The sequence below is a fragment of the Pseudonocardia cypriaca genome (genome assembly GCF_006717045.1).
In the GTDB taxonomy this organism is placed as follows: Bacteria; Actinomycetota; Actinomycetes; order Mycobacteriales; family Pseudonocardiaceae; genus Pseudonocardia; species Pseudonocardia cypriaca.
The window spans coordinates 1,082,273-1,138,215 of record NZ_VFPH01000001.1 but is presented as its reverse complement, the minus strand read 5'-3'; the positions used below and the strand labels follow the sequence as shown (position 1 = coordinate 1,138,215).

At 73.3% G+C, this 55,943-nt stretch carries 58 protein-coding genes (2 of these 58 running past the window's edge); 24 read left to right on the top strand and 34 right to left on the bottom strand.

What is annotated here, in order from left to right; genetic code table 11:
* On the bottom strand, nucleotides 1-261 hold the 5' end (the start) of the coding sequence (locus FB388_RS05330; protein WP_142097687.1) for an SDR family NAD(P)-dependent oxidoreductase. The gene continues 438 nt to the left of window position 1, outside the view; 261 of the gene's 699 nt are visible here — the first part of the coding sequence; it begins with the start codon at nucleotides 259-261; its stop codon lies off the left edge, out of view.
* A gap of 89 nt (nucleotides 262-350) precedes the next feature.
* Nucleotides 351-1,232, bottom strand: a complete 882-nt coding sequence (locus tag FB388_RS05325) for a helix-turn-helix domain-containing protein (protein ID WP_142097684.1) — start codon at nucleotides 1,230-1,232, stop codon at nucleotides 351-353.
* 154 nt (nucleotides 1,233-1,386) lie between these two features.
* Between FB388_RS05325 and FB388_RS05320 the strand changes: the two genes are divergently transcribed.
* Complete coding sequence (locus FB388_RS05320; RefSeq protein WP_211361775.1) at nucleotides 1,387-2,406, top strand: NADP-dependent oxidoreductase; 1,020 nt, start codon at nucleotides 1,387-1,389, stop codon at nucleotides 2,404-2,406.
* A gap of 10 nt (nucleotides 2,407-2,416) precedes the next feature.
* Here FB388_RS05320 and FB388_RS05315 read toward each other — a convergent pair whose 3' ends face one another.
* Complete coding sequence (locus FB388_RS05315; protein WP_142097678.1) at nucleotides 2,417-3,370, bottom strand: NAD(P)-dependent alcohol dehydrogenase; 954 nt, start codon at nucleotides 3,368-3,370, stop codon at nucleotides 2,417-2,419.
* 191 nt (nucleotides 3,371-3,561) lie between these two features.
* On the opposite strand from FB388_RS05315, the gene FB388_RS05310 reads away from it, so the two are divergent.
* The 3 genes from FB388_RS05310 to FB388_RS05300 are packed head-to-tail and all read left to right on the top strand — an operon-like array spanning nucleotide 3,562 to nucleotide 8,435.
* Entirely contained in the window at nucleotides 3,562-4,179 is a 618-nt protein-coding gene (locus FB388_RS05310; RefSeq protein WP_142097675.1) for an NADPH-dependent FMN reductase, read from the top strand.
* Nucleotides 4,176-5,387 carry an MFS transporter gene (locus tag FB388_RS05305; RefSeq protein WP_142097672.1) on the top strand — a complete coding sequence of 404 codons (1,212 nt, stop codon included), beginning with the start codon at nucleotides 4,176-4,178 and terminating at the stop codon, nucleotides 5,385-5,387. The genes FB388_RS05310 and FB388_RS05305 overlap by 4 nt, the downstream gene beginning before the upstream one ends.
* A gap of 9 nt (nucleotides 5,388-5,396) precedes the next feature.
* Complete coding sequence (locus FB388_RS05300) at nucleotides 5,397-8,435, top strand: ATP-binding protein (protein ID WP_142097669.1); 3,039 nt, start codon at nucleotides 5,397-5,399, stop codon at nucleotides 8,433-8,435.
* A gap of 69 nt (nucleotides 8,436-8,504) precedes the next feature.
* Here FB388_RS05300 and FB388_RS05295 read toward each other — a convergent pair whose 3' ends face one another.
* The 9 genes from FB388_RS05295 to FB388_RS05255 all read right to left on the bottom strand — a co-directional run bounded on the left by FB388_RS05295 (nucleotide 8,505) and on the right by FB388_RS05255 (nucleotide 19,656).
* A complete protein-coding gene (locus FB388_RS05295; RefSeq protein WP_142097666.1) occupies nucleotides 8,505-8,927 on the bottom strand; it encodes a DUF6069 family protein in 423 nt (140 codons plus the stop codon).
* 169 nt (nucleotides 8,928-9,096) lie between these two features.
* The gene (locus tag FB388_RS05290; protein WP_142097663.1) at nucleotides 9,097-10,791 is read right to left on the bottom strand and encodes a (2,3-dihydroxybenzoyl)adenylate synthase; all 1,695 of its coding nucleotides are present in this window, start codon (nucleotides 10,789-10,791) and stop codon (nucleotides 9,097-9,099) included.
* The gene (locus FB388_RS05285; RefSeq protein WP_142097660.1) at nucleotides 10,772-12,847 is read right to left on the bottom strand and encodes an acetate--CoA ligase family protein; all 2,076 of its coding nucleotides are present in this window, start codon (nucleotides 12,845-12,847) and stop codon (nucleotides 10,772-10,774) included. The genes FB388_RS05290 and FB388_RS05285 overlap by 20 nt, the downstream gene beginning before the upstream one ends.
* Entirely contained in the window at nucleotides 12,844-14,421 is a 1,578-nt protein-coding gene (locus FB388_RS05280) for an FAD-dependent monooxygenase (protein WP_142097657.1), read from the bottom strand. The genes FB388_RS05285 and FB388_RS05280 overlap by 4 nt, the downstream gene beginning before the upstream one ends.
* Nucleotides 14,422-14,426: 5 nt before the next feature.
* Nucleotides 14,427-15,239 (bottom strand): fumarylacetoacetate hydrolase family protein, encoded by an 813-nt coding sequence (locus FB388_RS05275; RefSeq protein WP_142097655.1) that lies wholly within the window; start codon nucleotides 15,237-15,239, stop codon nucleotides 14,427-14,429.
* The gene (locus tag FB388_RS05270) at nucleotides 15,236-16,339 is read right to left on the bottom strand and encodes a cupin domain-containing protein (protein WP_142097652.1); all 1,104 of its coding nucleotides are present in this window, start codon (nucleotides 16,337-16,339) and stop codon (nucleotides 15,236-15,238) included. The genes FB388_RS05275 and FB388_RS05270 overlap by 4 nt, the downstream gene beginning before the upstream one ends.
* A complete protein-coding gene (locus FB388_RS05265; RefSeq protein WP_246121635.1) occupies nucleotides 16,336-17,610 on the bottom strand; it encodes an MFS transporter in 1,275 nt (424 codons plus the stop codon). Before FB388_RS05265 ends, FB388_RS05270 begins: the two co-directional genes overlap by 4 nt.
* A 155-nt stretch (nucleotides 17,611-17,765) precedes the next feature.
* A complete protein-coding gene (locus tag FB388_RS05260) occupies nucleotides 17,766-18,590 on the bottom strand; it encodes a PaaX family transcriptional regulator (RefSeq protein ID WP_142097649.1) in 825 nt (274 codons plus the stop codon).
* A gap of 181 nt (nucleotides 18,591-18,771) precedes the next feature.
* Nucleotides 18,772-19,656: a helix-turn-helix domain-containing protein gene (locus tag FB388_RS05255; protein WP_246121633.1), complete on the bottom strand. Its 885-nt coding sequence runs from the start codon at nucleotides 19,654-19,656 to the stop codon at nucleotides 18,772-18,774.
* A 112-nt stretch (nucleotides 19,657-19,768) separates the two neighbouring features.
* Between FB388_RS05255 and FB388_RS05250 the strand changes: the two genes are divergently transcribed.
* Nucleotides 19,769-20,467, top strand: a complete 699-nt coding sequence (locus tag FB388_RS05250) for an SDR family NAD(P)-dependent oxidoreductase (protein ID WP_142097644.1) — start codon at nucleotides 19,769-19,771, stop codon at nucleotides 20,465-20,467.
* A 16-nt stretch (nucleotides 20,468-20,483) separates the two neighbouring features.
* Here FB388_RS05250 and FB388_RS05245 read toward each other — a convergent pair whose 3' ends face one another.
* A complete protein-coding gene (locus tag FB388_RS05245; protein ID WP_142097641.1) occupies nucleotides 20,484-21,662 on the bottom strand; it encodes an acyl-CoA dehydrogenase family protein in 1,179 nt (392 codons plus the stop codon).
* A gap of 223 nt (nucleotides 21,663-21,885) precedes the next feature.
* Here FB388_RS05245 and FB388_RS05240 point away from each other — a divergent pair, with 223 nt between their 5' ends.
* On the top strand, nucleotides 21,886-22,833 hold the full coding sequence (locus FB388_RS05240) for an AraC family transcriptional regulator (RefSeq protein WP_246122055.1): 948 nt from the start codon (nucleotides 21,886-21,888) through the stop codon (nucleotides 22,831-22,833).
* Nucleotides 22,834-22,844: 11 nt separating this feature from the next.
* On the opposite strand, the gene FB388_RS05235 is transcribed toward FB388_RS05240, so the two are convergent.
* From FB388_RS05235 to FB388_RS05200, 8 genes are all read right to left on the bottom strand, one after another.
* Nucleotides 22,845-23,159 carry an NIPSNAP family protein gene (locus tag FB388_RS05235; RefSeq protein WP_142097635.1) on the bottom strand — a complete coding sequence of 105 codons (315 nt, stop codon included), beginning with the start codon at nucleotides 23,157-23,159 and terminating at the stop codon, nucleotides 22,845-22,847.
* 25 nt (nucleotides 23,160-23,184) lie between these two features.
* Nucleotides 23,185-23,670, bottom strand: a complete 486-nt coding sequence (locus tag FB388_RS05230; protein WP_142097632.1) for a nuclear transport factor 2 family protein — start codon at nucleotides 23,668-23,670, stop codon at nucleotides 23,185-23,187.
* On the bottom strand, nucleotides 23,667-25,454 hold the full coding sequence (locus FB388_RS05225) for a CocE/NonD family hydrolase (RefSeq protein WP_142097629.1): 1,788 nt from the start codon (nucleotides 25,452-25,454) through the stop codon (nucleotides 23,667-23,669). Before FB388_RS05225 ends, FB388_RS05230 begins: the two co-directional genes overlap by 4 nt.
* Nucleotides 25,451-26,584, bottom strand: coding sequence for an FAD-dependent monooxygenase (locus FB388_RS05220; RefSeq protein ID WP_142097625.1), 1,134 nt, complete (start codon nucleotides 26,582-26,584; stop codon nucleotides 25,451-25,453). Before FB388_RS05220 ends, FB388_RS05225 begins: the two co-directional genes overlap by 4 nt.
* Before the next feature lie 97 nt (nucleotides 26,585-26,681).
* Entirely contained in the window at nucleotides 26,682-27,305 is a 624-nt protein-coding gene (locus tag FB388_RS05215; protein WP_170225472.1) for a DedA family protein, read from the bottom strand.
* Nucleotides 27,306-27,595: 290 nt separating this feature from the next.
* A complete protein-coding gene (locus FB388_RS05210) occupies nucleotides 27,596-28,516 on the bottom strand; it encodes an acetamidase/formamidase family protein (RefSeq protein WP_142097619.1) in 921 nt (306 codons plus the stop codon).
* Entirely contained in the window at nucleotides 28,513-29,460 is a 948-nt protein-coding gene (locus FB388_RS05205) for a PDR/VanB family oxidoreductase (protein WP_142097616.1), read from the bottom strand. Before FB388_RS05205 ends, FB388_RS05210 begins: the two co-directional genes overlap by 4 nt.
* Nucleotides 29,453-30,370: an MOSC domain-containing protein gene (locus FB388_RS05200; protein WP_142097614.1), complete on the bottom strand. Its 918-nt coding sequence runs from the start codon at nucleotides 30,368-30,370 to the stop codon at nucleotides 29,453-29,455. The genes FB388_RS05205 and FB388_RS05200 overlap by 8 nt, the downstream gene beginning before the upstream one ends.
* A gap of 103 nt (nucleotides 30,371-30,473) precedes the next feature.
* On the opposite strand from FB388_RS05200, the gene FB388_RS05195 reads away from it, so the two are divergent.
* Nucleotides 30,474-31,409: a LysR family transcriptional regulator gene (locus FB388_RS05195; protein WP_142097611.1), complete on the top strand. Its 936-nt coding sequence runs from the start codon at nucleotides 30,474-30,476 to the stop codon at nucleotides 31,407-31,409.
* Between the two features lie 74 nt (nucleotides 31,410-31,483).
* Nucleotides 31,484-32,092, top strand: coding sequence for an NAD(P)-dependent oxidoreductase (locus FB388_RS05190; protein WP_142097607.1), 609 nt, complete (start codon nucleotides 31,484-31,486; stop codon nucleotides 32,090-32,092).
* A gap of 70 nt (nucleotides 32,093-32,162) precedes the next feature.
* Here FB388_RS05190 and FB388_RS05185 read toward each other — a convergent pair whose 3' ends face one another.
* Nucleotides 32,163-32,441, bottom strand: a complete 279-nt coding sequence (locus FB388_RS05185; RefSeq protein ID WP_170225471.1) for a DUF3040 domain-containing protein — start codon at nucleotides 32,439-32,441, stop codon at nucleotides 32,163-32,165.
* Nucleotides 32,442-32,579: 138 nt separating this feature from the next.
* Between FB388_RS05185 and FB388_RS05180 the strand changes: the two genes are divergently transcribed.
* Complete coding sequence (locus tag FB388_RS05180) at nucleotides 32,580-33,038, top strand: MarR family winged helix-turn-helix transcriptional regulator (RefSeq protein WP_142097601.1); 459 nt, start codon at nucleotides 32,580-32,582, stop codon at nucleotides 33,036-33,038.
* An 84-nt stretch (nucleotides 33,039-33,122) separates the two neighbouring features.
* Here FB388_RS05180 and FB388_RS05175 read toward each other — a convergent pair whose 3' ends face one another.
* Nucleotides 33,123-33,812, bottom strand: coding sequence for a helix-turn-helix transcriptional regulator (locus FB388_RS05175; protein ID WP_142097598.1), 690 nt, complete (start codon nucleotides 33,810-33,812; stop codon nucleotides 33,123-33,125).
* 91 nt (nucleotides 33,813-33,903) lie between these two features.
* Here FB388_RS05175 and FB388_RS05170 point away from each other — a divergent pair, with 91 nt between their 5' ends.
* Together FB388_RS05170 and folE are read left to right on the top strand one after the other, a co-directional pair.
* The gene (locus FB388_RS05170) at nucleotides 33,904-34,344 is read left to right on the top strand and encodes a hypothetical protein (protein ID WP_142097595.1); all 441 of its coding nucleotides are present in this window, start codon (nucleotides 33,904-33,906) and stop codon (nucleotides 34,342-34,344) included.
* The gene (gene folE, locus FB388_RS05165) at nucleotides 34,341-34,988 is read left to right on the top strand and encodes a GTP cyclohydrolase I FolE (RefSeq protein WP_142097592.1); all 648 of its coding nucleotides are present in this window, start codon (nucleotides 34,341-34,343) and stop codon (nucleotides 34,986-34,988) included. The genes FB388_RS05170 and folE overlap by 4 nt, the downstream gene beginning before the upstream one ends.
* 83 nt (nucleotides 34,989-35,071) lie before the next feature.
* Here the strand turns inward: folE and FB388_RS05160 are convergent, their stop codons facing one another.
* The gene (locus tag FB388_RS05160; protein WP_142097589.1) at nucleotides 35,072-35,998 is read right to left on the bottom strand and encodes a LysR family transcriptional regulator; all 927 of its coding nucleotides are present in this window, start codon (nucleotides 35,996-35,998) and stop codon (nucleotides 35,072-35,074) included.
* Nucleotides 35,999-36,104: 106 nt separating this feature from the next.
* Between FB388_RS05160 and FB388_RS05155 the strand changes: the two genes are divergently transcribed.
* The 7 genes from FB388_RS05155 (at nucleotide 36,105) to FB388_RS05125 (ending at nucleotide 43,472) form a co-directional block, all read left to right on the top strand.
* Nucleotides 36,105-37,091, top strand: coding sequence for a cyclase family protein (locus FB388_RS05155; protein WP_246121631.1), 987 nt, complete (start codon nucleotides 36,105-36,107; stop codon nucleotides 37,089-37,091).
* An 11-nt stretch (nucleotides 37,092-37,102) separates the two neighbouring features.
* Nucleotides 37,103-38,233, top strand: coding sequence for an FAD-dependent monooxygenase (locus FB388_RS05150; protein ID WP_142097586.1), 1,131 nt, complete (start codon nucleotides 37,103-37,105; stop codon nucleotides 38,231-38,233).
* Between the two features lie 19 nt (nucleotides 38,234-38,252).
* Nucleotides 38,253-39,191 carry a VOC family protein gene (locus tag FB388_RS05145; protein WP_142097583.1) on the top strand — a complete coding sequence of 313 codons (939 nt, stop codon included), beginning with the start codon at nucleotides 38,253-38,255 and terminating at the stop codon, nucleotides 39,189-39,191.
* The gene (locus FB388_RS05140) at nucleotides 39,191-40,153 is read left to right on the top strand and encodes a fumarylacetoacetate hydrolase family protein (protein WP_142097580.1); all 963 of its coding nucleotides are present in this window, start codon (nucleotides 39,191-39,193) and stop codon (nucleotides 40,151-40,153) included. The genes FB388_RS05145 and FB388_RS05140 overlap by 1 nt, the downstream gene beginning before the upstream one ends.
* A 13-nt stretch (nucleotides 40,154-40,166) precedes the next feature.
* Nucleotides 40,167-41,357 carry an alpha/beta hydrolase family protein gene (locus FB388_RS05135; protein WP_142097577.1) on the top strand — a complete coding sequence of 397 codons (1,191 nt, stop codon included), beginning with the start codon at nucleotides 40,167-40,169 and terminating at the stop codon, nucleotides 41,355-41,357.
* A gap of 194 nt (nucleotides 41,358-41,551) precedes the next feature.
* The gene (locus FB388_RS05130; RefSeq protein ID WP_142097573.1) at nucleotides 41,552-42,202 is read left to right on the top strand and encodes a hypothetical protein; all 651 of its coding nucleotides are present in this window, start codon (nucleotides 41,552-41,554) and stop codon (nucleotides 42,200-42,202) included.
* Nucleotides 42,203-42,449: 247 nt separating this feature from the next.
* Nucleotides 42,450-43,472, top strand: coding sequence for an iron-siderophore ABC transporter substrate-binding protein (locus tag FB388_RS05125; RefSeq protein WP_142097570.1), 1,023 nt, complete (start codon nucleotides 42,450-42,452; stop codon nucleotides 43,470-43,472).
* Between the two features lie 42 nt (nucleotides 43,473-43,514).
* On the opposite strand, the gene FB388_RS05120 is transcribed toward FB388_RS05125, so the two are convergent.
* Complete coding sequence (locus tag FB388_RS05120) at nucleotides 43,515-44,483, bottom strand: NADP-dependent oxidoreductase (protein WP_246121628.1); 969 nt, start codon at nucleotides 44,481-44,483, stop codon at nucleotides 43,515-43,517.
* A 69-nt stretch (nucleotides 44,484-44,552) separates the two neighbouring features.
* Here FB388_RS05120 and FB388_RS05115 point away from each other — a divergent pair, with 69 nt between their 5' ends.
* Nucleotides 44,553-45,155, top strand: coding sequence for a TetR/AcrR family transcriptional regulator (locus FB388_RS05115; RefSeq protein WP_142097567.1), 603 nt, complete (start codon nucleotides 44,553-44,555; stop codon nucleotides 45,153-45,155).
* Between the two features lie 102 nt (nucleotides 45,156-45,257).
* Here the strand turns inward: FB388_RS05115 and FB388_RS05110 are convergent, their stop codons facing one another.
* Both FB388_RS05110 and FB388_RS05105 read right to left on the bottom strand, forming a co-directional pair.
* Entirely contained in the window at nucleotides 45,258-45,797 is a 540-nt protein-coding gene (locus FB388_RS05110; protein WP_142097564.1) for a YbhB/YbcL family Raf kinase inhibitor-like protein, read from the bottom strand.
* Nucleotides 45,798-45,929: 132 nt separating this feature from the next.
* Nucleotides 45,930-46,817, bottom strand: coding sequence for an alpha/beta fold hydrolase (locus FB388_RS05105; protein ID WP_142097561.1), 888 nt, complete (start codon nucleotides 46,815-46,817; stop codon nucleotides 45,930-45,932).
* Between the two features lie 84 nt (nucleotides 46,818-46,901).
* Here FB388_RS05105 and FB388_RS05100 point away from each other — a divergent pair, with 84 nt between their 5' ends.
* The gene (locus tag FB388_RS05100) at nucleotides 46,902-47,384 is read left to right on the top strand and encodes a MarR family winged helix-turn-helix transcriptional regulator (protein ID WP_142097558.1); all 483 of its coding nucleotides are present in this window, start codon (nucleotides 46,902-46,904) and stop codon (nucleotides 47,382-47,384) included.
* 42 nt (nucleotides 47,385-47,426) lie between these two features.
* On the opposite strand, the gene FB388_RS05095 is transcribed toward FB388_RS05100, so the two are convergent.
* On the bottom strand, nucleotides 47,427-48,044 hold the full coding sequence (locus FB388_RS05095) for a TetR/AcrR family transcriptional regulator (protein WP_211361773.1): 618 nt from the start codon (nucleotides 48,042-48,044) through the stop codon (nucleotides 47,427-47,429).
* A 129-nt stretch (nucleotides 48,045-48,173) separates the two neighbouring features.
* Between FB388_RS05095 and FB388_RS05090 the strand changes: the two genes are divergently transcribed.
* Genes FB388_RS05090 through FB388_RS05075 form a run of 4 tightly spaced genes read left to right on the top strand, consistent with a single transcriptional unit; the run spans nucleotide 48,174 to nucleotide 52,720 of the window.
* Entirely contained in the window at nucleotides 48,174-49,697 is a 1,524-nt protein-coding gene (locus FB388_RS05090; protein ID WP_211361772.1) for a class I adenylate-forming enzyme family protein, read from the top strand.
* Nucleotides 49,698-49,708: 11 nt separating this feature from the next.
* Complete coding sequence (locus tag FB388_RS05085) at nucleotides 49,709-50,962, top strand: MFS transporter (RefSeq protein ID WP_142097552.1); 1,254 nt, start codon at nucleotides 49,709-49,711, stop codon at nucleotides 50,960-50,962.
* Nucleotides 50,959-51,903: a fumarylacetoacetate hydrolase family protein gene (locus tag FB388_RS05080; RefSeq protein ID WP_142097549.1), complete on the top strand. Its 945-nt coding sequence runs from the start codon at nucleotides 50,959-50,961 to the stop codon at nucleotides 51,901-51,903. The genes FB388_RS05085 and FB388_RS05080 overlap by 4 nt, the downstream gene beginning before the upstream one ends.
* Before the next feature lie 16 nt (nucleotides 51,904-51,919).
* Nucleotides 51,920-52,720, top strand: coding sequence for a cyclase family protein (locus tag FB388_RS05075; RefSeq protein WP_142097547.1), 801 nt, complete (start codon nucleotides 51,920-51,922; stop codon nucleotides 52,718-52,720).
* A gap of 27 nt (nucleotides 52,721-52,747) precedes the next feature.
* Here FB388_RS05075 and FB388_RS40205 read toward each other — a convergent pair whose 3' ends face one another.
* The 6 genes in view from FB388_RS40205 to FB388_RS05045 are tightly spaced (at most 33 nt apart) and all read right to left on the bottom strand, a layout consistent with a single transcriptional unit that may run on beyond the window.
* Entirely contained in the window at nucleotides 52,748-53,521 is a 774-nt protein-coding gene (locus FB388_RS40205; protein ID WP_246121626.1) for a carboxymuconolactone decarboxylase family protein, read from the bottom strand.
* A gap of 33 nt (nucleotides 53,522-53,554) precedes the next feature.
* Nucleotides 53,555-54,244 (bottom strand): GntR family transcriptional regulator, encoded by a 690-nt coding sequence (locus tag FB388_RS05065; protein ID WP_246121624.1) that lies wholly within the window; start codon nucleotides 54,242-54,244, stop codon nucleotides 53,555-53,557.
* A 2-nt stretch (nucleotides 54,245-54,246) separates the two neighbouring features.
* Nucleotides 54,247-55,131, bottom strand: a complete 885-nt coding sequence (locus tag FB388_RS05060; RefSeq protein WP_142097541.1) for an NAD(P)-dependent oxidoreductase — start codon at nucleotides 55,129-55,131, stop codon at nucleotides 54,247-54,249.
* Nucleotides 55,124-55,516, bottom strand: a complete 393-nt coding sequence (gene pcaC / locus FB388_RS05055) for a 4-carboxymuconolactone decarboxylase (protein ID WP_142097538.1) — start codon at nucleotides 55,514-55,516, stop codon at nucleotides 55,124-55,126. The genes FB388_RS05060 and pcaC overlap by 8 nt, the downstream gene beginning before the upstream one ends.
* Nucleotides 55,513-55,908: a cupin domain-containing protein gene (locus tag FB388_RS05050; protein WP_142097536.1), complete on the bottom strand. Its 396-nt coding sequence runs from the start codon at nucleotides 55,906-55,908 to the stop codon at nucleotides 55,513-55,515. The genes pcaC and FB388_RS05050 overlap by 4 nt, the downstream gene beginning before the upstream one ends.
* A 6-nt stretch (nucleotides 55,909-55,914) precedes the next feature.
* On the bottom strand, nucleotides 55,915-55,943 hold the 3' end of the coding sequence (locus FB388_RS05045; protein WP_142097533.1) for an NAD(P)-dependent oxidoreductase. It continues 874 nt past the right edge of the window; only the last 29 of its 903 coding nucleotides appear in the window; the start codon falls outside the window, past its right edge; it ends in the stop codon at nucleotides 55,915-55,917.

The window sequence follows — 55,943 nt, the reverse complement described above, 5'->3', positions numbered from 1 at the left end:
CCCCGCGTCGAGTTCGCTCAGGGGCATCGGATCGATGACGGCGGCGCAGTGGACCAGGACATCGACCCGCCCGTACCGGTCCAGCACCTCGGCCGCGGCGCGCTTGGTCGCCGACTCCGATGCCAGATCGGCGAGGATGTCCCCGCCGCGGCGGCCGAGAACGACCGTCCGGTACCCCGCCGTGTCGAGCGCCGTGACGATGGCGCTCCCGATCGCGCCCGTGCCACCGGTGACGACGGCGACTCGCTGCTCACTCGTCATGGGTACCTGCCTTCTCCAGGGTGGGTCGACCGTCACCACGCCGCGCGATGGGCGGGGCGGTGTCGGGGTGGTGAGTCGCGGAGCGAGCGCTAGTCGCGTCCGACGGAGGGGTGACGGGTCCGCGAGATGCCGTTGTCGCGCCCATCGGCCGGCGGGAGCGCGGACGAGCCGAGGAGCGCCAGCTTCTCGGCGTCCGAGGAGCCGGCTTCGGCGTGGTAGACGACGAGGGTGATGCCGTCCGTTCCGCTGATCGCGAGCCGCTCCCGGTACAGCCGCACCTCGCCCACCTGCGGGTGGTCGAACGGGACCGAGGCACCGCGTTGGGTGCTCACGTCGTGGCGGTTCCACAGGGTGCGGAAGCGTGGGCTCGCGAGGGAGAGCTCTCCGACGAGCTCGATGAGCCGCTGGTCGTCGGTGTCGGTGCCGACGGACTGGCGGAGGCTGGAGACGTAGCACTTCGTGGTGCCGTCCCAGTCCAGGTGGAGGCCCCGCTCTGCCGGGTCGATGAACAGGTCGAGCAGTTGGTTGCCCCCGACCGACAGGCGCGGCGACAGCGCGGTGGCCATGGCGTTGGCGGCGAGGATGTCGAAGTAGCGCCCCTCGACGAACGCGGGATGCGGCAGGGCCGACAGGAGCTCGACGGTGCTGGCCGGCGCAGTCTCCTTCCGGGGCCTGCGTCGCGTCCGTCGGGGGTGGTCCGATACGAGGCTCAGCAGGTGGGCCAGGTGCTCGTCGTCGAGCTGCAGGACGCGTGCGATGGCCTGCAGCACCTGCACGGACGGGTTGCGGTCGCGTCCCCGCTCGAGGCGCAGGTAGTAGTCGACGCTGATCCCGGCGAGCATGGCGACCTCTTCGCGCCTCAAACCGGGCACCCGCCGCCCGCCGGCATCGGGGAGGCCCACCTGCTCGGCGGTGACGAGCTCGCGGCGTGCGCGGAGGTACTCGCCCAGGTGGTTCGGCCTGTCGGTCACACCAGCACGGTAATTCGCCCCGCACCAGGTTGAGGGGGTCCTGTCACTACCTGGGCCGGCCGGGGCACTGGTCCGGTCCCGGCGCCCGACGTCTTCTGGGTGCGGCACCACTCGTCCCACTCCACGAAGGAAAGAACCAAGCATGAGCTCGCGAGTGAACCGACAGATCATCCTGGCGGCCCGGCCGCACGGGAACCCGAAGGAGAGCGACTTCGAGATCGTCGAGCGCCCCGTTCCCGTCCCCGGCGACGGGCAGGTGCTCGTCCGGAACATCCTGTTCTCGTTGGACCCCTTCAACCGCATCCTGATGGGGAACGCGAACAGCGACCAGGCCCCCATCGAGCTCGGTGACACGATGTTCGGATTCACGGTCGCCGTCGTCGAGCAGAGCAACAATCCCGCCTTCGCCGTCGGCGACCACGTCGCCGGCATCTTCGGCACCACCGGCTGGCAGGACTACGCCGTGTCCGACGGATCGGACCTCCGGGTGGTCGACCCGGACGCTGCGCCGCTGGAGGCGAACCTCGGCGTGCTCGGCGTCACGGGTCTCACGGCGTGGGTCGGCCTGACCGAGATCCTCGACCCGAAGCCGGGAGGCACCCTCGTCGTCACCGCCGCGGCCGGTGCCGTCGGCTCGGCCGCAGCGCAGATCGGGAAGCTGCGGGGACACCGCGTCGTGGGGGTCGCCGGCGGCCCCGAGAAGACCCGCCACCTGCTCGAGGACCTCGGTCTGGCCGCCGCCGTCGACCACAGGGCGCCCGACTTCGCCGAGCAACTCGCCCGCGCCCTGCCCGACGGCATCGACACCGTCTACGAGAACGTGGGTGCCGCCCTGCTCCCCGCGCTGGTGCCGCACCTCAACCGGAACGCGCAGATCGCCGTGGGGGGCGTCATGTCGCAGATCACGCAGACCGGCTCCTTCGAGGGACCGGACAACCTGCCGGACCTGCTGAGGGCGGCCCTCTACAAGACCCTCACCATCCGCGGCTTCGACGTGACCGAGTTCTACGACCGCTACCCCGAGTTCCTCGCGGATCTCGCCCCCGCCGTCGCGGAGCAGGAGCTGCACTACAGCACGCACATCATCGATGGGGGCCTCGAGGTGATCCCCGCCGTGTTCCCGGAGATGTTCACCGGCCGCGGCCCCGGAAAGATGATCGCGAAGGCCGGCTGAGAGGTCGCTGTCACGCCACCTCGACGACCACCTTGCCGAGCGAACGGCCCTCGCCGACGTGGACGAGGGCCTGCGGTACCTCTTCGAGCGGGAACGTGCGATCGATGTGGATCCGGACCTCGCCGGCCACGCACCGCTCCGCGACCGGCTCGAAGTGCTCGGGCCCTGCCTTCACCGCGAGCACGCCGAGCCGGCGACCGGTCAACAGCCCCAGCACGGTGCCCAGCGTCAGCACGCGGAGCAGGGCGCGCGTGGTGCCACCGACGCAGAGGTACCGTCCCCCGCCGGCAAGGGCACGGCGGTAGGCGAAGACCGATCGGTGGGCGACCAGGTCGAGCACCAGGTCCTGCGGCTCGCCCCGGGTGAAGTCCTGGGTGCGGTGGTCGAGCACCTCGTCGGCGCCGACCGAGCGCATGAAGTCCAGCTTGTCCCCGTTGTCGACGGCGGTCACGTGGGCACCGGCCCGCTTGGCGAGCTGGATCGCGAACGAGCCCGACCCGCCGCCTCCCCCGTTGACCAACACCCGCAGGCCCGGCCTCGCGGTCGCCGTGCCCTGCCACGCGATCGGGCCGGCCTGCGGGATCGTCGAGGCCTCGACGAACGACAGCTCGGCGGGCTTGTGCGCCAGTGCAGAGGCGGGCGCGACGGCGTACTCCGCGAAGCCGCCCTTGAGCCACAGGTTGTCCCCGTACACCTCGTCGCCGACGGCGAAGCCGCTGACCTCGGGTCCGACCGCCTCGACCCACCCGGCGATGTCGGAGCCGAGTACCGGCCGCGCCGGCCTCCGCAGGCCACCGATCCGGGAGTAGAGCGGACTCCCCCGCAGGGTCTCCCAGTCCGACAGGTTCACCGATGTCGCGGCGACCCGGACCAGCAGCTGACCCCGCTCCGGCGACGGCACCGGCACATCCGCGACCCGCAGCACCGACGGCGGGCCGTAGCGGTCGTGGACGACGGCTCTCACGACAACTCGTCCTTCGCCCCAGCGGGGCCACCACGCACGCACGCAGCCTAGCCGGACGACACCCCGATCATGCTCGACACGAGGGCGGACATCCGTCGCCTCCTGACGGCGACCGTCCGCGTCTCACGGGTGTGAGACGGCGTCTCGCGCCCTCCGGGTGGACGAAGAGATCCGACCGGAAGGAGACCGAGATGACCGTCGTCGTCGAGCGCCCCGTCGCGGACGCCACCGACACCACGGCGTCGGACGGCCCGCTGCGCGTCGCGCTCGTCATCGGGAGCGTGCGCGAGGGGCGGGTCGGCAGCTCCGTGGCCCGCTGGGCCGCGACCCACGCGGAGCGGCGCGCCGACCTGGAGGTCGACGTCGTCGACCTGCGTGACGTCGACCTGCCCGCCCACCTGCCCGACGACCCCACCCCGGGGCAGCGGGCCTGGACCGAGCGCGTGGACCGGGCCGACGCGTTCGTGTTCGTGACGCCGGAGTACAACCGCGGCATCCCGGCCTCGCTCAAGCACGCGATCGACGCCGTGCGGGAGGAGTGGTACGCGAAGCCTGCGGCCGTGGTCGCCTACGGCGGGATGGCGCGCGGGCTGCGAGCGGCCGAGCAGCTGCGGCTCGTGCTGGGCGAGCTGCACGTCACCGTGCTGCGCGACACCGTGTGCCTCGGGCTCGACGACGGCGCGCTCGACGAGAGCGGCTGGGTCTGCGACCCGGGCGCCGTCCGCGCGCTCGGGACCGCCCTGGACCGGCTGGCCTGGTGGGGCACGGCGCTGCGCGCGGCCCGCTCCGACCGGCCCTACGTCCGATGAGCCGGGCCGTCGCGGCGGACGCCCGTCGGCAGGGCCGGGTCGCGCTGCCGTGGCTCGCCCTGCTCGCCGGACCGCTGTCGTTCGGGATCACCGCGCCTGCACTCGTGCTCGGCGACATCGCCGCGGCGCTGGGCACGACGGCCGGGACCGCCGCCACCCTGGTGACGGCGTTCGGCTGGGGGATCGCGGTCGGGAGCCCGCTCGCCGGCCGGGTGATCGCACGCCTCGGGGTTCGCCGGGCACTCGCGGTGTCGTCGGCGCTCGTGGTCGCGGGCGCCCTGCTGGTGCTGGCCTCCGCGGCGCTGCCGGCCGTCGTGCTCGTCGTCGCCGGGTGCGCCCTGCAGGCGCTCGGCTCGGTGGGGCTGACGGTCACCGCCGTCGGGCTGGCCGCCGGGCCGGTGGCCATGGGCACCGTGTCGGGCGCGCTGGCCTCGTTCGGGGCGGTCGCCCCGCTCGTCGGCACCCAGGTCGCGGCGGCGCTGGGGTGGCGGGTGGCCCTCGTGCTGCCGCTGCTGTCGCTGCTCGCGGTCCCGGCCGCCCTGCGCGGTGCGCAGCCGCCCGTGGCGGGCGGGCCGCGCGACCCGCTCGGCGTGACGCTGCTGGTGCTCGCCGTCAGCGCGCTCGCCCTGCTCACGGCACTTCCCGCGGCGGGCGCCACGGTCGCAGCCGCGGTGGCCGCGGGTGCCGGGATTTGGCTGGCGCGGCACGCCCGCCGGCACCCCGGCGGGATCGTGCCCGCGTCGGTGCCCCGTTCCGGCCGGTTCCTGCTCGCCTGCGCCACCGCTTTCGGGCTCGCCGTGGTGAACTTCGCGATCATCTACGCGACCCCACCGGTGCTCGCGGCCACCACCGGCTGGGGCGCCGACCAGCTCGGCTCGGCGCTGCTCGGCCCGTACCTCGCCGGAGGGCTGCTGGCGCTGGTGCTGGTGCCGGTCACGGCCGGTCTGCGGTACCCGGTGCTGACCCTGATGCTGGTGGCGACGTCGCTCGCCGCGGCGCTGCTCGCAGCCACAGGGGGTGCCCCGGCGCCGCTGTTCACCGCCATGCTGCTCGGCTCGGTCGCGGCGGCCACCGGTCAGGGCGCGCTCGGGCTGCGGGCGGGCGCGGCCGTGCCGCCACCGGACCGGGAGCCCGCGCTGTCGCTCTTCACGCTCTGCTACCTCTTGGGGGCGGCGTTCGGACCGGCGATCGCCGTCGCGGTCGGGTAGGGAGGACGCGTGAGCGGGCTGATCGGGCGGGCGCACGCCCTCGCCGCGGCGGAGCGCGCGCTCGACCAGCTCGCGGCGGGGCGCGGCGGCCTGCTGCTGATCAGCGGTGAGGCCGGGATCGGCAAGTCCGCCCTGGCCGCCGAGATCGGCCTGGCCGCGTCCCGCCGGGGTGCGCTGGTGGCCACCGGGGCGTGCACCGACACCGAGGGGACGCCGGGGCGGTGGCCGTGGGTACAGGTGGTCCGGCGGCTGGCCCGGATCGCGGACACCGCCGAGTGGCAGGCCGCGACCGCCGCCGCGGGCGACGCCCTCGACCCGCTGCTCGGGGAGCACTCGGCCGCGGACTCCGGCGGCGACGCGTCGTTCCGGCTGCACGACGCGCTGACCACCGTGCTGGTCACCGTGGCCGCGCGGCGCCCGATCGTCGTTGTGCTGGAGGACCTGCACCACGCCGACGTGGCATCGCTGCAGATGCTCGACTTCCTGACCCGGCACGCGTGGTTCGAGCCGGTGCTCGCGGTCGGGACGTACCGCGACACCGAGCTGGAGGCGGCAGCGCACCCCGCCCGGCCGCGCCTGCTGCCGCTGCTGGGGCGGGCGACGCAGCTGCGGCTCACCGGGCTGGACCACGACGGCGTCCGGGAGCTGCTCGCAAGGGCCGGTCGCGCGCTCGACCACGCCGCGGTGGCCCGGGTCGTGCAGCGCACCGGCGGCAACCCGTTCTTCGTGGAGCAGACCGCCCTGCTGGACGGGGCGCTGCGGGACGGGCCACCCACCGCGGGGGTCCGGGACGTCGTCGAGCGGCGGCTGGAGGTGCTCGCAGCGGCCGCCCCGCAGGCGGTGCCGGCGCTGGAGGCCGCGGCCGTCGCCGGCCACACGTTCGACCCCGAGGCCCTGCGGCCGGTCGCCGAGCTCGACGCCGCCGCCGTCGAGGAGGCGCTCGCCGCCGCCGAGGCCGCCTCCCTGGTCGTGCGCCGCGACGGGCGGTGCGCCTTCGTGCACGACATCGTGCGCGAGCACCTCTACGGGCGGCTGCCCGCGGCGTGCCGGCAGGAGCTGCACGCCGCGCTCGTCGGGGTGCTGAGCGGACGACCCGGGACGTCCGCCGCCACGCTCGCCCGGCACGCCCGGCTGGCGGTTCCGGCGCTGCCACCGGCCCGGGTCGTGCCGGTGCTGGTCGCCGCCGCCCGGGACGCCGCGGCGCGGCTCGCCGCCGAGGAGGCGGTGCGGCACCTGCGGGACGCGCTCGCGCTCCTCGCCACCGAACCGGCCGCCGCCGGCCGGGACGTCGAGGTGGAGGTCCGGCTCGAGCTGGCCGCTCAGCTCGACCGCGCGGGCGACATCACCGGCGCGCGCGAGACCGCCCTCGGCGTCCTGAATGGCGCCGACCGGCCGGAGCTGCGGGCGCGGGCGGCGCTGCAGGTGCACCGCCTCGGCGACCCGGGCGGGCCGGGACACGACGAGATCGCGATGCTCGACGCCGTCCTGCCCGATGTGGAGGACGGGCCGCTGCGGGCGCGGGTCCTCGCCGCGGCGAGCATGGCGCGCACGCACCACGCCGTCGACCACCCGAGGGCGTTGGAGCTCGGCCGGCAGGCCGTCGACGTCGCCCGGGCGTCCGGCGACCCGGACGCGCTCGGCTGGAGCCTGCTCGCCCGCCACGACGGGCGCTGGGAGCCGGGCACCGCCGCGGAGCGGCTGGAGCTGCTCGACGAGCTCGCCGCGCTCGCCCGCGGCCGGGGTGCGCGGGAGCTCGAGGGGCTCGCCGCATTCCTGCGCTTCCTCGCGCTGCTGGAGCGCGGCGACCCCGGGGCGTTCGACGCCTTCGCCACGTTCCGGGCGCTGACCGAGCGCACCCGGCTGCCGCGCCACCGCTACCTCGTCGCGTCGCGGGAGGCCACCACCGCCCTCCTGACCGGCGACCTCGACCGCGCCGCCGACCTCGTCGACGCCGCTCGCGACCTCGGCGCGCGTTTCGGCGAGGCTGACAGCGCGCCGATGTGGCGCGACCAGGCCTGGGCCCTGCACACCCTGCGCGGCGACCACGACGCCGCGCTCGAGGTCGCCCGTACCGCCGTCCCCGGGCACCCCTTCAACCCGGTGCTCGAGGGGCTGACGGCCGCTGCGGCGGGCGACGCGGACCGGGCGCTGAGCCGCCTCGACGACGTGGAGCGGCTGATCGCAGGCGTGCACCGCCGGTTCCGGTGGATGCACGTCGTGTACCTGTGCGAGGTCGCCGCCGCGACCGGCGACCCGGCGCTGGCCGAGCGGGCCCGCGCGGCCGCCGTCCCCGTGCGCGACGGCTGGGCGGTGCTCTCGGGCGGCTCGGCCGTGTGGGGGCCCGTGTCCTACTGGCTCGGCCGGGTGGACGTGGCGACCGGGCGCCGGGACGACGCCGTCGCGGGCCTCACCGCGGCCGTCCGATCGGCGCGCCGCCTGCACGCCCGGCCGTGGGCGCAGCGCGCGCAGGACGCCCTCGCAGCGCTCGGCGCGGGCGAGCGGGACCGGCCCGCCGCCGAGTTCCGCCGCGACGACGACGTCTGGACCCTGACGTTCGCGGGCCGGACGGCGCACGTCCCGGACGCCAAGGGGCTGCGCGACATCGCCACCCTGCTCGCCGTGCCGCACACCGACGTCCCGGCGGTCGACCTGCTGCACGGGACGGAGGCCCGGCGTCCCCGCACCACCGGCGCCGATCCGATGATCGACGACGCTGCGCGGCGGGCGTACCTGCGCCGTCTCACCGCGCTCGACGGCGAGATCGACGCCGCACTCGACCGGGGCGACGACCGGCGCGCGGCCCGGCTCGACGCGGAGCGGGCGGCGCTGCTCGACGAGCTGCGCCGCGCCGCCGGGCTCGGCGGGCGCACCCGCAGGCTGGGTGACGAGCGCGAACGCGCCCGGCAGACGGTGACGGCGCGGATCCGCGACAGCATCCGCCGGCTCCGCGCCGTCCACCCGGAGCTCGCGGCCCACCTCGCGGAGGCGGTGCACACCGGGAGGGTTTGCGCGTACCGGCCCACCGAGCCCGTGGCGTGGCGCCGGTAGCAGCCCGTCAGCGGATGCGGGCGAGCTCGCGGACGAAGAGGTGTCGGCCCGTGCACGACCGCAGCGGCGTCAGGCGCGCAGCCGGCGGGCGACCGCCGGGATCACGATCGCGGCGGCCACCAGGTGCGTCACCATCAAGAGCGCCTTGGTGGTGGTGGCGGCGTCGGCGAGCACGTCCGGCACCAGGGAGAGCACGGTCAGCGCCACGGTGGTGCGGATCCAGGTGGTGCGCGGGTGCCGGGCGAACCGGCGCAGGCCCACGGCGATGAGCAGGCCGATGACCGAGAAGATGACGGTCAGGGTCGCGAACCCGGACGCCGGGATCGACGCACCCGCGACGTCGAGGCTGATCCCCACCGCCGAACCGGCGGCGGCGACGGCCGCGGTGGCGACCGCGGCGACGACGGTGGCGGCGGCTCCGTCCCGCAGGAGCGATCCGACCGTGGGGACGGAGGAGGCGGCGGCGGTGCGGGTGGCGGTGATGGCGGACATGGCGACCTCCGGTGCTGGACCGACCGGCGCCGTGCCGGTCTCGTACCAGAGCAGACTCGCGACCGGGCTGGAACTCATCGCTGCCCGGCCGGACTCGCTGGAACCGCATGTGCGGTTCGATGAGCCGTCCGCGCCACCAGCTCCGGCGCCGTCGTCGGCCTCCGAGAGGTCACGCGGGCGCTCCGGCGGCCGAGCCGAGGCGCTCGGCGATGTCGGCGCGCAGCGCCTTTTTGTCGATCTTGCCGACCTTCGTGGTGGCGAGCTCGTCGACCAGCACGAGGTGCTCGGGCAGCTTGAACCGGGCCACGCCGATCCGCTCCATCGCTTCCCGGACCTCCTCCAACGTGACCGTGCCGCCCGGGCGGGGCACGACGTAGAGGCACACCCGCTCCCCCAGCGCCGGGTCCGGCATCGCCACCGCGGCGACCTGGGCGATGGCCGGCAGCTGGTAGACGAGGTTCTCGACCTCCTCGGCGGAGATCTTCTCGCCACCCCGGTTGATCATGTCCTTGTCGCGGCCCTCGACGACCAGGTTGCCTTCGGGCGTGCGGCGGCAGATGTCGCCGGAGCGGTACCAGCCGTCGTCGGTGAACGCGCGGGCGTTCTGCTCGTCCGCCTTGTAATAGCCGCGCGGGGTGTAGGGGCCGCGGGTGAGCAGCGAGCCGGGCTCACCCGCCGGGACGTCCTGGTCGAGCTCGTCGACGAGGCGGACCTCGTCGTCCGGGCACATCGGGCGGCCCTGCGTGGTGCAGGCGACCTCCTCGTCGTCGTCGAGGCGGGTGAAGTTGAGCAGCCCCTCGGCCATCCCGAAGACCTGCTGCAGCGTGCAGCCGAGGACGGGCCGGACCCTGCGGGCCAGCTCGTCGGCCAGGCGCGCGCCGCCGACCTGCAGCACGCGCAGCGACGCGACCTGGTCCGCGCCGTGTTCGACGGCGTGGTCGAGCCAGCGGGCGGCCACCGCGGGAACGACGGCGGTGTGCGTGACGCCCTCGGCCGCGATCGTCGCGAACGCCCGCACCGGCTCGGGCGAGGGCAGCATCACGACCCGGCCCCCCGCCAGGAGCGTTCCGAGGATGCCGGGGCAGGCCAGCGGGAAGTTGTGCCCGGCGGGCAGGCCCACCAGGTACACCGCGTCGGCGGCGATGCCGGCCATCTCGGAGCTGCGACGGGCGTTGTAGGCGTAGTCGTCGTGGGTGCGGGCGATCAGCTTGGGCAGGCCGGTGGTGCCGCCGGACAGCAGGAAGACCGCGACGTCGCGGCTGCCGGGCGCCGCGGCGTCGAACCGCGCGCGGTCGGCGTGCGGGTCCTCGCCGGGCCCGCAGAGAGCGCGCAGGTCGACGCTGCCCTGGCCGAGGTCGTCCCCGGCGACGAGGACGTGCCACGGCCCGCCGGTGACGGCCCGGACGTCGTCGGCCAGCTCGTGGGCCAGCCCCTGGTGGTCGAACTCGCGCATCCGATCCGGCACGGCGATCGCGGTGGCCTCGGCGTGCCGGGCGAGGTGGGCCAGCTCGGTGCGGCGGTGCGCCGGCAGCGCCATGACCGGGACGATCCCGGCACGCAGGCAGGCGACGGTGAGCACCACGAACTCCCACCCGTTGCCCAGCTGCACCACGACCCGGTCGCCGCGGCTCATGCCGAGGTCGAGCAGCCGGGCCGCGGCGGCGTCGGCGCGGTCCGCGAGCTCACCGTGGGTCAGCCGGACGCCGGCCGCGGGGTCGACCAGGGCCGGGACATCCGGGCGGCGGTCGGCGACCTCGCGCAGCAGCGTCCCGAGCGCGACCCCGGCCCAGTAGCCCTTGGCGACGTACTCCCGGACCGCGTGGTCGGGCCAGGGCACGGTGTGGTCAGCGATGGGGGTGGGCATCGGCGGCCTCCCTTGCCATGACGACCGCGTCGAGCGCGACCAGGCCGTCGGGGGTGAGTCGGAGCGGGTTGACCTCGATCTCGTCGAGGCCGGGGTTGGCGACGAGCAGGTCGCCGAGCGCCGCGGTGACGCGCCCGAGCTCGGCGGTGTCGAGGACGGGCCCGCCGCGCCAGCCGTCGAGCAGCGCGTGCCCGGCCAGCTCGGCGGGCATCTCAGCGGCCTCGTCCGGGGCGAGCGGGGCGAGCCGGATCGCGACGTCGGCGAGGGCCTCCGCGGTGGTGCCGCCGAGGCCGAGCAGCAGGATCGGCCCGAACACCGGGTCGCGGCGCGCCCCGAGCACCAGATCGACACCGGGGGGCGCCATCCGTTCGACGAGGTAGCGGGCCGCGCCGATCGCGTCGAGCCGATCCAGGGCCGTGTCGAGCTCAGCCGGGCCGCCGATCCCGAGGTGGACGCCGCCGACCTCGGTCTTGTGCAGCACCGTGGCGTCGAGGATCTTGACGGCGACGGGCCCGCCGAGCTCGGCCAGGGCGGCGTGCGCCTCCGCGCGGGACCCGCAGGCGCGGCGAGGGGTCGTACGGATGCCCAGCCGGTCGAGCAGCCCCTTCGCCCGGTGCTCGTCGTGGGCGCCGCGGATCCCGGTCGGCACCTGCTGCGGCCCGACGGCCCCCGGCCGCCGGGCCCGGACCCGGGCGTCGGCCAGCAGCGCCCCGATCCCGGCCCCGACCCCGCGCGGTTCGGTGGCCACCGCGACGCCCGCGTCGAGGAGGTCCCGGCGGGCCTGCACGACCTCGTCGCCGGTGCCCCCGACGCCGAGGACGAGCGGCACGTCCGGGACCCGCCCATCTCGCACGGCCGCCACCAGGTCGACGGCGTCGGGCTCGTGCAGTGCGTACCCGGCGACCACGTCGACCCGGGGATCCTCGGCCACGGCCCGGAAGACCTGCCCCAGCTCGGGGCCGGGCCGGCCGGTGTCCACCGGGTTGCGCTGGTAGGTCAGCGGCGGCAGCAGGGTCGCCAGCGTCTCCTGCGTGGAGCGGGCGAGCCCGGGTACGCGCGCTCCCCTGCCGCTCAGGTCGTCGAGCAGCAGCAGCCCCGGCCCGGCCTGCGCGGTGACCACGCCGACGCCCGGGTCGCGGCCGGGCCGGGCCCGGGCGACCGCGAGCGCCCCGACGGCGTCGACCAGCTCGCGTTCGTCGTCCACGAGCACCGCTCCGGCCTGGGCCAGGGCAGCGCGGGTGGTGCGCCAGGAGGTGGCCAGGGCACCGGTGTGCGAGGCGGCGAAGGCGCCGATGTCGTGGCGCCCGACGACGAGGGCGACGACGGGGCGTCGAGCGGACAGCCTGCGCACGGCGTCGACGAGCCGGGGCCCGTCGGCCACGGACTCCAGGTGGAGCGCGACCGCAGCGGTCTCCGGGTCCTCGGCGAGGTGGTCGAGGACGTCCGGGGCTGAGACGTCGACGGCGTTGCCCAGCCCCACCGCGAGGCTGACGCCGTGCCCGGCCTCGGTGAGCAGGAAGGCCATGGCGTGGTTGACCCCGCCGCTGGCCGCGACGACGGCGATGCGGCCGGGCCGGACCTGCGCGGCGCCGGGGACGAAGCTCGCCGTGACCCCGGAGCGCGGGGCCAGGAAGCCGCTGGTGTTCGGGCCGAGCAGGCGGAGCCCGGTGCCGGCGACGACGGCCGCGAGCTCCTCCTGGTAGCGCACACCCGGGCCGCCTGCCTCGGCGAACCCGCCCCCGCACACGACCGCGGCGCGGGCGCCTGCGTCGGCCGCCTCGGCCAGCACCCCGGCGCAGGCGGCGGCCGGGACGCAGACCATCGCCAGGTCGACGGGGCCGGCGTCGGCCGCGGCTCGCACCGACGGGTGCATGGCCTCGTCCCGGCCGTTGACCAGGGCGAGGTGGCCACCCCTTCCCGCGAAGCCGGCGAGGGACCGGGCCAGGGCGGCGCCCAGTTTGGCGGGGTTGCGGGAGGCGCCCACGACGGCGATCCCCTTCGGCGCGAACAGCGCGTCGAGTCCCCCTGTGCCGGTCGGCGGCACCGTGCTGGTCATGCGGGAACCCCCACGAGGTCGGCACGGCCCGACAGCACCGCGGTCAGCGCGCGGTCGGGCAGGCCCTCCCGGTCACCGGCGTCGACGAGCAGGGCGGGCAGCCGGTCGTGCATGCGGGCCTGCTCGCACACCAGCGTGCGGGTCAGCGGCGTGCCGCCGTGCACGGCGACCAGCACCGGAACCCGTGCGCCGAGCTCGGCGAGCTCGCCGAGCCGCGCGAACACGCGTGGCAGCCCGTCCTCGGTATCGGGGGCGGCGACGAGTGCGCCCCACGGCCCGGCTTGCGGCCGGGTCGTGAGCGGGAGGCCGCCTGCCACCGCGGTGGGCACCCCGTCGGCGCTCGACAGGCTCACCAGCCTGCCCGGGGTGGACCAGCCGCCGCGCTCGAACGGCGTGTCGAGGGGCTCCGCCCCGTGCGCGGAGACCCAGCCGCGGTGGCCGGCGGCGACGAAGTCCGGGTCGCGCCGGGCGAGCCGCGCGTCCGTGATCGAACGCGAGAGGAAGTGGTAGGCGAACTGCCAGGGCTCGAACGCGTCGTGGTAGCGCCCGAAGTGCTCCCACCAGGCCAGGCTGGGCCGCGCCGAGTCCTGGATCTTCCGCACCGACGGCTGCGCGGCCGCCTCGTACTCCGCCAGCGCGGCCGGGAGCTCGCCCCGATGCGCGGCGAGGGCACGGGAGAGCGCCACCGCGTCCTCCATCGCCATCTTGGTGCCCGAGCCGACGGAGAAGTGCGCGGTGTGCACCGCGTCGCCGAGGAGGGCCACCGGGCGCGGATGCAGCGTGTGCCAGCGCTTCGTGCGGCGGGTGCGGAAGTTGCCCCATCGGGAGTTGTTGACCAGCAGCCGCTTCCCGTCGATCTGGTCGGCGAACAGCTTCTCCAGGTACCGCTTGGAGACCATGTCGCTGACGCCCGGCGGCTGGGTGACGTCGAACTCGTCCAGTCCCGCGCGCCGCCATGACGCTTCATCGGTCTCCACGATGAAGGTCGACACCTCATCCGAGATGGGGTAGCCGTGCACCGCGAAGACCCCGTCGGGGCCGCGCTCGTGCACGAAGGTCAGCCCGTCGAACAGGTAGTCGGTGCCGAACCAGATGAACTTCGCCGTCGCGGTCTCCACCTCGACGCCCAGGTCCGCGTCCAGCCGTTCGCGGATCTTCGAGCCGGTGCCGTCGGCGGCGACGACGAGGTCGTAGCCGGCGAGGTCGTCGAGCGTGACCTCGCATCCGAACCGCAGCTCGGCGCCGACGTCGCGGGCGCGGGCCTGCATCAGCGCGAGCAGGGTCCGCCGCACGATCGCGGCCATGCCGTTGCCGCCGCAGCGGATGCGCTCGCCCTTGAGCCGGACCTCGATCTCGTCCCAGTGCCGGCCGTGCTCGGTGAGCGCCTGGCGCAGCACCGGGTCGGCCTCGTGGATCCCGGCAAGGGTCCGGTCGGAGAACACCACGCCGAAGCCGAACGTGTCGTCGGCGCGGTTGCGCTCGAAGACGGTGACCTCGACCGAGGGGTCGGCCCGCCGGATCAGGGTGGCGAAGAACAGGCCGCCGGGCCCGCCTCCCGCGACGGCGATCCGCATCGGGGTCAGGCCCCCTTCGCAACGGTGTTGCGGAGCTCGCCCACACCCTCGACGCGGGTGACCAGCTCGGACCCCTCGCTCAGGTAGCGCGGTGGCTTGCGGGCGTGCCCGACACCGCCGGGGGTGCCGGTGGCGATGAGGTCACCCGGAACCAGCGTGATGATCTGCGAGATGTAGGCCACCAGGTCCGCGGGGCCGAACACCAGGTCCGCGGTGTCGGCCTTCTGCACGACGTCCCCGTCGACCTCGCACGAGATCTCCCCGGGCTCGGCGTCCGTCACGAGCCATGGCCCCACCGGCGTGCTGCGCTCGAAGGTCTTGCCCTGCAGCCACTGCACCGAGCGGTACTGGAAGTCCCGCGCGGTGACGTCGTTGACCACGGTGTAGCCGGCGATCGCCGCCGCTGCCTGCTCCGGCGTGGCGTGCCGGACCTCGGCCCCGACCACCACGCCGAGCTCGGCCTCCCAGTCGACCTGGTCCGAGCCGGCCGGCAGCTCCACCGGGTCGTACGCACCGACCAGCGCCCGGGCGAACTTCGCGAACAGCGCCGGGGCCCCTGGGAGCTCCCGGCCCATCTCGAGGATGTGCGTGCGGTAGTTCAGGCCGACGCAGAAGATCTTCTCGGGGCGCGGGACGAGCGGGGCGTAGTCCAGCCCGGCCAGCTCGTGCCGGGGGCCGTCGGCGGCGGCCGCGGCCGCCTTCCAGTCCGGCCGCGCCAGGAACTCGCCGAGGTCGGCCGCACCCAGCTCGACCGCGCCGTCGTCGTCGACCCGGACGGCCGCCGTCCCGCCGGCGGTGCGGACGGTCGCGAGCTTCACGGGCGCTCCTCACGTGCGGTGCGGGCGAGGCCGAGCGCCTCGAAGACGGGCTCGTCGGAGAACCGGAAGGCGTCGAGGCCGGAGTCGGTGTCGAAGGCGAGGCCCGCCCAGGACGGCACGCAGAACAGGTCGCCGGTGCCGACCTCGTAGCGCTCGTCGCCGACGGTGACCACGCCGGAACCGGAGAAGATCTGCCACACCGAGGAGCCCGCGGTGCGGGTCAGCGCGGTGCGGGTGCCCGCCCGCAGCCGGTGCATCTCGCAGCGCATGGTCGACAGGCAGTCCCCGCCCGTCGCCGGGTTGGTGAACCGCACGACCGCGTGCCCGGGCTCGACGACACCCGGATGCCCGTCGCGTTCCAGCTCCAGCTGCGCGGTCAGCGCGGCGTCGGTGTGCTCCCACCGGTAAGCCATCAGGGGCGACGACAGCGGGGTCCTGGGCGCAGGCGCCCCGACCGGCCTCAAGCCGGGGTGGCCCCACAGCCGCTCGTTGCGCGAGACCTCCGGCGTCTCCTTCGTGGCGAGCACGTCCGGGCCGAACTCGAAGAACCCGGCGTCGACCGTGCGGACCAGCGGGATGTCCAGCCCGTCGATCCAGGCCATCGGGTGGTCGGTCGTGTTGTGGTGCTCGTGGAAGTGCATGCCGGGGGTGAGCAGGAGGTCGCCGCGGCGCATCGCGACCGGGTCGCCCTCGACGTTGGTCCACACGCCCTCGCCCTCGACGACGAACCGGAACGCGGTCTGGGTGTGCCGGTGCGCAGGCGCCTCCTCGCGCGGGCCGAGGTACTGGATCGCGCACCACAGCGTCGGCGTCGTGTACGGGGTGCCCGGCAGGCCCGGGTTCGCCAGTGCGATCGCGCGCCGCTCCCCGCCGCGGCCGACCGGCACCAGCACGCCTGCCCGCTCGGCAAGGGGCAGCAGGGTGGACCAGCGCCACAGCATCGGCAGCGAGTCGGGCACCGGGCTCGTCGGCATCAGGCCGCCGATCTGGGTCCACAGCGGCTTCATGTGCGCCGCCTCGAACGCCGCGTACAGCTCGTCGAGCTGCTCCTGCTCCTGAGGCGTGATCGTGCTGTTGTCCTGCGGGACGGTCGAGGTCATGCCGTCGCCTCCTCCTTCGTCGTTGTCACGTGTGCGGTGTTCCCGCTCGCTCGCGGGACGAGGGCGATCAGCACGGCGCCGGCGAGCGCGGGGACGGCGAACCCGTAGAAGTTCCACTCGAACCCGATCCCCGACGCCAGCACCCAGCCGCCGAACAGCGGGCCGACGATCGCGCCTGCGCGCCCGACGCCCAGCGCCCAGCCGAGCGCGGTGGCCCGGACCGGTGTCGGGTAGTGCACCGCGACGTAGCCGTTCACCAGGATCTGGGTGCCGACGCTGCCCAGGCCGGCCACGGCCACCGCCACGAGCAGCAGCCACGTGTCGACCCGCTGGCTGAGGACCACCAGACAGGCGGTGGCGAGCAGGAACGCGCCCGCGGTGACCGGCTTGGGCCCGAACCGGTCCGCGAGCACCGAGGCGACGACCGTGCCGGCGATGGCGCCGAGGTTCAGCACCAGCAGGAAGGTCAGGGCGGACCCCAACGGGTAGCCGGCCTGGCGCATGATCTGCGGCAGCCAGGTGTTGAGCCCGTAGACCAGCAGTAGGCCGCAGAAGCTCGCGGCGCCGAACAGGAGCGTCGCACCGGCGGTGCCCGGGCGGAACAGCCCCCGCGGGCCGGCCGCGCCCGTCGAGGCGGTCCGCTCGGCGCGCAGCGCGGGCAGGTCGAGGCCGTAGCGGACGGCCAGCGCCTGCGCCTCGTCGTCGCGACCCTTCGCCAGCAGGTATCCGACCGACTCGGGCAGGAACCGCCACGCCAGCGGCAGCACGATCACCAGCGGCGCCGCCCCGATCGCGAGCAGCGGACGCCAGCCGTGGTCCGCGGCGAGCAGCAACGCCATCACCGCGGCGAGGACACCGCCCACCGAGTAGCCGACGAACATGAGCGCGTTGTAGAGCTGGCGGCGTCCCCGGGGGGCGTACTCGACCGTGAGCGCGATCGCGGACGGGATGACGCCGCCGAGCCCGAGGCCGGCGAGGAACCGCAGGATCCCGAGCACGCCGGGGCCCGGAGCCACGGCGCACGCCAGCATCAGCACCGAGAACCAGGTGATGCCGATGAGCATGATCCGGCGGCGGCCGACCGCGTCGGTGACCGCGCCCGCGCCCAGTGCGCCGACCAGCATGCCCGCCAGCGCGTAGCTGCCGATGGCGCCGGCCTGGGCCGGACCCATGCCCCAGCCCGGCTCGGCCAGCAGGCTCGGCACCGCCGAGCCGTAGACGATCAGGTCGTAGCCGTCGAAGACGATCGTCAGGAAGCACAGTGCCACCACGACGAGTCCGGATCGGGCATGTGGGCTTGTCGCCTGTGACACGAGCACCACGCTCCTCGTTGAACCGCAACACCGCCGACGCGGCGGGGCTCCGTCAACTTACAACGAGACTGCGACGACCGTCCAGGTTGTGAAATGTTTATGCGGCGCGGGGACTAGTCGGCGGCGTCATCCGGCATCGCCGCAGACCGGAGGAGCGCGTCGACGCACGCCTCGGCCGGCCCGCGCAGGAGGCCGTGCGCCTCGAGGAACACCTCGTGCGCGACCCGGCCGCACCAGCCCTCGGGCAGCAGCTCGGGCGGCAGGTCGGGGTCCCGGAAGGGGAAGCGGCGGTAGTCGTGGACCAGCGTCATCCGCTCGACGAGGGCGCGCGCCCCCTGCAGCTCGCCCGAGCGGTATGCGGCGAGCCGGGGCCGGTAGGTCTCGAGCAGCTCACCGTAGGCGCCGTTGAGGCCCTCCAGGTCCCAGGACCGCGCAGCGATGTCCCGGTCCACCGACGTGCCCCTCGACCGCGACTGGAACACGTCGAGCTGCACGGCCGGCTCGTCGACGAACGCCTCGAGCACCAGCCCCGTCCGGTCGTGCGGGCTCAGCCAGACCGCGGCCGACAGCGGCCCGAAACCGAACCAGGCGAGCTTCTTGCGCAGCTGCTCGCGCAGCCCCCGCTCGGTCTCCGGCACCGAGTAGATGACCATGTGCCATTGCCCGTCCCACGGCCCCTGCGCGCGGTGGAAGATCCGCTCCCGCCCCTCGTCCAGCAGGGCCCATGCCGCGTCGCTGAGCGCGTACACCGTCTCCCGCCCGTCGCGGCGGCTCGTCAGCCACCCCTCCTTCCGCAGCCGGGTGACCACGACCCGGACCGTGGACTCCGGGACGTCGAAGCAACCCATCAGCGCCACGAGGCTGCGCAGCCGGGCTTCGCCGCCCCGGTAGCGCAGGTAGTCGCCGAACAGGTCGAAGACCAGTGACCGCGCCTTCACGTAGACACCTCCCGTTGCGCATCGACGGGATGCGCGGCCACAGTGTTACACCCGAACCGGCCGCTGCGGTCGGGACGACACCGGCCCGACGAGCCGGCCCGGCTGCCTCGGGAAGCTGAGCGCGGAACGCCTTCGGGGAGCGGCTCAGACCGATGCGCCGGCTGGAACTCCGGCGCCGATCTCAGGCCGGAACGAACGGTTCCGGGGTACCCGGAGCGGGCGGGCCACCGATCGCGGCGAGCCGCAACTTGGTCTCGTCGGCGCTGCCCGGCACCGCCGTCATGATCACGATCTTGAGCTCGGAGTCCCCGTCGCTCAGCACGTCGCAGTCCACCGCGACCGGGCCCACCGACGGGTGCTCGATCGTCTTGCGGTCCTCCCGGTGGGCCGCCACCGTGCCCGCCGCCCACAGCTCGGCGAACCGTTCGTTGCCCGCCTCAAGGGAGCGGATCAGCTCGGCGAGCCGGATGTCGTGCGGGAAGCGGCCGGTGGCGCGGCGCAGGTCGGACACGACCGCGGCGTCGGTGGCGGAGCTGTCCTGCTCGGTCACGGGCCACCGCGCGAGGTGGGCCGGACCGCCGCCCACCGGGAACCTGTCGCGGGCGAAGTTGCGCAGCTGCCGCGGCGACGAGGAGGGGTCGCCCAGCAGCGCGGCCCAGCTGCGGTTCCACCAGACCAGCTGCCAGTCCGCTGCGAACACGGCAACGGCGACGTCCCCGAGCCGGGTGAGCACGCGGTGGACGCCGGGCGGGATGTGATCGGAGATCAGGCCGTCCGCCGGTGGGACGAGGTGGGCCAGCCGGTACAGGTGGTCCCGCTCCGCGGTGGTCAGCTGCAGGGCGCGCGCCAGCGACGCCACCACCTGGGCCGAGGGCGTCCTGGCCCGCCCCTGCTCCAGACGCACCACGTAGTCGACCGACACGCCTGCGAGGTCGGCCAGCTCCTCCCGGCGCAGCCCGGGCGCGCGGCGGGCCCGGCCCACCGGCAGCGCAGCCGCCGACGGCGGCAGCCTCTCCCGCCACGTGCGGATCATCGCGCCGAGCCCGGCCTCGGACGACCTGGTCATGAGTCCACCTTCCCCCATCGTCGGTCGTCGACGGGATGGCGATGGTGGTACTGCTGCTCCTACCGTCGAGCCGTCCCTGGCCGCGCGCCGGGGGCGGACGAACACTGGCCGCATGACGATCACCTTCATCACCGGTGCGAACAAGGGTCTCGGGCGCGAGACCGCCCGCCGCCTCGTCGAGCTCGGCCACACCGTGCTCGTCGGGGCGCGCGACGCCGAACGGGGCGCGGAGGCCGCCGCCGCGCTCGGCGCGCGGTTCGTCCGCATCGACGTGACCGACGACGCGTCCGTCGCCGCCGCGGCCGCGGACGTCGCCGAGCACGAGGGCCGCATCGACGTCCTGGTCAACAACGCAGGCGTCCACGGCCCGGCAGGCGACCCCAGCACGCTCCGCGGGCCCGACGCCCTCGGTGTCCTCGACGTCAACCTCGCCGGTGTGGTGCGGACGACCACCGCGTTCCTGCCGCTGCTGCGCCGGTCGCCGGATCCGGTGATCGTCAACGTCAGCAGCGGGATGGGGTCGCTCGCCCACACCCACGACCCGTCGCGGGCCGAGTCGAAGGTCGTCGCACCGCTGTACACGGCCTCGAAGGCCGCGCTCACGATGCTGACCACCCAGTACGCCAAGGCGCTCCCGGACATCCGCATCAACGCCGCCGACCCCGGCTACACGGCCACCGACCTCAACGGCCACAGCGGCTTCCAGACCGTCACCGAAGGCACCGATGCCATCGTCGGCCTCGCCACCGAGGGGCCAGGGGCCGGCAGCGGACGCTTCGTCGACCGATCCGGTGAGATCGCCTGGTCCTGAGGGCCGGCATGGGGAGTCACGCGCGGCCGGCGTCGGCGGCCGGCGTCGGCTCCGCCGCGCCGTCGTCGATCAGGACGCGGCTGTAGTCGTCGGCGGCCACCCAGGGCCTGACCGCGCCGTGGCGGGAGCCGACGGCGAGGTCGCGCCAGAACCGGCCGAGCGGGTTCCCGGCGGCGAACATGCTGGAGCCGTGCAGGTCGAGGAGCTTCTCCACCGCGTGGCGGCAGTCCTGCACCGCGGCCATGAGCTGCATCCGCACGTGGGCGAACTCGACGGGCGAGACGGGATGGGCGCGCTCGGCGGCGTCCAGCACGTCGGCCACGCCCAGGGTGCGTTGCTCGGCGGCGTGGACGAGGTGGGCGGCCTCGGCGAAGAGGTGTCGTGCCGATGGCGACTCGACCCGGCGCCGGTAGGCGGTGCCGAACACCGGGCGGTCGGTCGTCATCAGCGGCCCGGCCACGTCGAGCGCCCCCTTCGCCGCGCCGAGCAGCGGGGAGACGGTGTGCAGTGCGACCTGCATCCGGCGCGCGGCGGACGGAGGGCCCTGCCGCGGCGTCATGAGGAAGGCGTCCGGGACGAACACGTCGTCGGCCACCAGCGTGTGGCTGCCCGTGCCCCGCAACCCGGCCACCCCGTCCCAGGTGTGCTCGACCGTCAGCTCGTCGGTGGGCAGTAGCACCAGGTGCGGTTGGCCGGTGGGTTCGTCGTCGAGGACGCTCGCTCCCACCATCGCCCACGGGGAGTCCAGGCAACCCGAGGCGTAGGACCAGCGGCCGGTGATCCGGGTCCCGCCGGCCGCCGTCCGGGCGCGTCCCGTCGGCATGGCGGTGCCGCAGATCGACACGTGCGGATCGGTGTAGAAGGCCTCCTGCGCCTCGGCGGTCATCCAGTCGGTGAACATCGACTTGGCCGTCGCCGACACGGCCGCGAGCCAGGACGTCGACGGGCAGCCGGCGCCCAGCTCGGCGAACACCCGCACCATGGTGCGGTTGTCGGCGTCGAGACCGCCGAAGCGGGCCGGGGTCGTCACGGCGAACGCACCCACGTCACGAGCCGCGGCGAGGCTCGCGGCCGTTGGCCTCCCCCGTTGCTCCGTCGCCTCGGCGTTCGCGGCGAGCACCGCACGAGCCGCCCGCGCCCGCTCCCAGGGATCGGCGAGTCCGGCGGCAGGGGCGACATCGAGGTCGGTCGGCACGGTTCTCCTTCAGTAGTACGGCGTTTCAGAGGTACGGGGTGCGACGCGGCGGAAGCGGCACCCCGCGCCGGCCCGCTGGGCTCGTCCGCCGGGCGGCGGTCGATCACGACCTCGACCCAACATCGATCGGGAGCGCGGGACCATGCGCGAGCTGCCCCGGTTCATACGAGGATGTGCACCCGAGCCGCGGACGTGCGCCGATAGCATCGACGGCGTGGACCTGATGAGTGAGGTCATCCGCACCATCCGGGTCGGCAGCGCCAACGGTTGCCTGATCAGGCAGTCGGACGGCCAGGGGTTGCGGTTGCCCGCCATCGTCGGCAGCGGCGTCCACATCGTCGTGCGCGGTACCTGCTGGTTGATCAGGAAGGACGAGGAGCCTGTCGCCCTGGAACCAGGTGATGTCGTGCTCGCCTCGTCCGCGGGCGAGCACGGCCTCAGCCACGTCCCTGGTGCGCTGGAAAGCCTGCCACCCGTCGTGACGGGTCCGACGTCGCCGGCACCGGAGCCATTCGGCTTCGAGTTCCTGACCTGCTGCTACCGGCTCCAGCACGGTCGCGCACCGCAGTACCTGCGCGCCCTGCCCGACCTCGCCGTGGTGTCACTGGACTACGACCGCCATCCCGAGATGCGGGCGGTGGTCGGCCTCCTCGGCGCGACCGTGTCGGACACGCAGATGGGTGCCGGGGCGACGCTGCCTGCGCTGCTGGACCTGGTCCTGGTCCACGTGCTGCGCCAGTGGCACGAACGGCACGGCGGGGCCGGGTGGCCGGCCACCGACGACCCGGCGGTCGCCGTCGCCCTGCAGCAGATCCACGAAGACCCGCAGCGGCAGTGGACGGTCGGCGGGCTGAGCGAGGCCGCCGGAATGCCCCGCACGGCGTTCACCAAGCGGTTCACGGCGGCGGTCGGGCAACCGCCGATCAGTTACCTGATCAGCTGGCGATTGGCTCGAGGCGCTCGGCTGCTCCGGGAGACCGACGCCCCGCTGGCCACGGTCGCGCGCGAGGTCGGGTACTCGACCGAGTTCGCCTTCTCGGCGGCGTTCCGCCGTGAGTACGGGGTGTCACCGGGCCGCTTCCGCCGCACGTCCCCGGAACCCCGGGTTCCCGGTGATCCGGGCGTTGCCGGGACCCGATCGGGATCCTCGGCGCAGACCCACACCGGTTGACGTGCGCCGGGTCAGCGGAGTGCGGACCCAGGGGTCGGCTCCATCCGGACCACGGACTCGACTCGGCCCACGAGCGCCGAAACGGTGTCGATCATGGCCGCACACCGGGGATGTCGATGGACGGCATCGAGGATGCGTTCGCGGTCGGCGGCGTCCTCGAAGCGTCGGATCCAGACGAAGGCGTCCTCGTCGCCGACCACCGTGAACGCTCCCACCACGTGCATCCCCATCTCCCGGTGCAAGGGGATGACGGTCTCGTCCATGTAGCGGGCCAGTTCGGCGCCGCGGCCGGCGCGTGCGTGCTCCGTGCGGATCTCGTAGAACATCGATGTCCCTCCTTCGCAGCGGCGGTCAGGACGCCGCCGCGCTGCGTGCGGCAGCGAGCGTGTAGACGTCCGGAGATCCTTCCCACGGCCCGGTGCGCAGCACGGCCCACCGGGTGATCAGCCAGCGTCCGTCGAGCCTGCGGAGCTCCAGCTGCCAGTAGCCGCGCATCGTGCAGTGGTCGACGACGCCGGGGTCCGCGGGGACGTGGTGGTAGGCGACCATGTGCGTGCGGCACTCGGCCGCGTCTCCCGACAGGCGCACGACGAGGTTGGAGGCGGCGTGGTGGGTGCAGTCGAAGCCCGCCAGCACCCCACGGGCGAGGTCGACGAGGTCGGCGGCCGCCATGGTCGTCGGCGGCCTGCCGTAGTGGTGGGTCGACAGGTCCAGGACCACCTCGTCGGCGAACAGCCGCCGCAGCGCAGCCCAGTCCCGGTCGTCCTGGGCGTGGGCGAGACCGGCGACGACGTCGGCGATAGCCGCCCGGTCCAGAAGATCCTCCAGCGCGCTCACGCCCGCACCTCCCCTTTCGTCGGATGCACTGCGGCCGGCCGTTCGATCAGCGGCAGGACCAAGCGGCTCGGCCGCGCCGGTCCGTGGTGGACCCGGTTGACCGCGACGACCAGGTCGTCCTCGCCGTCGGTGGCGATCGTCCCGCCGGTGTTGGTGTTGCGGTCGTAGCGCGGGAAGTTGCTGCTGGAGACCTCGAGCCGGATGCGGTGCCCGGGCAGGAAGACGTTCGACGTGACGCTCAGTCCGATGGCCAGCTCGTAGACCGTCCCCGGCTCCAGGGGCTCCGGTTCGGTGAGCGACCTGCGGTAGCGGGCGCGCTGCACGCCCTCGCACACCAGGATCGCCTTCCCGTCCGGGTGCACGTCGACGAGCTTGCCGGTGAAGTCGGTGTCCGGCGCCGATGAGGAGACGTGCAGCACCAGGGTGACGTGGCCGGTGACCTCGACGGGCCGCTCGAGCACGGCGGTGGTGAAGCACAGCACGTCCTCGCGCTTCTCGACCGCCGCCTGGTCGGCGGGGCCGGGGTACGCGCCCGGGACGGCGGCGAGCACGGTGCCACCCACGGTCGGAACCGGGCGGCGCGGGTCGTAGAGGAAGGTGTCCACCGCGTCCACCGGTGCGCCGTCGCGCGTCAGGACGCCGTCGCCGGTGGCGGTGTTGGCGCGGCCGCCCCCGGCGAGGAAGAAGTCGGTGTACCGGGTGTCCGGGAGCGGCCAGTCCGCCTCGTCGCGCCACTGGTCGACGCCCATGACGAAGATCCGGACCGGGTGCGGGTCGTCGGGCGTGTCCGTCCTGCCGCGGACCCAACGGTCGAAGAACCGCAGGTGCGCGGCGGTCACGTCGGCGGCCTTGATGCTGCCTTCGAGCCCGAACGACCGGTCGGGGAAGGTACCGAGGTCGGTGCCGTCGGCGTGGCACCAGGGGCCGATGAGCAGGCGCTGACCGTCGCGCGCCTCGGCGCTGCCCCCGTGGCGACGCATCCTCGTGTAGGACCGCACGGTCTCGCCGATGAACACGTCGTACCAACCGCCCACGTTGAGCGCCGGAACCGTGATGCCGTCGCAGTGGTCGATCGCGGCGACCCGCTGCCAGAACGCGTCCCGTTCCGGATGGCCGAGCACCTCGCCCACCCAGGGCAGGTGACGCGTCATCACATCGCGTTCCGCGACCGGCAGCGGGTCGTGCAGCAGCCGCGGATCGGCCAGGCCCTCCAGGAGCACTCCGGCGTCGGACGGGTCGCCGCGGCCGTCGGCGAGGTCGCGGCGCAGGTTGCGCAGGGCCGACAGCGTGCCCCAGGTCAGGACGGCGTCCTGCGACAACGCGCCGCCCGGGGAGTACCACGGTGCCCCGTACAGGTCGGCGGAGCTCATGACGGGTGCGATCGCGCGCAGCGCCGGAGCCCCGCGCACGGCCGCCTGCCACTGGGTGAACCCCATGTAGGACCCGCCCCACATGCCGACCGCGCCGTCGCACCACGACTGCGCGGCCAGCCACTCGAGCGTGTCGACACCGTCGCTGCCCTCGTGCGCGTTCGGCACGAACGTCCCGGGTGACCGGGAGGTCCCGCGGACGTCCTGCGCGACCACCGCGTAACCGGCCTCCACGAGCGCGAACACGTCGGGCAGCTTCGGGTTGCCGAACGTGCCGGCGTCGTCCTTGCCGTACGGGGTGCGGACCAGCAGCACGGGGAACGGTCCCGGCCCCTCGGGACGCCACACGTTGGTGGCGAGCGCGGTCCCGTCGCGCATCGGCACCGGGACGTCCACCTCCACGACGAACGTCATGCCTGCACCGTGTGCTTCTCGGGGTGCATCTCGGGGCGCTGCGGCTGCTGGCTGATCATCCAGTGGCTGAACGCGGCGTAGTGCCGGGCGAACTCCTCAGGCGTTGGCGCGTGCTCGACCGCCGCGGACAGCTCCGCGACGTGCTCGTACCGCGGGATCTGGATGGCCTGGTACCGGGCCAGTGCGGCGGGGACGTCGGCGCCGGGCGCGAGCAGGTGGCCCAGCAGGGCGGCGTCCTCGATGCCCAACGTCGCGCCGGCGGTGATGTGCGGCGACATCGCGTGGGCCGAGTCCCCGGCCAGGACGACCCGCCCCGAGACCCAGTGCGGCAGCGGCGGCACGAGCATGATCTGGTTCTGCAGGATCTGCTCCTCCGGCGTCGCGGCGATCAGGTCGGCCAGGAGCGAGTCCTGGCCTTCCTCCTGGAGGTGGACGACCCGTTCCAGGGCCTGCTGCTTCCGGGTGCCGGTCAGCGGGGGCGAGTCGAACTGGTTCAGCAGCCAGTAGACGTGCCCGTCGTAGGTGCGGACGTACCCGCCCCGGCAGCGGTTGTAGCCCAGGATCAGGCGGTTCTCGGGCACGGTGAAGCCCGTGGCCGGGATGACGGCGCGCCAGACCTGGTGGCCGGCGTGCTCCTGGGCCGGGAAGCCCGGTACCAGCTGCGCGCGCACCGCCGAGTACGCGCCGTCCGCCCCGACGAGCACATCGGCGTCCTCGCTGGTGCCGTCGGTGAACCGCACCGTGACGTGGTCGTCGTGCTCGTCGTAGGACTGGAACCCGGTGGCCAGACGGATGTTGTCCCGCCCCACGGTGTCGGCGAGCAGATCCGTCAGCTTCGCCCGGTGCACCAGCAGGTACTGGTGGTCCTCGGCACCGAACTCCGGGGTGTCGAGCAGCCGCCCGGCCGGGTCGTGGAAGTACATCTCGCTGGGTTTGCCGATGGCGCGCACCTGTTCGCCGATGCCGAGCTCGTCGAACACGCTCAGCGCGTTGGCCCAGAGCCCCAGTCCCGCGCCTGCGGCGCGGATCTCCGGCGCGTGCTCGTGGACCACGACATCGATCCCGGAGCGGCGCAGCGCGATCCCACTGGTCAGGCCGACGATTCCGGCACCGATCACCACAGCTCGCATGACAGTTCCCCCTTGGTCGTGGACCGGGATGTTCTCGATCCCATTGCGTGCTCCTGCTGTTCCGTCTTCTCGAATCCGAAGTGCGGAGATACCGGCGTCAGTCGACGGCCGTGTGGCGCCCGGCGACGTTCCTGCGACGGCGGATGTGGCGCACGGCCTCGATGACAGCGGTCACCACGAACGCGAGGCCGACACCGACGCCGATCCCGAGCAGCGTGTTGTCCTGGAACATGACGCCGCCGAGGTAGCCGGTGAGCGCGGTGTAGGCGCTCCAGCTGGAGGTGGCGACCGCGACGAACATCATGTACTTGCGCAGCGGGTAGCCGACGAGCCCGGTGGACAGGGTGGCCAAGTAGCGCCCGACCGGGATGAACCGCGTGGTCACGAGGATGAACCCGCCCCGTGCGTCGAGCTCGCGGGTGAACCAGTCGTGCGCAGCTCGGCGTCTGGACCCGGGTGGCATCCGCTCGAGCACTCGTGCACCCAGCAGCCGCCCGACGGTGTACGGGAGGAGATCGCCGAGGAAGGCGCCGAGCGTCGTGGCGGCGATGACGAGCCCGATGTTCGTCTGCCCGGTGCCTGCGTACACGCCCGCGACGATCACGACGGGTTCGCTCGGGATCAGCGGCAGGAACGAGTCGAGGAACGACACCGCGATGAGCACCGCGTACAGCCATGGTGAGGTGATGAGGGATTCGGCGAGTCCGAGCCAATCGATCACGGTTTCTCGCCCGTCGTCGCGACGTGCGGAGAGATCTTCACAGGGAATCCCTTTCGAAGCATGGCGAGTCAGGACGGCGTTGATCGGGGGACGCAACAGAATGTGTCGCCGGACGGGACGCCGATGTCGTCGCGATGCTCGTGTTCCCGGAAAGGAATTCACAACTGCCGCTGATCCGTTCGCGGTTCTACCGCGCCCTCCTCGTGCCTACCGCCGAAAGTAGGACCCGCAGCCGATTAGCACCAGTGCACGCTCGATACAGGCCCGTTCCACATCTGACAATCGGGATCTCAGGTCACGGCCCCGTGCGCCAGCACGGCGTGTACGCCCCAGGTCTCGTTCGCCACCTGCGTGACGCGCAGGTCCACGACGGAACTGGCGAGTGCCGCGGCCGTGCCCCTGTCGACGTCGTAGAGGCACTGCATCCACGTGACCATCGCGGCAAGCGCTTCCACCATCGCCGCGTTGAGGTCCGGGTCGAACCCGAACGTGATACGCCCGCGGGGGGTCACGGCGTGCACGCCGCGGACCGGAGCGCGGGTGACGACGTCGAGCGTCACCTCCGTCGTCATCGGACATTCGATGGCGGTGCCGCACACCTCGCCGTCGCCCTGCGCAGCATGGCCGTCGCCGAGGTGCACCAGCGCCCCGGGCAGGGTGACCGGCAGGAACAACGTCGCGCCCGCGGTCAGGTCACGGCAGTCGATGTTGCCGCCACCCGCGGCTCGCGGCGTGATCGTGGAGTGCCGGCCCCGCTCGTTCGGCGGCATCCCGATCACGCCGAGGAACGGCGAGGTCCGAACCGTGTGGCCGCGGTCGTCGGTGGCGGTCCCGGCGGCGGCGTCGATCTCCCAGAGCAGCCAGGTGGGCGCACCGGTGAGCCCGAGCGCACGGTTGAGCGCGTTGTCCTTGGCGCCGGCGGCGGTCCATCCCCAGCTCCCCGGTTCGGCCGACACGATGTGGACCGCGAGCACGTCCCCCGGTTCCGCACCGTGCACCGCGATCGGACCGGTGAGGCAGTGGCCGCGCCGCCCGTCGAACATCCTCGGCCGCTCCTCCCCCGGCGTGCGTTGCCGCTCCAGGAACCCGGCAGCATCGAGTGATCGTGCGACGACGGTGTCGCCCGGGTGCACGGTCAGGACGGGCGGGGCGCTGCGGTCGAACACGTCCGTCGTGGTTGCGGGCTCCGGATGCAGTTCGTGGGTCGTCACGCTGCACCCTCGTCGTCGCAGGGCCCGACGACGATCTCGGCGGACCTGGCGCGCGACACACAGGCCACCACGTTCGAAAGGCGCTCGCCTTCGGTCAACACGGAGTCGCGGTGCTCGACCTCGCCGTCGAGGACCGCGAGACGGCACGTGCCGCACACGCCTGCCTCGCAGGACGACGCGACGAGAACGCCGCCGCGGCGCAGGGCGGCGAGCAGCGACAGGTGCGCGGGAACCTCGACCCGGCGCCCGTCGGGGGCCCAGACCGCGGTGAACGGCGAGGACATCCCGCCGAGCGGGGCGGCGAACTCCTCCATGTGGATGCGGCTCATCCGCCAGTGAGCCGTCAGCGCCTGCACGGCCCGCATGAGCGGGGCGGGCCCGCAGCAGTAGATGCGCACGTCGTCGTCCGGGGCGGCGAGGTACGGCCACAGGTCGAGCGGACCGCGCTCGGCACTGTGGTGCACGGTGTCCTCCGGGCCGGCGAACTCCTCCAGGAACGGAGTCTCCTCGGCGGACCGCGTCAGGTACAGCAGCTGCACACCGGTCCGCCCCCCGGCGCGTAGCCGGTGCAGCATCGCCCGGATCGGCGTGATCCCGATGCCGCCGGCGATGAACAGGTACCGGGGCGAAGGCCGGAGCGGGAACCTGTTGGCAGGCGCGGACACCACGAGCTCGGTGCCCACCGCCACGTCGTCGTGCATGCTTCCCGAACCGCCCCGGCCGCCGCTGCCGCGACGCACGCACACGACGTACTCCCGCGGCCGGGCACCGCCCGGGTCGACGAGGCTGTAGCTGCGCTTGTGGCCCGCCGGTGTCGTCACCACGATGTGCGCGCCGGGTTCGTACGCCGGCAGCGCGCACCCCCCGGGGTCCTGCAGGACGAAACGGCGGACGGTGGGCGTGAGGTCGGTCGTCCGGCTGACTCGCAGACGCAGCTCAGACAACGACCTCGCTGCCCTTCTCCAGGACGCCGGCTGTGAGGACCTCCAGGTAGATCCCCATGAGCTGGTGCCCGTAGGTCCTGTGGATCATGGACACCACCGGGAGGTCGCGGCGGCCGGTTCCGGGATCGACCTCGGTCGCGGCACAGCGCTTGGTCGGGCGCACGGCGCGCACCCGCACCCCGCCCAGATCGAACTCCTGACCGATCGCGTCCAACTCGAACCACGCCGGCAGGCCGTCGACGAGGACGTTGGCCCGGAACCGCGTCGGGTCGACCACGGTGCCGGTGCGCGACCCCAGGTCACGGACCGAGGCCAGGTTGACCAACGAGACCCAGTTCATTGGTCCGTCCCCGGCCGCGGCCGCATCGGTGAAGCGCCTGCCCACTTCCCGCGCGAGCACCGGCGTGACGCCCGCCGGCAGGTCGAGAACGCGTGTGAAGAACCGCACCGCGTCGTCGCGGCCCTCCTCGCTGCTCAGGTCGGCCTTGAGCACGTCGTGCCCCGCGACCCGCGCGGTGAGGACATCGGTCTCCGTATCGAGGTGCGTGTCGAGTCCGACGAGGCGGTGGTCCGAGACCAGGGCGAAGAACTCCTGCTTGGGCAGTCCGGCACGCGTTCCGGGCCGATACCTGCCGTCCGGACGGGCGAACGCGAAAATCCGGTCGTTCGGAATTCCCATTCGCGGCCGGAGCTCGACACGGTCCAGCGGCTGCGCGCTGAGCCCTTTCACCGGGTGGATGAAGAGCCCTTCCACCGAGCCCCGTCCCTTCACCATGACGGCACGGACGTGCTCGTGGATGTGTCGCCGGACACGGGTTCCCGCCATTCTGTCGCGATGCTGCTGACGATCGCCTCTAGGGCCGAGGAGCCTAAGCGCATTCCGAGAGGACGACGAGTGCGTTCTCGGCAACGTAGGATTTCCTCCTCCGAAATCCGCGCGCGGTCAGGGGTCCGACTCGTTTACCGCCGCTGCAACGTCGGAGCTCAGCCCTTCCACGTGTGACAATCGGCAGGTGGACCACGTCGACCTGAACCTGATCGATGCGTTGGACGCACTGCTCGCCGAGAACAGCGTCACGAAGGCCGCAGCGCGCCTGCACACCTCGGCGCCCGCGATGAGCCGCGCCCTGGGCCGGTTGCGGCGCGCCTTCGACGACCCGCTCCTGGTACGTGCCGGACGCGATCTCGTGCCCACGCCCCGGGCCCTGGAACTGCGCGGCGAGGTGCACGCGGTCGCCACGCGAGCCCGAGCGCTGTTCGCGCCGTCGAACTCCGCCGATCCGCAGACCATCGTGCGCACGTTCGACCTGCAGGTCACCGACATGCTGTCCACGACGTTCATCCCGACCCTGATCGACGACCTGCGGGTGCAGGCCCCCGGCATCTCGCTGCGGCTGCGGCCGGAGAACCTCGAGGACACCCCCGCCCTGCGCGAAGGACTGGTGGATCTGGAGATCGGGATCATCCGGCCCGGCGATCCGGAGATCCACTCGGATGCTCTCGCCACCGAGACGCTGATCGCAGCGGTGCGGCCGGACCACCCGCTCGCACGGACGAACACCGTCACGCCGGAGCTGTTCGCCGCGGCCGACCACGTCGTCGTGTCCCGGCGCGGCAGGGCCCACGGCCCGATCGACGAGCAGCTCGCCGACCGGGGCCTGCGCCGGCGCGTGATCGCCGTCGTACCCAGCTTCGCCACCGCGCTGTTCCTGGCCCGCGAGACCGACGTCGTCTGCGTCGCCCCGGCCGCGCTGGGGCGGTCGATGCTGGACACGCTCGGGCTGCGCACCTTCCCGATCCCCCTGGAGCTGCCACCCTTGACGGTCAGCATGGCCTGGCACCCACGCAACCACCACGACCGCACGCACCAGCTGCTCCGCGAGCGCACCCGCCACATCATGGCCGCGGCAGCCGACGGCGGCGGGCAGTCGGTCCCGCTCCACGAGTGAATTGCGCATCCGGAAACAATGTCTTACCGATCTTGCACTTGATGGCGCCCGGACGGCCCCTCTAGCGTTTCCGCATGAACCTGACCGTCCTCGCCGCATCCGGCCGCACCGGGCTCGCCATCACCCGACAGGCGCTGCAGCGTGGGCACACCGTCACCGCCATTGCTCGCGATCCGGAACGCATCGCACTCACCGGATCTCCGGGCTTGTACAAGCGGGCGGGTGACGTGAACGATCCGGCGAGCATCGGCGCCGTCGTCGATGGCAATTCCGTCGTCCTTTCCGCGCTCGGCACGGACCGGGCAGGGGTTCTGCTCGCCGGCGCGAAGGCGCTCGTCGCCGCCGGGCCGCAGCGGATCATCTGGCTGGGCGCCTACGGAACCGGAACATCCGCCGCCGTGGCGGGAGAGGCAGCCGGGATCCTCGGGAAACTGCTGGGTGACCGGCTCGCGGACAAGGTGGAGGCCGACAACGCCGTACTCGCGGCCGGGGGCACGGTTTTCCACGCCGGAGTGCTCGACGACGGACCGGAGAGCACCAACCGGCGCACGGTCGGCCTGGAGGCCGCGCCGCCGTTCGACCTCGGCGCGAGGGTCAGCCGGGAAACCGTTGCCGCTGCCATGCTCGACGAGGCCGAGGTTCCCCGCTTCCTCGGCACCGTGGCCCTGCCGCTCGCTGCCTAGCGGGTTCGGATCGCGCTCGCCTCACTCGCCGTCCGCATCCACAGCGGGAAGCACCTGAGTGCCCCACCCGTCACCAGGGCTGCTGGTGCATCCCGCCCGCCCACCGCCAGGCCAGCCAGATGAGCCCGGTTCCGATGGCCACTGCCGCCGCCCCGGCGAGCGACCCGGCGACCAGCAGGAAGGCGCTGAGCAGCAGCCCGGCAAGGACGAAGATCTTGATACCCAGCCCGCCTGCCCGGTGAGGCAGGCGCTGCGCACGAGCCTCGAAGGATCGGGCGAACCCGGGATCCTCGTCCAGGATCTGTTGTTCGACCTCGCGCAGCGCCTCACGTTCCCGATCACTGAGCACGACGCACCTCCTGAACGACGCTCCACCTCGTGTCACCGCCGCGGGACCAGCAACTTCTATCGTACCGCGATGTATCGTAAAGCGATACAGTCACGGGTGATGGAGCGAGCTGAAGTGGGTGGGTGGTGTCATGTGACGGTGGCGGCAGACGACGAGCAGGAAGGCTCGGGAGCGCTGACCAAGCAGGACTTCGAGGCGCTGGCCCGGTTCCGCTTCGGGATCCGCCGCTACCTGCGCTTCAGCGAGGAGACGGTGCGCAGCCACGGCCTGACCCCGCAGCAGTACCAGCTGCTGCTGGCGTTGAAGGGCTTCCCAGGACGGGACTGGGCCACGGTGCGGGAGCTGGCCGACCGCCTCCTGCTCCGCCACCACAGCGTCGTCGAGCTGGTCGACCGGGCGCAGGGCCAGGGGCTCGTCGAACGCGTGCCGCATCCGGACGACGCACGCGCGGTGCGGGTGCAGGTGACCGCGGACGGCGAGCAGATCCTCGCCCGCCTCAGCGCGCTGCACCGCGACGAGCTGCGCCGCATGAATGCCCTGCTCGCACTCCCCGCCTGGCAGGACGACCCGGCGACGAGCCGCACCGACCGATCCTGATCCCACCCCGAATGCACGGGCGTACCGCGACGCAGTGCCGATGCGGAGCTCGGCGACACGAGTCTCGCCGATCCGGCCGGATGCCTACGCAGGCGAGCAGGCCAGGGTCACGCAACACCGCTCCGGCGCCGGATCCAGCTCTGCCTGCACCTCCGGGCGGTCGAGCTCGTCGAGCATGGCCGTGATGAGGTGCAGGTTCATGCCGCACACGAGGGCGGTGTGATCCCGCGCCAACGCGTGGAACGGGCAGTTCTGGAGCACGAGGACGCCGTGCTCGAGGCGTGGTTCGTATCCGTTGTCGGCGAGCGTTGCGGCGATGTCGTCGAGCGGTGAGGCGTCCCCGCCGTCCCTGCGCACTCCGCTCCCGAGGCGACGCCCACGCTCGGCTGCCGCACGATGAACGGCCTCGAGGACGGGGACGCCGTCGCGGTCCGCAGCCTCCACCGCGCCTGCCAAGATCTGCCCGGCCAAGTCGTAGTGCCGCTGCGGCAGCGTGACCGCGACCTGCCGGGCGGAACGGCGGTACAGCTTCGTCGGACGCCCCGCTCCCGGGCCGCGCCGACCGGACAGCCGCCGGAACTCCGTGTCGAGCAACCCCTCCTCCACGAGCTTGTCCAGGTGGAACTTCACGGTGTGCCGAGGCAGGCCGACGCCCTCGGCAGCCTGGTCTCGGCTCACCGGCTCGGGCTGCGCAGCGACGTAGAAGTACAACGCACGGCGCGCCGGCTCGGCGAGCGCACTGACCCCGCTGACCTGCGAGACGAAGTCGTCCACGGACCCACCCTTCTAAAGGACACAACCATTGACTCAACAGTCTGGGAGGTTCTAACGTCCACGTTAGCGTCCTTTAGACCTGGAGGAGACCATGACCACCCACCGCGACACCCCCGCACCGCCCTCGGGCACCGATCCCGTCCCGGCAGCTCGGCAGGCGTTCCTGCTGCTGCGCACCGTGTTCACGGTGGCGCCGGTGCTGTTCGGCATGGACAAGTTCTTCGGGTTGCTCACCGACTGGGAGGGCTACCTGGCCCCGCAGATCGACGGTCTCGTGCCGGGCACCGCGCACCAGGCGATGGTGGCGGTCGGCGTGGTGGAGATCGCCGCCGGCGTGCTCGTCGCGGTGCTGCCCCGTATCGGCGGGTACGTCGTCGCCGCGTGGCTGGCCGGCATCATCGTCAACCTGCTGCTCCTCGGCGACTTCTACGACGTGGCTCTGCGCGACTTCGGGCTGCTCGTCGCCGCGTTGGCGCTCGCCCGGCTGGCTACCGGGTTCGGCCACCGGGACTCCTGGGCGCGGGCATCATGACCTCGCCGGCTCGCGCTTTCCCGCCGACCACACCGTTGCGGGTCGTCCCGCCCGCCGACGGTGTCGACCTCCCGGGCGCCGAGCGTGCCGCCGCCGCCTTCCTGGCCGCGCTCGGCGTGCAGACGGACACCGCGGCTGGGGGCGCGGCGGCCGGCACGCCGCGGCGCATGGCGCGTGCCTACGCCGAAATGCTCAGCCCTCGGTCCTTCGACCTCACCACGTTCGCCAACGACGAGCACTACGACGAGCTGGTGCTGGCCCGCGGGATACCGGTGCACTCGGTCTGCGAGCACCACATGCTCCCGTTCCTGGGCACCGCGCACGTCGGGTACCTGCCCGGTCAGCGGATCCTCGGCCTGTCCAAGCTCGCACGGGTGGTCGAGTTGTTCGCCCGCCGCCCCCAGGTCCAGGAACGACTGACCAAGCAGGTCGCCGACTGGCTGCAGACCCACCTGGAGCCACGAGGTGTCGGGGTGGTGATCGAGGCCGAGCACATGTGCATGACCCTGCGCGGCGTACGCGCCGGTGGCGCGAACACGATCACCTCGACCCTGCTCGGCACGCTGCGCGAGGATCCGCGCTCCCGCGCCGAGTTCCTCGCCCTGACCACGTCCACCCCGACGACCGCTCGTGGTCGGAACTGATCAGCTCATCGAGCCGGGCACGGCGGGCTCGGTCTTCCGCGGGGACCGCGATCTTCCCCTCTGCGCATGACGTGACGCGAGGGCTACGCGGAGTTCGCCGGCCCCACCGCCAGGGCGGCGGCTCGTTCGACGAGATCGCGCAGGTACCGGTGCTCGGCGTCGTCGTCGTAGGCCGGGTGCCACCACATCGCCTCGACCAGCGGTCCCGCCTCGAACGGGACGGGAAGCGCGCGGATCCCGGTGTCGAGCGGCAACAGGTCGACGAGCCGGCGCTGCAGCAGCGCGATCCGATCGCTGCCCGCGACGAGGCCGGGAACGGTCAGGAAGCTCTCGGTGACGACCTGGACGCGCGGCTCGATGCCGGACATCCGCATCTGCCGAGCGGCCGGCGTCGACGCGGTCGGCCCGTGGTAGGTCGCCACCCACGGCAGCGTCGCCAGGTGCTGCACGGTGAGGCCGGCCTCGACCGCGGCGTGGTCGGCGGAGACCACGCAGACCCACTCGTCGCGGTAGAGGTCGCGGTGCGGCAGGTCGGTGACGAAGCCGTGCGGTAGCAGGAGCAGGTCGGTGCCGAGCAGGACCTGCTCCGCGCTGTCGACCATCTCGGGGGTGTTGGACGCGAGCCGCAGCCGGGCGTGCGGGGCCTCCTCGGCGAGCAGCCGGGCGAGGACGTCCCCGAGCACGGCGACCACGTAGTCGCTGACCAGCAGGGAGAACTCCCGCCGTGACGAGGTGGGGTCGAAGCCGGGCTGCGCGGTGAACACCCGCTCGACGCCGGAGAGCGCGACGCGCACGAGCTCCTTGAGCTGCACCGCGAGCGGGGTGAGCCGGTAGGTGTTGCCGACGCGGGTGAGCAGCTCGTCGTCGAAGTGCCGCCGCAACCGGGCGAGCGACGCCGACAGCGCCGGCTGGGAGAGGCCCATCTGCGCCGCGGCCCGGGAGACGCTGCGCTGCTGCAGCAGCGCCTCCAAGGACACGAGCAGGTTGAGGTCCAGCCTCCTGAGGTCCACGCGGCCGACGCTATCGACATGGCTGATATCCCGCATCAGCCATCTCGTCTTCCCGAGGACGCGGCGGTCCCGGATCGTGGGCTCGTCGTTTCGAGGAGGACCCGACGTGCCAGAACAGACCGGCGATCGCGGTATCGACCGCACTGATCCCGAGGATGCGATCGCCGCCGCGGCGAAGCGCTGCTCCAACTGGGGCCGCTGGGGCGCCGACGACGTGCTCGGCACCCTGAACTTCCTCGACGAGGCCAAGCGCCGGGAGGGCGCTGCGCTCGTCCGGCGCGGCGCGAGCTTCTCGCTGGCCCAGTCGTTCGACGCCGACGGACCGCAGAAGGGCTGGCGGCGGCGCACCAACCCGGTGCACACGATGACCGACACCGGCCTGGACGCCGAGCGCGGTCAGGGGTTCCCGCACGGGTTCGGCGGCGCCGACGACGTGGTGTTCATGCCGCTGCAGGCCTCCACCCAGTGGGACGGGCTCGGGCACATCTTCGACCACGGCACGGCCTACAACGGCCGCCGCGCCGGGGACGTCGTCACCAGCGAGGGCGACCGGGTCACCGGCATCGAGACAGCCTCGGCGCACATCGCGGGGCGCGGGGTGCTCCTCGACGTCGGCCGCGTGGTCGGCACCGACGGCGAGCTGCCGGACGGGTTCGCGATCACCGTCGAGCACCTGGAGGCGACGATCGCGGCGCAGGGTGCGAGCGCGCACGTGGGGCGCGGCGACCTCGTCCTCGTGCGGACCGGGCGCCTGGCGCGCGCCCGCCGCGAGGGCTGGCGGGACTACGCAGGCGGGGACTCGCCCGGCCTGTCGTTCACCACCGCCGGCTGGCTGCACCGCACCGAGATCGCGGGTGTCGCCACCGACACCTGGGGCTTCGAGGTCCGCCCCAACGAGTTCGACGGCGCCTTCCAGCCGCTGCACCAGGTGGTCATCCCGCATCTCGGGCTGTTCATCGGCGAGATGTGGGACCTCGACGCGCTGGCCGCCGACTGCGCTGCCGACGGGGTGTACGAGTTCCTGCTCGTCGCCGCCCCGCTGCCCGTGACCGGCGCCGTCGGCGCCCCGGTCAACCCGATCGCCCTCAAGTGAAGGAGCAGCGCATGCCGGCCGCCACCAGCGTCCTCGTCGTGGGCAGCGGACTCGCCGGGACCGCCGCAGCCATCCACCTCGCCGCGGGCGGCGTGGCCGCCGACCTCGTCGAGGTCAAGCCGGAGATCACCGCACTCGGGTCCGGCATCACCCTGCAGGGCAACGCGCTGCGCGAGCTGCGCTCGCTCGGCGTCTGGGGGCAGGTGCGGGAGCAGGGCTACGCCTTCGACGTCACCGGCATCCGGGCACCGGACCCGGCGGGCACGGTGGTGGCGGAGATCCCCGACGCGAAGACCGGCGGGCCGGATCTCCCCGCCGTGATGGGAATGCCGCGGCCCGAGCTGGCCCGGATCCTCCTCGACCGCGCCACCGCGGTCGGCGTCAAGGTCCGGTTCGGCACGGCCCCCACCGGGCTGACCCAGGACGACGCCGGCGTCGACATTACGTTCTCCGACGGCTCCGCGGGGCGGTACGACCTGGTGGTCGGTGCCGACGGCGTCCGGTCCTGGACCCGGCGCGCGGTGGACGTCGACCTGGAGACGCGGCCGGTGGGCATGGGGATCTGGCGCGCGTTCGGTCCGCGCCCGGCGAGCGTCACCCGCACCGACCTGTTCTACGGCGGCCCGTCCTACATCGCCGGCTACTGCCCCACCGGCGACGACTCGCTCTACGCCTACATCGTCGAGAAGGTGCAGGACCGCAGCGGCCTGTCCCCGCAGGAGCGGCTCGCGACCATGAAGGGCCTCGCCGAGGCCTACCACGGCCCATGGGACGAGATCCGCGAGTCGCTCACCGACCCCTCGCGGATCCACTACACGCGGTTCGAGACCCACCTGCTCGACGCCCCGTGGAACCGCGGCCGGGTCGTGCTGGTCGGGGACGCCGCCCACACCTGCCCGCCCACCCTCGCCCAGGGCGGGGCGATGGCTCTGGAGGACGCCGCGGTCCTGGCCGAGCTGCTGCTCGGCCGCGACGTGCTCGACCACGACCTGTGGGACGCCTTCCACGTGCGCCGGTACGAGCGAGTCCGGACCGTCGTCGACGCCTCGAACGAGCTGGCCCGGTGGCTGCTCGACCACGTCCGGGGCGACGCCCCCGCACTGTTCCGCCGCATCGCCGCGCTCACCGGCCGGCCCGCCTGAGGAGAAGAGGAGACGACCGATGGCAGAACGCCTGATCACCCATCTGCGGCACGTCGACCTGGCCGTGCCCGACCACGCCCGCCAGCTGGAGTTCTACACCCACACCTGGGGCCTGACCCCCGAGCACACGGAGTCGGGCCTGACGTTCCTCGCCGCCGAGGGCAGCCCCGAGCAGTACGTCGTGCGGCTGCGCAAGGCCACGGACAAGCGGATCGACCTCATCGCGTTCGGCGCCGCCTCCGCCGCCGACGTCGACACCCTCGCCGGGCGGCTCGCCACCGCGGGCGTCCAGCTGGTCAGCGAGCCCGCCGAGCTGCAGACGCCCGGTGGCGGCTACGGCTTCCGCTTCTTCGACAACGAGGGTCGCACCGTCGAGGTCTCCTCCGACGTCGCCGTCCGCGCGCACCGGCGGATCGAGGAGGGCGAGTCGATCCCGGTCCGCCTGTCCCACGTCGTGATCAACTCCGCCGACCCGGAGGGCACCCGGGCGTTCTACGAGAAGCACATGGCCTTCGCCCTCTCCGACACCCTCATGCACCCGCACATGGGGAAGATGATGTGGTTCATGCGGGTCAACAGCTGGCACCACAGCATGGCGATCGCCCGCTGCCCGCACCCGTCGCTGCACCACGCCTCGTTCGAGCTGCGCGGCCTCGACGAGTACATGCGCGCCACCGGGCGGGCCCTGCGCGCCGGGGTGGAGAAGATCTGGGGCCCCGGCCGGCACATGGCCGGCAACAACACCTTCAGCTACTTCCTCGACCCCAGCGGCAACACCATGGAGTACACGACCGAGCTGGAGGAGGTCGACGAGGACACCTGGCACCCCCACCTCTACGACTTCACCCAGCCCGAGGTGAGCGACCAGTGGGGCACCGCCAACGCCATGAACGAGTTCGTCGCCAAGCGCTCGTTCAACGACCCCGACAAGGGCCTGTTCGTGGCCCCGCCCGTCTGATGCGGTTCGCCACCTGGGAGGCCGGCGGCACCGTCACCGCAGGCGTCGTGTCCGACGCGGGCCTGCACGCGCTCCCCGACGGGACGGCGGTGCTCGACCTGGTCCGCGCGGGGCTCCCCGCCGCGCGGGAGGCCGGCGCCGCCGCGCTCGACGGTCCGGCCGTCCCCGTCGGGTCGGTGCGGCTGCTGCCGCCGCTGGACCCGCCGACGGTGCGGGACTTCGTCGCGTTCGAGGAGCACGTCGAAGGCGTGGTGGCGAGCGTGGGTGACGGCGGCGGCGTGGTCGCCGAGTGGTACGAGGCGCCGACGTTCTACTTCACGAACCCGTACGCGCTGATCGGCGCGCACGACGACGTACCGGTCCCGCCCGGCTCGCGGCTGTTCGACTTCGAGTGCGAGGTCGCCGTGGTCGTCGGTCGCGACGGCGCGTCGCTGAGCCCGGAGCAGGCCCGCGAGCACGTGTTCGGTTACACGATCCTGAACGACTGGTCGGCCCGGGACCTGCAGCGCCGCGAGATGAAGGTGCAGCTCGGCCCCGCGAAGGGCAAGGACTCCGCCACCACCCTCGGGCCATGGCTGGTCACCGCCGACGAGCTGGAGCCCTACCGCGATCCCGAGGGCTTCCTGGCCCTCGACATGCGCGTGGCGGTTGGCGGCGTCGAGATCGGGCAGGACCTGCTGTCCAACATGGGCTGGCCGTTCGAGGACCTCATCAGCTACGCCTCCCGCGGCACCCGGGTCCGCGCAGGTGACGTGCTCGGCTCCGGCACCTGCGGCAACGGCGGCTGCCTCGCCGAGCTCTGGGGCCGCCGCGGGCGCCAGGACCCACCCCCGCTGCGGCCCGGCGATGTCGTCGAGATGACGGTCGAGGGCATCGGCACCATCCGCAACCGCGTCGTGCCCGGCATCGAGCTGCCGCCGGTGCGCCCGGCCCGACCCCGGTCGCGCGCCCGGAAGCGTTGAGAGAGGACATCCCGTGTTCGAGTACTTCCCCGGCAACTACGTGTGGAACCTGGGGGTCGTCGCGGCACTCAACAGCGGCGGCCTGATCGACGAGGTCGACCGCGCCTGCCGACCCATTCGCGAGGCCGCCGCCCGCGGCGAGGACGCCGGTACCCCCGACTTCCTCCGATCCTGGACCGCGCTCACCGACCAGCTCGTCACACAGGCCGAGGACGCCGAGAAGGTCGGGCACACCCGCACCGCCGGGCAGCTGTACTTCCGCGCCACCAACTACCTCTGCCAGGCCGAACGGATGCTCGCCCGGTCCGACCCGAACCGGCTCCCCACCTACCGCCGGGTGCTGGACCTGGCGCAGAGGTCGTTCGACCTGCGCGACCCCCGGATCACCCGCGTGGCGATCCCGTACGAGGACACCACGCTGCCGGCCTACTTCAGCGCCGCCCCGGCAACCGACGACGGGCCGGCCCCGGTCGTCGTCATGGTCAACGGGCTGGACTCGACGAAGGAGCACATGTACTCGTCGAGCCACTGGGCGGAGCTCGCCGCCCGCGGCATCTCCTGCCTGATGCTCGACCAGCCCGGCACCGGCGAAGCGCTGCGCCTCCAGGACCTGCACGCCCGTATCGACGCCGAAGCGTGGGCGAGCGCCGCCGTCGACTGGCTGGAGACCCGCGACGACGTCGACCCCGCCCGCATCGGCATCGTCGGCTGGTCGCTCGGCGGCTACTACGCCCCCCGCGCCGCCGCCTTCGAGGAGCGGTTCGCCCTGTGCGTGGCATGGGGCGCGAACCACAACTGGGGCGCGGTCCAGCGGCGACGCCTCGAACGCGAGGGCGAGCGGCCCGTCCCCCACTATTGGGAACACGTGCTGTGGGTGTGGGGACACGACGACCTCGACGCCTTCATCGAGTTCGCCGACGGTGTCCACCTCGACGGTGTCGTCGAGCGCATCCGGGTCCCGTTCCTCGTCGCCCACGGCGCCAACGACCGCCAGATCCCTCTCGAGTACGCCCACCGCTCCTACGAGCAGGCGGTCAACAGCCCCGCGCGCGAGCTGCGGATCTTCACCCCCGAGGAGGGTGCGACCGAGCACATCGGCCTGGACCACCTCCCCCACGTCAGCACGTTCATCGCCGACTGGGTCGCCGACACCATCGTGGGCGATGACGCGACCGCGGCGTCGACGCCCCGCGTCCCTCGCTGACCCTCGCCGAGTGCCGCGCAGCCCGCCCCGACCGGCATCCCGCTGCCGGTCACCGCGCGAGACGGCTCGGTAACACCGCGAACCCGGGTGCCGAGGTGTCGGTGCACGGCGTCGGCACCGCGAGCGCTCCCCTCCGCGGTTGTGCCGAAGCAGCCGGGATGCAGCACGCTCACCTCGCGGGACGGGACCACTCGATGACGGCTTTCTACCTGATCGGCGCGGCACTGACGGCCGTCCTGTATCCCGTGCTGTTCGCGAAGCGGTACCGGGGGCAGCGGAAGTGGGTCGTGGTCGGCATCGTCCTCGGTCTGGTAGCTGCGCTCCTGTGGCCGCTGACCCTCTGGGTCGCGGTGGCCCTGTTGCTGACCGGATTCACGCGCCCGCAGACCGGTGTGCGGCGCCGCCGTCGGGTCGTGCTCCCGCTGGCGGCCGGTGGATCGCTGGCCACGTTCGTGATCATGGGCCTGATCGTCGGTCCGGCACCCGCGTCCACTCCGAGCGCCCCCGTGGCCGTCGCGGATGTCGTCGTGCCGACCACGTCAGCGCCTCCGACCACCACACCGGCCCTGACGACGCCGCCGCTCGCGGCCGCTGCTCCGGTGGTCACGACCACGAAGCCCTCGGCCGCGGGGCCCCCGACCACGACGACCCGCCGCCCGGTGGCCACCACCACGACTCCGGCGCCGCGACCGGCGCCCGAGCCCGAACCCGAGCCGGAGCCGGAGCCGGAGCCGGAGAGCGATCGTGACGACTCGGGCACCAAGCCCCGCACCGGGAACAGCGGGCACCCGTGCAGGCCGGGAGAGCGCGACGGCGACGGCGACGGCTACTGCGGCGAGAAGTAGCGGAAACGCCACCCTCGCCGGAGTCGGGCGGAAACATGGTGGCTTTCCGGGTGGGACGAGCGGCCGTGGATCTTCACCTGCCCACTGCCCGCGTGATGCCGAGCACTCCGTCCGGCCAACCGATTGAAGTTAGCCTTCCCTCAGAGAGGGAGGTGCGGATGTCTCAGGTCGGACCGCTGGACGCCGGCGGGTGGCGCTGTCCCACGCACTCCACGTCGTTCGCCGCTCGTTCCCCGAGGAGCACAGAGTGAGTTCCCGAATGTCCCTGCGCCTGCTCGCAGGCGCCGCCGCGCTGGCCGTTGCCGTCACCGCGTGCGGTGGGCCCGCGCAGTCACCCGGGGGCTCGCAAGCGCCGGCCCCGCAGCAGGCAGCTCCCGGGATGCCGGTAACCATCGACCACGCCCTCGGGTCCACCACCATCACCGCCCCGCCACAGCGGGTGGTGACCGTCGGCTGGAGCGACCAGGACCCCGTGCTCGCGCTGGGCGTGCAGCCGGTCGGCACGACCGAGTGGTTCAACGAGCAACCGGGTGCGATCTTCCCGTGGGCCACCGGCGCCGCGAGCGGCCCCACCCCGGAGATCGTCTCGAACGCCGGTGAGATCAACTTCGAGAAGGTGGCCGCGCTGCGGCCGGACCTGATCCTGGCCCTGTACGAGGGTCTCGACCGGTCCGAGTACGACACCCTGTCGAAGATCGCGCCGACCGTGGCGCACTCGGCGCAGTACGACCCGTTCGGTGCCCCGTGGCAGGACATGACCCTCACCGCCGGGCGGGCGCTGGGCCGCGAGCAGCAGGCCATGGACCTCGTGGCCGACGTCGAGCGGAGGTTCGTCGCGGTCCGCGCCGCCCACCCGCAGTGGGCGCAGCTGACCATGCTGGTGATGGCCGCCGCGGAGGGCGGCACCTACCAGGTGTTCTCCCCCCAGGACCCGAAGTCCCGGTTCTTCGCCGAACTCGGCTTCAGGACCGAGCCGCCGTGGCTGGGCGCGCGGGTGCAGGACAACGTGGCCACGGTCAGCGCCGAGGAGTTCGAGCTGCTCGACGTCGACCGGCTGGCGTGGACCTCGGATCCGGACACGATGCAGGTCCTGCGCGACGACCCGATCTACAACCGGCTCGACGTCGTCCGCTCCGGACGGGTGAGCTACTTCGACTACACCACGCCCCCGTTCCCGGGCGCCGCGATCACCTTCAACAGCGTCCTGAGCATCCCCTACGCGCTGGAACAGGTCGTTCCCGAGCTGGAGCGGATGGACGCGCGCCGGTGACCGCGCCGAGCTTCGTGTGCGCGGACCGGGCAGGCAGGGCGGTCACAGGACGAGGACGAGCTTGCCGCCGGGCCGGCGGGACCGGCTGAGCTTGGCCGCCTCCTGGATCTGGTCGAGGGTGTAGGTGCGGGCGACCGATACGACCAGGACGCCTTCCCCGGCCAGCCGGGCGAACTCGCCCAGCCGCTCGTAGCGCATGTCGATGCGGGTGGTCCGGGCGCCCAGCTCGGCCGCGGCTGCGAAGTCCGAGACGGTCAGGACGCGGTCGGGGTCGCCGGTCAGCTCGATCAGGGTCGGCAGCGAGCCACCGGCCGGGCTCGCCTCGTCGGCGCGGTCGACCCGGCCGCCGGTCGGGGCCGTGTCCAGCGCGCGGTCGACCCGCCCTGCGGCCAGAGCGATGACGCGTTCGGCCATGCCCTCGCCGTAGCCGGTCACCCGGGCGCCGGCCGCTTCCAGAGCGGCGGTCCGGGTCGGCCCGGCGGTGGCGATCACCCGGACCCCCCGGTGCAGCGCCAAGCGTACGGCCGCTTCACCGACGGTGGAGCCCGCGCCGTGGACGAGCAGCAGCTCGCCCGGCTGCACGCCGAGGTCGTCGAGCGCGCGCCACGCCGTTTCGGCGGCCATCGGCAGCGCGGCGGCCTGCTCGGCGGTGACGCCCTCGGGCGTGCGTGCCCAGGCCGCCATCAGCGCATACTCGGCGGCTCCTGCCGTCGGGCCGTCGAAGATCGCCGGACCGAACACGCTCTCACCGATCTCGACGCCGGTGACGCCCGCACCGAGCGCGTCGACGGTGCCCGCGATCTCGAAGCCGAGCCCGCGCGGCAGCGGCGGCAGCCGATCGGCGAGGAGGCCGTCGACCGTGTGCCAGTCGGCCGGGGTCAGGCCGCACGCCCGCACGGCGATCCGGATCTGGCCGGGTGCCGGCTCCGGCGCAGGGACGTCGCGGAGCGCGATCACGTCCGGGGACCCGAACCGGTCGAACTGAAGAGCCTTCACGACGATCTCCCACATGACGACAGCATCTGTTGTCATTGACGGTAGCACCGTGATGACAGCTTCTGCTGTCATATCCTTGGCGGTATGCCGAGATGGGAGGCCGACGCGCAGGGCCGCCTCGAACGTGCGGCGCTCGAACTGTTCGAGACGCAGGGGTTCGAGCGCACCACGGTCGCGCAGATCGCGGGTGCCGCCGGCCTGAAGGAGCGCTCCTTCTACCGCTACTTCCCCGACAAGCGGGAAGTCCTCTTCGCCGGCAACCAGCTGGAGGCCCACCTCGTCGCCCAGGTCGAGGCGGCCGATCCGGAGCTCACGCCGTTCGAGGCACTGCTGAGCGCACTGGGGAGCGCCGACGAGGTCTTTCCGCGCGAGTTCCTGCTGCGGCGCACAGCGGTGATCGCCGCGAGCCCGGCACTTGCCGAGCGCGACCTGATCAAGCTCGCCGACATCGCCGACGCGCTGGCGCGGGCGCTCGAGCGCCGTGGCGTCGAGCCCGGCGAAGCACGCTTCGTCATCGACGTGGCGATAGTGATCTCCCGGCGGGCCACGTCCCGGTGGCTGACCGACCCGGACGCGCCGCTCTCCGAGCTCGTGACCCAGGCCGCTGCCGAACTGCGCACTGCGGTCGCGCCGTCAGCCCCGACGGTCCGCCGCGAAGAAGAGCAGCGCCCACCGGCTTCGACCTGAAAGGCCGAGGCCGGCCTCGACCCATGACCCTGGTCGAGGCCGGCCTCCTGCGCGAGCCACCGCAACGGATCTCCGTGGTGTCGATGACTCCCGACATGCCGGTCAGGCGGGGGTCTCGCCGGTGGCGATCAGGACCGCGCGGCCGAGGGTGTGCCCGAACATGGTGAAGCCGAGGACGGCCGGGGTGGCGTCCGCCGGCACGCCGATGGACTCGACGTCGAGGGCGTGCACCGCGACGAAGTAGCGGTGGGGCCCGTGCCCGGCCGGCGGCGCGGCGCCGATGAAGCGGGCCGCGCCGGCGTCGTTGCGCAGCTGGAAGGCGCCCTCGGGCAGGCCCGAGCCGGTGTCGTCGCCTGCGCCTTCGGGCAGCTCGGTGACGGCGGCAGGGATGTCGGCGACCGCCCAGTGCCAGAACCCGGACCCGGTGGGGGCGTCGGGGTCGTAGACGGTGACGACGTAGCTCTTGGTGCCTTCCGGGGCGCCGTGCCAGGACAGCTGCGGGGAGATGTCCTTCCCGCCCGGGACGCCGAAGATGCCGGAGTACTGGTCGGGCGACCAGGCGGCGCCGTCGGTGACGGTGGTGCTGGTGACCGTGAAGGAGGCCACCTCCGGGTGGCGGGCGAAGGGGTCGTTGGCGCTCATCGCGTCGTCCTCTCGAAGTGCTGTGGGTCGTCGGTCATGCGGGCGAGGCCCGGCCGCGAATGTCATGGGATTCCGGCGCCTCGCACCGCCGACACATCGATCATAGCACGGATAATCGATTATCGTTCGTCGTCAGGCGGCGTCCACGCTCGCGGTGAAGTCGAGGATCGCCTCGGCGACGTCGCGGGGAGCTTCCATCGCGGCGTAGTGCCCGACGCCGTCCAGCGTCACCGTCCGCACCTGCGCCCTGGCGACCTGGGCCAGGGTGTCAGCGGTGAACGAGCCGCCGCCCGCGCCCACCGCCAGCACCGGCATGCTCAGCCCCCGGTCCCGGGCGAGCTCCCTGATCTCGGGTCCCTCCTGCAGCATCGACCGGTAGAGGCCGCCGGCGCCGCGCCAGCCGTTCGGGCGGGAGTAGGTCCGGGCGAACTCCTCGACATCGCGGTCGGTGATCGCACCGGGTGTCGCGCTCATCGTGGTGAACACGAACCCACCCAAGAACTCGCGCTCGCGCCCGGCCAGCAGCATCTCCGGGATGCCGGGGGCGGCCAGCACGCCGATGTACCAGGTGCCGCCCCGGGTGACGTCCGCCAGCGCCTCGAGACCGAAGCCGGGAAGTCCCATCTCGATCCCGACGAGGCCGGCCACGTCCTGCGGATGGGTGGCGGCCAGGCGGAGGACCGTCGCCCCGCTGATGTCCTGCCCGACCAGGTGCACCGGCCCCACACCCAGGTGCGCGATCAGCTGGTGGAGATCCTCGGCCGCGGCCGCGCTGCCGTAGTCGCCCGGCTGGTTGTCGGAGTCGCCGAAACCGCGCAGGTCGACCGCGAAGACCCGATGGTCCGCCGCGAGCAGCGGGATGACCTCGCGGAAGGCCCACCACGTCTCGGGGAACCCGTGGACCAGCAGGATCGGAGATCCGCTCGTACCCGCTGACACGTAGTGCAGAGCCGTGCCGTTGACCTCGACCCGATGGTGCTCGACACCCGACACCGTCTCACCGACCGGCGCGATGACCATGGCTCCTCCAAATTCGACAGTCTGGGTGTCGAACGATAGACACCCAGACTGTCTTCTGTACAGGCGCCGCCGTACCCTTCGTCCGTGTCCCGGTCCGGCGCCGATCTGGCCCTGTCGCTGCTCGGCGGCTTCCGCACCCTGGTCGACGCCGCGATCACCGAGCTGTCCCGCCGCGGCTTCGACGACGTGCGCCCCGTGCACGACTTCGCCATGCGCGCGATCGCCGCGGGCGCCGACACCGCGTCCGAACTGGGTCGCAGCCTCTCGATCTCCAAGCAGTCAGCGGCACGGACGATCGCGGTGCTCCAGGAACGCGGATACGTGTCCCGCGAGCCGGATCCGCGCGACGCCCGGCGCAAACGCCTGCAGGTGACCGAGCTCGGGCTGGAAGTCCTGCACACCGGCGAGGAGATCTTCGACGGGCTGCGCGAGCAGTGGTCCCAGAAGATCGGCGCCGGTGCTTTCGAGACGTTCGAGACCCACCTGACGTCACTGGTCGGAGCACAGCCCGTGCGCTTCGACACGCCCGGCTGGATGGCCCGAGACCTGGGGTCCCGTCTCGAATGACGCCCGCGGGCCGCGGGAGCGCGGCGTTCTGCGGTGCGGCAGTCAGCGGGGTAGCGCTCCGATCAGCACGGTGTCGAGCAGCGACGCGAGCTCGTCGGCGAGGCCGAACGGCGGGGGTTCGGCGGTGATCCACCGACTGACCGCCGAGAAGTAGCCGAGAGCGATCAGCCGTCCCACCCAGAGCGGGTCGGCGCCCGGTCGCAGCCGCGCCCGTGAGTCGACGATCAGCTGGGCGAGATCGCCGCCGAGCGGGTGGTCGACCATCACGTCGGTGTAGCGCAGGGCGAGCGGCATGATCGCGGCGGTCTCGGCACGGCTGTCCTCGTTCAGCGCCGCCAGCGCGGCGAGGTACGTGCCGAGGACGTCCTGCACGGACGCGGCGTCCGGGGCGCGCTCTGCGAACGACCTGGCCGCGCGCAAGCGGCGGCGCTGCGCCCAGTCCTCGAGGAAGAGGACCTTCCGCGAGTAGTGGTTGAAGACGGTGGTGCGGGCGAGGCCCGCACGTGCGGCGACGTCGTCCATCGACGTCTCGTCGTAGCCCCGCTCGGTGAACAGCTCGATCGCCGCCGCGAACACGCGATCTCGCCGCTCGTTGCGCTTGCGCGTGCGCCGGGTGAGCGGTTCCGGATCGGCGGCGGGTGCCTCCACGGCGTTCGTCACGGCCCCAGTACAGCACGCGGCGACCACGAAGTTGTACTCGAGTCTTGCTTCGTGGTGCGAGCCGTCGTACCGTCCGTCCTCACGAAGTTGTACTGGAGTACGCCTTCGATGACGGACGGAGGTCGCACCGTGGCGACGACCGACGCGTTCACGCTGCTCACCCGGCACGCGGCCGCCCCTGCTCGGCCGTTCCTCGTGTTCTGCGACGGCGACGGGAGGACCAGCGAGATCTCCTACGCCGAGCAGGTCCGGTGCGCCCTCGGCACTGCGGAACTGCTGCGCCGCGAGGGAGTGGCCGCCGGCGACCGCGTGCACCTGATGACCGCGAACCGCCCCGAGTTCCTCGACGTGTTTTTCGGCTGCGCCGTGCTGGGCGCCGTCGTCGTGCCGGTCAACCCGCTGTCCACCGCCGACGAGGTGGCCCACCAGCTCGACGACGCCGGCGCGACCGTCGCGATCGCGGATCCGCAGCTGTGCGCCACCGTGCGATCCGCGGGGCGGGAGCACGTGCGCGTGCTGGACGTCGACGAGCTGGTGGCTGCCCGGCCGGCCGAGCCCGCCCCGGTCGCGCACATCCCGCGGTCGGGGGTCGCGGCGATCATGTACACGTCCGGGACGACGAGCCGCCCCAAGGGCGTGCTCGTCACGCACGAGAACTACGTGCGCGTCGGCACCGCGATGGCCGCCCACCTCGGCGTCACCGCAGAGGACCGGTGGCTGGTGACCCTGCCGCTCTTCCACGGCAACGCCCAGTACTACTGCCTGATGTCGGCGCTCGTCGCCGGCGGCTCGATCGCCCTCACCTCGCGGTTCTCCGCGACGGGGTGGCCGCGCCACGCCCGCGACCTGCGCCCGACGCTGGCCAGCCTGTTCGCCGCGCCCGTGCGGATGATCCTCGCCCGCGCCGCACCCGACCCGGTCGACGCCGACAACGCCCTGCGCCTGGTGCTGTTCGCCCAGAACCTCACCGACGCCCAGGCCGCGGAGTTCGAACGCCGCTTCGGCGCACCGCTCGTGCAGCTCTACGGCATGACCGAGACCGTGGTGCCGCCGTTCGTCAACCCGCCGGACGAGAACCGCCGCTGGGACTCGATCGGCCTCCCGCTGCCCGGCGTGCAGGTCCGCGTCGTCGACGCGGCCGGCAACCCGGTCCCGGCCGGCACCCCCGGCGAGTTGCTCGTCGGCGGCGAGCCGGGGACCGACGTCGCGCTCGGCTACCACGACCGGCCGCAGGAGACGGCCGCGCTGCTCGACGGCGGCTGGCTGCACACCGGCGACCTCGTCCGCCTCGACGCGGACGGTCGCGCGTACTTCGTCGACCGGGCCAAGGACATGGTGAAACGAGCCGGGGAGAACGTCGCCGCGAGCGAGGTCGAGCGCGTGGTGAACGAGCACCCGGCCGTCCTCGAGTGCGCGGTGCACGGCATCCCCGACCCGGTGCACGACGAGGCGATCGTCGCCCACGTCGTGCCCCGGCCGGGGCACCACCCGGAGCCGGACGAGCTGCTGGCCTGGTGCCGGGCCCGGCTGGCCCGCTTCAAGGTCCCCAGCCTCGTCGTCGTCCGCGACGAGCTGCCCCGCACCAGCGTCGGGAAGATCCGCAAGGACGTCCTCCGCGCGGAGATCACCCGGCCACCGACCCCCACCACCTGACGGAGGACCCGATGAGTGCAACGCTGCACGACCCGCCCGACCGCACCGGCCCCGCCGCGCTCGGCCCCGCGGGGGAGATCCGCCGCGGCTGGCGCGCGCTCACCGCCGCCACGGTGGGCATCGGCACCGGCGTCGCGGTGCTGCCCTTCTACACCAACGGCCTGTTCATCCCGGAGCTCGAGGCGGAGTTCGGCTGGAGCCGCAGCCAGCTCTCCTCGCTCCAGCTCGTCGGATCGACGATCATCGTGTTGACCGCGCCGCTGGTCGGCGCCGTCATCGACCGGTACGGGGTGCGCATCCCGTCGACGCTGTCCCTCCTCGCACTCGGCGCCGCCTACTTCCTGCTCGCCGCCGGCGGCGCCTCCTTCGCGGGCTACCTGCTGGTGTTCGCCCTGATGTTCCTGCTGGCCGCGGCGTCCACCCCGGTCTCGTTCACCCGCGCTGTGAACGAGCGGTTCGACCGGGCCCGCGGCCTGGCGCTCGGCGTCGCCCTGGGCGGCGCCGGCCTCGTGGCCTTCCTCGTCCCCCAGCTGCTCGGCGCCCGGATCGCCGAGGACTGGCGCAGCGGCTACCAGGTCCTGGGCGCCGCGGTGCTCGTCGGCGCGGTGCTCGTCCTCCTGCTGATGCCCCGCCCTACCGCCGCCCGTTCGACCGAACCGGTCCGCACGGCGGCACCGGGGATCGCACCCGTGCTGCGCACCGCCCTGTTCGCCCGCCTCGCGGCGGCCTTCCTCACGCTCGCGCTCGCCGTCGGCGGGCTCACGCTGCACCTGGTCCCCATGCTGCGCGACGCCGGCGTGGCCCCGGCGTCCGCCGCGGGCACCGCCGGGCTCGTCGGCATCGCGGTGATCGTCGGACGGGTGTCGGTCGGGCTGCTCGTCGACCGGTTCTTCGCCCCGCGCGTCGCCGCCGCCGTGCTCACCGTGGCCGCAGCCGGCTACCTCGCGCTGCTGCTCGGCGGGCCGGGACTCGCCGCCGCGGCTGCGCTCGGCGTCGGCCTCGCGCTCGGCGCCGAGGTCGACCTCATCGGCTACCTCACCGCCCGCTACTACGGGATGGCCCGCTACGGCCGGCTGTTCGGCGTGTTCTACGCCGTTTTCACCCTCGGCGTGGGCGCGAGCCCTCTGCTGATGGCGTGGCTGCGCAGCGCCACGGGCGGATACGGCGTCGCGCTCCTCGTGGCCGTCGGGCTGCTCGCCGTGGCGGGCGCGCTGCTCGCCACGGCGCCGCGGTTCCCCGCCCCCGGACAGGAGGAGCTCCCGTGAGGTGGGTGACCTACGACGGCGGCGCCGGACCGCGGGCGGGCCTCGTCGACGGCGAGACCGTCCGCGGCCTCCCGGCCGCCGTGACGCTGCTGTCGCTCCTTGGCGACGACGGCGAGACCCTCGCCGAGGCCGGCGCGGCCGCCCGCCGCGAGCCCGTCGAGGTCCGGCCCCTCTCGGACATCCGGTTGCTCGCCCCGATCCCCCGGCCGCCGTCGATCCGGGACGGGCTGTGCTTCCTGGACCACCTCCGCGGCTGCTACCGGGCGATGGGCCGCTCCACGCAGCTGCCTCCGGTCTGGCTGGAGACACCGGCGTTCTACTTCGCCAACCCCGCAGCCGTCGTCGGCCCGCACGACGACGTCCCGGTCGCCCCCGGCAGCACGCTGTTCGACCTCGAGCTCGAGGTAGGTGCGGTCATCGGGCGCGGCGGGCGCGACCTGCACCCCGACACCGCCGAGCGACACATCGTCGGCTACACCCTCTACAACGACTGGACCGCACGCGACCACCAGCAGCGCGACATGGCCCAGGGCATCGGCATGGGCAAGAGCAAGGACAGCGCGATCACCCTCGGGCCGGCCCTGGTCACCGTCGACGAGCTGGAGCCCCATCGCCGCGACGGTCGCCTGGCCTTCGAGCTCAGCGCCACGGTGAACGACCGGGAGATCGCGAAGGGGTCGCTCGCCGACATGGACTGGACCTACGGCGAGCTGCTCGCCTTCGTCTCCCGGGGCACCGAACTGGTGCCCGGCGACGTGATCGGCTCGGGCACCGTGCCCGGCGGTTGCCTGCTCGAGCACGTCGACACCCCGGAGATGGCCTCGTTCACCGGCTGGCTGCAGCCCGGCGACGTCGTCTCGCTGCGCGGCGACGGCCTCGGCGAGACCCGGCAGGTCGTCCGGCCCGCACCCGCCTTCGTCCCGCTCAGCACCCGCACCTGACCCACAAGGAGGAACCGTGCCCACCCTGATCGACATCACCCGCACGATGGACCCGCAGAACCGCGCCATCGTGCACGAGTCCTTCCGCGCCCTCGAGGCCGTCCTCGCGCCGAGGATCACCTACCTCCGTCCCGAGGACGGCGGCCGCGACCGCATGACGGCCATATTTGGCTGCAGTCCCGACGACCTCCCCGACGGCGAGGGCTGGGGCGAGGACCTGCTGACCGAGATGAACACCCACTGCGGCACCCACGTCGACGCGCCGCTGCACAGCGGCCGCCTGGTGGAGGGCAGGCCCGCCCGCACCATCAGCGACATCGGCCTCGACGAGCTGTTCCGCCCCGGCATGGTGCTCGACGTCCGCGACTGGGTGCAGCCGGGCGAAGCCATCCCCATCGAGGGCCTCGATGCCGCGATCAAGGCGACCGGCCGCGAGATCGAGCACGGGGACGCCGTGCTCATCCGCACCGGCCAGGAGCGCTACACCCCGGCCGACCGCGAGTTCTACTTCTACCCGGGCATGACCGGCGACGCCACGCGCTACCTCACCTCGCGGGGGGCCACCGTTCTCGGCACCGACGCCCTCGCCTGGGACCGCCCCTTCCCGGTGATGAAGAAGGCCTTCGAGGAGACCGGCGACCCGGCCCAGATCTGGGACGGCCACTTCGCCATCCGGGACAAGGAGGCGTTCATCGTCCAGCAGCTGACCAACCTCGCCGCGCTCCCGCTGACCGGCTTCACCGTGGGCTTCTTCCCCATCAAGCTCCCGGGCACCAGCGCCGCACCCGCGCGCGCCGTCGCCTTCGTCGCCGACTGACCCCGCCCATCGCGCCCGAGGAACGGATCACCCGGCGGCGCGATCACCCTGCTGCGCCGCGATCTCGGCCAGGATCGGCGTGGCCGTGGTGGCGGCGTGGATCCCGATGACGCTGACGATGGCGAGCACCTCCATGATCTCCCCCGCCGTGGCGCCGAGGCGGACCGCGTTCTGCATGTGCAGCTTCAGCCCCGGCACGTACAGGTGGGTGGCCGATGCGTCGAAGGCGATGTAGATCAGCTCCTTGACCTTCGGCGGCAGCGTGCCGGTGCGCCACGGCACCGAGGAGAACTCGGTGTAGGCCTCGAAGAGGTCGGGGTCGAGCTCCAGCAGGCCGTCCCAGAACTCGTGCCAGTAGCCGCGGTTCGCGGTGAACTCGGCCTTGAGGCGCTCACGGCGGTCGTCCAGCGGGGCCGGGCCGTCGCGCAGGCCCTCCTCCTGCAGCACCTCCAGCAGCAGCGGCACGCCGATGTTGCTCGCGTGGATGCCGAGGGTGGAGGTCAGCTCGATGACCTCCATGATCTCCTCGCGGGTCGCGCCGTGCCCGAACGCCGCGGCGATGTGCTGGCGGATGCCCGGCTCGTAGAGGTGGGTGGCCGCGGCGTCGGCCGCGATGTAGACGAACTCCTTGACCTTCGGCTCCAGGTGCGACTCCCCCGTCCACGGGACGGCGGAGAAGCGCAGGTAGGCGCGGACGAACTCGGGATCGAGCTCCAGCATGCGCTGCCACGGCTCGCCCCAGGTGCCCCGCACCTGTACGAACTCGTCCTTGATCTGCTGCTGTTCGGGCGTGAGCGACACGGGACTCCTCCGGAGGGAGTGTCGGAGAGGGGATCAGGAGTGCAGGCGCGCGAGCGCGGTGCGCGCCGCGTTGTGGATGTGGCGGGCGCACGCCGCCGCGGCCGCGTCGGCATCGCCGGCCTCGACCGCGTCGACAACGGCGCGCAGCTCAGCGGCCGCCTCCCGCGGCCGGCCGGGCGCGGCGAGCGACGTGGCCCGCAGCAGCCGCACCCGGGCCTGCAGCCCGGCGAGCGTCTCCTGCAGCGGCCGGCTGCCCGACCCGGCGAGCAGCACCTCGTAGAAGCGGTCCTTGGCGTGCAGCTGGTCCTGCGGGTCGCCCGCGTCGGCGGTGCGCTCGATCTCGCCGACGGCCGCGCGCAGCGCCGCCACCTGATCGGCGGTGGCCCGCTGCACGAACCGCTGCACCGCGAGCGCCTCGAGCGATGCACGCATCTCGTACAGGTCGGCGGCGTCGTCCGGCGACAGGGCGGTGACGATCGCGCCGCGCTGCGGCACCACCGTGACCAGCCCCTCCGCGGCGAGCTGGCGCAGCACCTCGCGGACGGTGGCGCGGGAGACCCCGAGCTGCTCCACCAGCTCGCGCTCCACGAGCCGCTGGCCCGGCTGCAGCCGGAACCCGAGGATGGCGTCGCGCACCAGCGTGACGACCTGCTCGCGCAGCGGCGCGGCGACGCGGCCGATCTGGTCTGCGGACCAGACCGTCGACGCCGGGCTGCCGTCCACGCTCACCCTCCCCTCTCCTGCCGCAACCATCGCACGATCTCCGTGTGGTCCGCAGCGGGGCCCAGCGCCGCGGCCGCCTCCGTCCACAGCTCGACCGTGCGCGCGGCGAGCGCCGACGGCGCCCCGGTCGCCTCGGCGAGGCCGAGCGCGATCCGGATGTCCTTGAGCATGAGCCCGAGGGCGAACCCGGAGTCGAACGTGCCGGGCAGCACGAAGTTCGGCCACTTGTTCTCGGTGGACCCGCTGCGCCCGCTCGAGCCGTTGACGGCGTCCAGCATCACGGCGGGGTCCAGCCCGAACCGCTGCCCGGCGAGCAGCGCCTCCGAGCTGGCCAGCAGGTGCGCCGCGGACATCAGGTTGTTGAGCGCCTTGAGCGCGTGGCCCGCGCCCACCGGGCCGACGTGGCGCATCCGCCCGAGCACGGCGAAGAACGGCCCGAGCGGGGCGACGACGTCCTTCGGCCCGCCCACCATGATCGTCATCGTGCCGGCGGTGGCACCGGAGACACCGCCGGAGACGGGCGCGTCGACCAGCACCGCGCCCCGCGCCGCGACCTCCTCGGCCAGCGCGCGGGTCCGCAGCGGCTCCGACGAGCCCATGTCGACGAGCACGGTGCCGGGGGCGAGCGCGTCGAGCAGCCCGGCCCCCAGCGCGACGGCCTCGACGGCGGCCGAGTCCGGCAGCATGAGGACCACGACCGGCACGCCGTCGGCCACCAGCGCGGCCTCCTCCACCAGCGTGACGACGCCGGCGAGCTCCGGGCGGGACGCCGTGTCGTACCCGCGCACGGCGACCCCGGCCGCCGCCAGCCGCTGCACCATCGGCGTGCCCATCCGGCCGAGCCCGACGAACCCCACGGCCGGCGGGAGGCCGGCGTGCTCACCCATCGGCGCCCTCCGCCGCGATCTCGCCGAGCACCCGCTCGGCCACCCGGAACGACTCCAGTGCCGCGGGCACGCCGCAGTAGATCGCGGCCTGCAGCAGCGCCTCCTGGATCTCGGCCTCGGTGGCACCGTTGGTGATCGCGCCGCGCACGTGCACGCCGAGCTCGTGGTTGCGGCCCAGCGCGGTGAGCATCACCAGGTTGAGCAGGCTGCGGGTGCGCCGGTCCAGCCCGGGCCGGCCCCAGACGTCACCCCAGCAGGCGCGCGTGACGAACTCCTGCACGGGGCGGGAGAAGTCGCTCACCGCGGCCAGTGAGCGCTCGACGTGCGCTTCGCCGAGGACCTCCTTGCGGATCGCGAGCCCCTGCTCGTAGCGCTGGTCGGTCATCGGCCGTCCCCCCGGTAGTCGTCCTCGCTGACCTCGTCCAGCCACACGGTCGGCCCGAGCGACACCGCGATGTGCGTCATCACGGTGTTGACCGTGCCGCCGTGCCAGTGCCGCTCCCCCGGCGGCACCCACACCACGTCCCCGGCGCGGATCACCTGCGGCCGCTCGCCGTGGGTGCAGACCCAGCCCAGGCCCGCGGTGACCACGAGGATCTGCCCCGCGGTGTGGTGGTGCCAGTAGGTGCGCGCGCCCGGCGTGAAGGTCACCGAGTTGATCGTGTTGCCCTCCGCGGTGGTGGGCAGCACGGGATCGCCCCACACCGTGCCGGTGAAGGTCTCCGTGCGAGCCTGGGTCGGGGTGGTCTCGGGGGCCCGCCCCCGGACGATCTGCACTGCCTCTCAGTCCTTCCCCTGGTCGTGGACGCGGA

Bases quoted from the DNA above. Each gene is read 5' to 3' on its own strand.
- FB388_RS05310 (WP_142097675.1), top strand. From the start codon at position 3,562: ATGACCGTCGTCGTCGAGCGCCCCGTCGCGGACGCCACCGACACCACG.
- FB388_RS05305 (WP_142097672.1), top strand. From the start codon at position 4,176: ATGAGCCGGGCCGTCGCGGCGGACGCCCGTCGGCAGGGCCGGGTCGCG.
- FB388_RS05295 (WP_142097666.1), bottom strand. From the start codon at position 8,927: ATGTCCGCCATCACCGCCACCCGCACCGCCGCCGCCTCCTCCGTCCCC.
- FB388_RS05290 (WP_142097663.1), bottom strand. From the start codon at position 10,791: ATGCCCACCCCCATCGCTGACCACACCGTGCCCTGGCCCGACCACGCG.
- FB388_RS05285 (WP_142097660.1), bottom strand. From the start codon at position 12,847: ATGACCAGCACGGTGCCGCCGACCGGCACAGGGGGACTCGACGCGCTG.
- FB388_RS05280 (WP_142097657.1), bottom strand. From the start codon at position 14,421: ATGCGGATCGCCGTCGCGGGAGGCGGGCCCGGCGGCCTGTTCTTCGCC.
- FB388_RS05270 (WP_142097652.1), bottom strand. From the start codon at position 16,339: ATGACCTCGACCGTCCCGCAGGACAACAGCACGATCACGCCTCAGGAG.
- FB388_RS05255 (WP_246121633.1), bottom strand. From the start codon at position 19,656: ATGACCAGGTCGTCCGAGGCCGGGCTCGGCGCGATGATCCGCACGTGG.
- FB388_RS05250 (WP_142097644.1), top strand. From the start codon at position 19,769: ATGACGATCACCTTCATCACCGGTGCGAACAAGGGTCTCGGGCGCGAG.
- FB388_RS05240 (WP_246122055.1), top strand. From the start codon at position 21,886: ATGAGTGAGGTCATCCGCACCATCCGGGTCGGCAGCGCCAACGGTTGC.
- FB388_RS05235 (WP_142097635.1), bottom strand. From the start codon at position 23,159: ATGTTCTACGAGATCCGCACGGAGCACGCACGCGCCGGCCGCGGCGCC.
- FB388_RS05225 (WP_142097629.1), bottom strand. From the start codon at position 25,454: ATGACGTTCGTCGTGGAGGTGGACGTCCCGGTGCCGATGCGCGACGGG.
- FB388_RS05220 (WP_142097625.1), bottom strand. From the start codon at position 26,584: ATGCGAGCTGTGGTGATCGGTGCCGGAATCGTCGGCCTGACCAGTGGG.
- FB388_RS05190 (WP_142097607.1), top strand. From the start codon at position 31,484: ATGAACCTGACCGTCCTCGCCGCATCCGGCCGCACCGGGCTCGCCATC.
- FB388_RS05170 (WP_142097595.1), top strand. From the start codon at position 33,904: ATGACCACCCACCGCGACACCCCCGCACCGCCCTCGGGCACCGATCCC.
- folE (WP_142097592.1), top strand. From the start codon at position 34,341: ATGACCTCGCCGGCTCGCGCTTTCCCGCCGACCACACCGTTGCGGGTC.
- FB388_RS05150 (WP_142097586.1), top strand. From the start codon at position 37,103: ATGCCGGCCGCCACCAGCGTCCTCGTCGTGGGCAGCGGACTCGCCGGG.
- FB388_RS05145 (WP_142097583.1), top strand. From the start codon at position 38,253: ATGGCAGAACGCCTGATCACCCATCTGCGGCACGTCGACCTGGCCGTG.
- FB388_RS05140 (WP_142097580.1), top strand. From the start codon at position 39,191: ATGCGGTTCGCCACCTGGGAGGCCGGCGGCACCGTCACCGCAGGCGTC.
- FB388_RS05130 (WP_142097573.1), top strand. From the start codon at position 41,552: ATGACGGCTTTCTACCTGATCGGCGCGGCACTGACGGCCGTCCTGTAT.
- FB388_RS05120 (WP_246121628.1), bottom strand. From the start codon at position 44,483: ATGTGGGAGATCGTCGTGAAGGCTCTTCAGTTCGACCGGTTCGGGTCC.
- FB388_RS05115 (WP_142097567.1), top strand. From the start codon at position 44,553: ATGCCGAGATGGGAGGCCGACGCGCAGGGCCGCCTCGAACGTGCGGCG.
- FB388_RS05110 (WP_142097564.1), bottom strand. From the start codon at position 45,797: ATGAGCGCCAACGACCCCTTCGCCCGCCACCCGGAGGTGGCCTCCTTC.
- FB388_RS05105 (WP_142097561.1), bottom strand. From the start codon at position 46,817: ATGGTCATCGCGCCGGTCGGTGAGACGGTGTCGGGTGTCGAGCACCAT.
- FB388_RS05085 (WP_142097552.1), top strand. From the start codon at position 49,709: ATGAGTGCAACGCTGCACGACCCGCCCGACCGCACCGGCCCCGCCGCG.
- FB388_RS05060 (WP_142097541.1), bottom strand. From the start codon at position 55,131: ATGGGTGAGCACGCCGGCCTCCCGCCGGCCGTGGGGTTCGTCGGGCTC.
- pcaC (WP_142097538.1), bottom strand. From the start codon at position 55,516: ATGACCGACCAGCGCTACGAGCAGGGGCTCGCGATCCGCAAGGAGGTC.